The organism is Myxococcus hansupus, assembly GCF_000280925.3.
Lineage (GTDB): Bacteria > Myxococcota > Myxococcia > Myxococcales > Myxococcaceae > Myxococcus > Myxococcus hansupus.
Map to the genome: position 1 here is coordinate 3,499,291 of NZ_CP012109.1, position 57,157 is coordinate 3,556,447.

Genomic DNA, 57,157 nt, shown 5'->3' on the forward strand with positions numbered 1-57,157 from the left:
TCTATCCGGAGTCCTGGGGCCTGGGCGGCACGGACACGGCGGAGGCGGGCGCCCGGTGGATTCGCGAACACGCCGCCGTCGCGCGGAGCCTGGGCAAGCCCTTGTTCGTGGGTGAGCTGGGCCTGCGCAACGCGGGGGACTTCGACATCTCACAGCGGCGCGCGTTGTACCGGGGCTGGCTGGAGTGTCTGCGCAACGCGGGCGTGGCCGCCGGGGCCTTGTGGCTCTTCGCCAACGACTCCCGGCCCGATGCGTGGGACGGGTACACGTTCTACTTCAAGGATGGCACCCATCCGGGTGACCCGGTCAACCGCTACGCCGACCTGGTCGTCGAGGCCGCCGCCGCGGAGCGGCCCGGTGCGGCCGTGTCCCGGAGCTACTGAGCCTGAGCCACCGGGAGCGGCGCGACGGCGTCAGACGGAGATGAGGCCCTTGCGGATGCCCTCGGTGACGGCCTCCACGCGGTTGGTGACCTCGAGCTTCCGGTAGATGTGTTCCAGGTGCGTGCGGATGGTCGCCTTGCTGAGGTCGAGCAGCCGCGCGGCCTCGCTGTTGGACACGCCCTTGGCGATGAGCTGGAGGATCTCCCGCTCGCGGTCCGACAGCGGCTTGAGCAGCGGCTCGAGCAGGGCGTCATTGGCCGCGGGCACGGGCTCGGGCGCGGTGGGCGCGGGGTTGGCGTCCGGCTCCACGCGGAAGTGGCGGAGCAGCCGGCGGGCGAGGTTGGGCTGGATGACAGTGCCCCCCGCGCGGACCTCCTTGATGGCCTCGATGATTTTGTCCACCGGGGCGCCCTTGAGCAGGTAGCCGGAGGCCCCCGCCTTCACGGCCTCCAGGACTTTGTCCTCCTCGTCGAAGATGGTGAAGATGAGGATTTCAATCTTGGGGAAGCGCGCCTTCACCTCGCGCGTGACGTCGATGCCGCTCATGCGCGGCAGCCCCAAATCCAACAGGAGCACGTCCGGCATCAGCTTGGGCACTTCCTCCAGCGCGGCCTCGCCGGAGAGCGCGGTGCCGATGATGTCCATCTCCGGGTGGTTCTCGAACAGGCGGAGCTGGTTCTTGAGGATCTTCGTCTGATCCTCCACCACGAAGACGCGAATGGGCGGTGAGGAGGGCGGCTGCGGGGCGTCCACGGGGGCTCCGGTCATGACGGGCGACAGGGAAGGGAGAATGCCACCTGCGCGCCCGCGCCGGGTGACGAGTCGACAATGAGCTGGCCACCGAGCTTCATGGCGCGCTCTCGCATGTTGAGAAGACCGTAGTGGCCCCGCGGCGTCCGGGAGGGGTCGAAGCCCTTGCCGTCGTCGCGCACGACGAGGTTGACGCGCTCCTCGCTGAAGTCGAGCCGCACCTGGACGCCCTTGGCCTCCGCGTGTTTCACCGCGTTGGACAGGGACTCCTGGAGGATGCGGAACAGCGCCAACTGCGCGTCCGGGCTGAGCTTGCGCTGAAGGCCGGTGCGCTCGAAGCGGATGTCCAGGCCGGTGCGCTCGCGGAACGTCTTCGCGTAGTCCTCCAGGTCCTGCGCCAGCTCGAAGTCCTCGCGCATCATCCGCAGGTTGCGCCGCAGCTCCTCGATGGACTCCTCCGCCGTGAGCTTCAGCTCGCGAATCTCCTCGCGCAGCCCGTCCTCGCGCGCGAGGTTCAGGATGTATTCGGACTGGATGATCATCGACGACAGGGACGCGCCCAGTCCGTCATGAATCTCGCGCGCCAGCCGGTTGCGCTCCTCCACCACCGCCAGCTCCTTGAGGTCGCCCTGCAGGGACACCACCTCGCGGTGCGCGGCGGCCTCGCGCTCGTTCAGGTACACGAGCACGTAGACGATGATGAAGTTGAGCGCGAGGTACCAGAGCAGCGTCAGCAGCTCCACCGCCGTCACGGAGCGGTTGAGGAGCAGGTCCAGCCGCGTGGTGATGGGCAGCGCTAGCAGCGGCGGAAGAATGGCCAGCGGCTTGGGGTAGAGGATGGCGAAGAGCGTGGTGAAGAGGAGCTGCGTGGCCAGCAGTGGGCTCTGGAGGCCGCCGCCCACGTGCGGCTTGACGATGAGCACCACGCTGATGGCCACGTCGAGGCACAGGGTGATGTACGTCACCCAGCGGCCCGCCTTCGGATGGTCGATGACCAGCAGGTTGGCGACGCTGTAGAGCAGCATCGCGAAGTAGCCGACGAAGGAGAACGGGCCGGTGAGGCCGAAGTAGCCACTCCACGCCGGCACCGCGAGGATGAGCAGACCCAGCGTGAGGAACATCATCCGCGCGTAGAAGAGCGCGCGGGCGCGGGCGACGAAGCGGTCCTGCTCCCACGAGGCAGTCGCCTGCTCCGCCGACACGCTGTCCGTCAGCTTGCGGCGCTCCAGGACCTTCCGCACGCGAGCGCGCAGGTCGTTGGCAGGGGTCTCCTCGCTGAGGGCGAGTTGGGAATCCATTCGCCCGGCAGTCTACGGGAGCCGCAGGGGGGCCGGGAATCCCGGAGGTGGCCTGCCTTGCTTCCGGGAGGGCGAGGAGGCAGGCCCCACGCCCCGTGGAAGCACCGCGTCAGTCGGCGGAGGCATCCCCCGAGCACGCCTGACGCACCTCGGGCTTGTTCTTGAAGATGAACTCCAGGCGGTCCGTGCTCTCGCCGGTCCGCTCGTCGAAGAGCGGCGTGCCCCCCGTGTACATGCTGCCTTCGGGGTTGCCATATGTGTCCAGGCCGTTCTTCTGGAGCCACGCGTCCACGCAGGCTTCCTGGGCCGCGCGCGCCGTGCCCCCCGCGCCCGAGTCGACTTCAGTGCCCAGCTCGCCCTTGCTGGCCCCCGTCTTGGTGGACTCGCTGGGGGCGGAGGATGCATCGGTGGGCCCCGGGGCCTCGCCCGTCTTGCGGGAGCAGCCGGGAGCGAGGAGGAGGAGGGCAGCGGAAAAGACGAGCACGCCGGTCAGGTTTTTCATATGTCCTGGCAGGTGAGGTCCGCGCGAAGGCGGGACGGTGGAAGGGTACCTGCGCCTTTCTGCAAGGTGGTACGCAGGCGGCCCCACCATATTCGTTTCCGACCTCGTGGAGCAGCAAACCGATGCATGGCCACGGCACAGATCACCATCCCCGAATTCCCCATGCATCCCGGTTGGAGCGCGCGCGCATCCTGCTGGTGGGAGCAGGCGGGCTGGGTTGCCCGGCGTCCCTGGCGCTGGCGCAGGCCGGTGTGGGCCACCTGACGCTCGCGGATCCCGACCGGGTGGACGTGACGAATCTGCCGCGCCAGCTCTGGCACCGGCCGTCGGACGTGGGCCGGAACAAGGCCGAGTCCGCCGTGGCGGGCCTCGCGCGTGCCTTCCCCGAGCTGTCCACGGAGGCACTCGGGGAACGGGTGGATGCGAGCAACGCGGAGGGACTCTTCCGCGCGCACGACGCCGTCATCGACGCCACGGATGGCGTGGCCACCAAGTTCTTCCTGTCCGACGTCGCGGTGTTGACGGGCGTACCGCTGGTCTATGGCGGCGTGCTGCGCATGCAGGGGCAGGCGATGCGCGTCGACCCGGGCGGGCCCTGTCTGCGCTGCCTCTATGAAGCGCCGCCGCCTCCGGATTCGGTCCCCACGTGCGCGCAGGCGGGCGTGCTCGGCTCGCTTGCGGGGTTGGTGGGCGCGGTGCAGGCCCTGTTGACGCTGGAGTTGCTGTCCGGCGCGGCGCAAGGGCCCCGGGGGGAGTCCACGTTACATGTCCTGGACGCGGTGTCGCTGCTGGGGCGGCGGACGCGCGTGACGCAGGCCCCGGAGTGCGAGGGCTGCCGCGTCACGGCCGTGCCGGTGTACCCGGAGTCCGCGGAGGCGTGCACGCCATGACGGCGACCTTGGACATCACCCGCGAGGTCTGCCCGATGACCTACGTGCGGACGAAGCTGAAGCTGGAGGCGCTGGAGCCGGGCACGCTCCTGGAGGTGCTGCTCCGGGGCGCCGAGCCGCTGAAGAACGTGCCTCGCAACGCGCGTGACGAGGGCCACGAGGTGGTGTCTTTGGACGCGCTCCCGGACGGGACGCACCGGCTGGTGCTCCGCAAGCAGGGCAGGTGAGGCATGGCGACCCTTCGAATTCCCACCCCGATGCGCGCCTTCACGGGCAACCAGGCCGAGGTCTCCGCCGCTGGCGCCACCGTGCGCGAGGTGCTGCAGGACCTGGACGCGCGCCACCCGGGCATTGGCGGCCGGGTCCTGGACGAGCGCGGCGCGGTCCGCCGCTACGTCAATGTGTTCCTCAATGACGAGGACATCCGCGCGTTGAGCGGGTTGGACACGCCGGTGAAGGACTCCGACCGAATCACCCTCATCCCCGCCATGGCGGGAGGCTGATGGGCATGGCGCTGCGGGAAGATCAGATCCTCCGGTACTCGCGGCAGATCCTCCTGCGCGAGGTGGGCGGGCGCGGCCAGGAGGCGCTGCTCGCGGGGCGGGTGCGGGTGGATGGCATCGGCGCCGCGGGGCTGACGGCGGCGGCGTATCTGGCGGGCGGTGGCACTCCGGTGGCGGGCGCGGGCTCGCTGACGTTGGGACCCTGGGCCCCGGGCTTCCTGATGAGCGCCTCCGACGTGGGGCTGCCCGTGACGGAGGCGCTGGCGCGCGAGGTGCCGGCGCTGAACCCGGATGCGGAGCCCGTGGGGCAGGGCGGGGGGCTGGTGGCGGAGCTGCCCGCCGCGTGGAGCGGTGACGCACCTTGGGTGGCGTTAGGTGGAGACGGCGTGCGCGCCGCGGTGGTGTTCCGGAGCGCCGAGGGCTGCCTCTGGTGCTTTGGCGAGACGGTGCGACAGCTCGGCTCGCCGCCGGATGGCGCGCTGGGCGTGGCGGTGGGGACGCTGGGGGCGCTCGTCTTTCAGCGGCTTCGTCTGGGCCTGGGGCCGTCGTTCGGTGGCCGTTGGCTGGCGGCGCCGGGGCTGGTGGAGGACATGGCGCCACCGCGCTGTTCCCGCTGCGCCAGCCGCGAGGACCCCGCCGCGCCGTGAGCCCGTGGCCCGAGCACGTCCGCGCCGCCGTGGCGCGACACCTGGAGGCCGCGTATCCCCTCGAAGGCTGTGGGGTGATTCTCCGCGATGCGGCCGGTGACGGCTTCCGCGTCCGTCCCCTGCGCAATGCCGCCCCCAATCCGCGGGAGGCGTACGCCTTCGCACCCGAGGAGTGGTTGGCGGTGTGCATCGAGGCGGATGTGCGCGCGGAGCGGGTTGTCTGCGTCTTCCACTCGCATGTCGATGCACCTGCGACCTTCTCGCGAGAAGACCTGCTACGGGCGGCGCCGGAGGGGCATCCGCTGCTGCCCGACGTTTCCTATCTCATCGGATCCGTACGGCGCGGCTGTGTTCACTGCGTGTCGGAGTATGAGTGGGGTGCGGGGGGCTTTGTGATCAGAACGCTCTGAAACATGCGTTGCAAAAACGAAAAAACCGTGTGTCAGCAGGCACTTGAACGCCCGTCACCCCCACCTGCGGAAAGGTGGGCGCGAATTGTCAAGTGCCCGGGTTTTCGTCTATAACCGCGTCCATCTTTTGGATCTGCGGCGTTCTGAAGCAGCTTGCAAGAAGCGCTCCGGACGCAGGGAGTAGACGACCCTTATGGCCTCCAACACTGGTTTCACCCTCTGGCTGACCGGCATGTCCGGTACCGGGAAGAGCACCATCGCTGCCTACATCGCGGCGCGCCTGCGGCAGGTGGGCCGCAACGTCGAGATTCTCGACGAGGGTGAAGTGGGCGAGGCGCTCTGGTCGGGTTTGGGGGATGCCAAGGAGGACCGCATCACGTCCGTCCGCCGGCTGGGCTACGTGGCGAACCTGCTGACGCGCAACGGCGTCGCGGCGCTGGTGCCCTGCGTCAGCCCCTACAAGCCGGGCCGCGAGGAGAACCGTCGCGCCATCGGTCGGTACGTGGAGGTCTACGTGGACTGCCCGACCGAGAAGCTCATCGAGCGCGACAGCACGGGCCGCTACAAGAAGGCGCTCAACGGGGAGATCCCCAACTTCATCGGCATCACCGAGCCGTACGAGCCGCCCAACTCGCCGGAGGTCACCATCCACTCCGACGTCGAGGAGGTGGAGGACGGCGCGGCGAAGATCTTCCAGTCGCTCCTGGACCTTGGCTACATGTCCACGGAGGAGCTGAAGATCATCACCGGCAAGAAGATGAAGGCCAACCCGCTGCCGGCCAAGGGTGAGAAGGCGGAGAAGCCCGAGAAGGCGGAGAAGGGTGGCGCCAAGGCGCGCCGGGCCGAAGAGGCCAAGCCGGCCGCCAAGGCCGCGAAGTCGGACAAGGGCACCAAGGCCCGTCCGGCCACGCGCGCGGCCCGGGTGGCCAAGCCGGCTCCCGCGGCGAAGAAGGCCGTGAAGCGGAAGGCTCGCTAGGTCGCTGGGCTTTCGGGCCCGGGTTTCAATTTGAAGGGCTCCAGGTTGCAGCGCGACGCGCATGCAATCCGGGGCCCTTTCGTTTTAGGAAAGCCTCATGCTGAGCACCGAGCGGATCCAGTCACTGTGTGAATCCTCGCGTCCCAAGCTGGATGCCATGCGTGCGGCGTTGCGTGCCCACGGCAGCGCGCTGGTGGCGTTCTCGGGCGGGGTGGACTCGACGTTCGTGTTGAAGGTGGCGGTGGAGGAGCTGGGCGAGCGGGCGCTCGCGCTCACCGCGCTGTCCGCGTCCGTGGCGCCGGAGGAGGCGGACGAGGCGCGGGAGTTGGCGCGGAAGCTGGGGGCTCGGCACGTGGTGATGGGGAGCAACGAGCTCGCCAATCCCCAGTACGCGGCCAACCCGACGAACCGCTGCTACTTTTGCAAGACGGAGCTGTACGACATCTGCGAGGCGCAGCGGAAGACGCTGGACCTGGCGGTGGTGCTGGACGGCTTCAACGCGGATGACTTCAAGGACCACCGGCCCGGACACAAGGCGGCGCAGGAGCACAAGGTGCTCTCGCCGCTGGCGCAGGCGGGGCTGACGAAAGAGGAGATCCGTGCGTGGAGTCAGTCGCTCGGTCTGCCGACCTGGGACAAGCCGCAGATGGCGTGCCTGGCGTCGCGCATCCCGTACGGCACGGCGGTGACGCGGGACCGGTTGCTGCAGATCGCCGCGGCGGAGTCGGAGCTGCGCAAGCTGGGCTTCCGTCAGTTCCGGGTGCGGTACCACCAGGACGTGGCGCGGCTGGAGATCGCGGCGGAGGAGTACGATCGATTCCTGGCCGCGGACGTGCGGCAGAAGATCAACGCCGCGTTCCTGGCGCTGGGGTTCAAGTTCGTCGCGCTGGACCTGGAGCCGTTCCGCTCGGGCCGGATGAATGACGCGGCGGGAATCGCGAAGCCGGGGGCCTCGGGCAAGCCGGAGGGGTTCTCGCTGCCCGTGGTGAGCTGAGGCGTCCGTCAGCGTGCATCCCGGCGAATCACGGCGGGCGTCAGGCCGGTGATTCGTCGGAACACGGTGGTGAAGTGGCTCTGTGAGCCGAAGCCGACCGCGAGTGCGATGTCGCCCAGGGGCAACGAGGATTGGCTCAGCAGGTCGCGCGCTCGCTCCACGCGCTGCTGCTGCACCCAGGCGTGCGGCGTCATCCCGGTGGACTGCCGGAAGGCGCGGGTGAAGTGAAAGACGCTCAGTCCGGCGCGCCGGGCCAGCTCCCCCACGGGGATTCGCCGCGCGAGGTGCGCTTCGACGTAGAGCTTCACGCGGTGGAGCGCCGCGGGTGAGAGTCCGCCTCGCTGCCGTGCCGCTCGGGAACGCCCTGGCTCCTGGAGCAGCTTCGCCACCCGTGCCGCGTGACGGTCCTGAATGGCCCGCGCCGAGGTGAGGAACCCCGCGACGATTCGCAGGTGCTCCTCCGGCAGTGACGCCATGAGCGCGTGTCCGTCCGACTGCAAGGGCCCCCAGAGGGTCTCGATCCACGCGCGTGCATGCGCGGTGAGCACCAGTCTGCGCCCCCTCGGGGCCCTTCCTTCTCGACGTAGCCCGCCAACTCCAGCCGTGCCACGTCCGTCCCTGGAGGGATGGCGCTCATGGGGGCAGGGCCACCGAAGTGAAGTTGTGCGAGGCACGAGAGCTCCGCGCGTCCGAGCGCGAGGACTTCTCCCACGGTGGCGTCGAACGCCGCGGACGCATCCTGGAACTGGACGACGTCGGTGCCAATCCGTTCGAGCAGGGAGGGTGGGGGACCCATCGAGAACTCCGCAGGAAGGAGAAAAACGACCCAAGGGTGGGAAAGACGGCCGCGTGCTCCCGGAGCACCTTGGGCGTCATGATCAACCTGAAGCACTCCCTCGCGGCAATCGTCCTGTGGCTCTTCGTCATCAACCTGGGCATCGCGTTCGGCGCGGGCCTCTACGAGCACCGCATCTCGCTGCCCCGGTGGCTGGACATCGCCGGCGGCCATTGGTCCGCGGAGGCCGCGCGGCAGGACGACGTGGGCCTGCGATTCTGGGCGTTCGTCAGCACCGGCCCCATGACGCTGCTCACCCTGGCGAGTCTGTACTTCGCGACGCAGGCCTCCGGGCCGGTGCGCACCTGGTGGCTGGCGGCCGTGGCGGCGGCGCTCGTCGATCGGCTCCTCACGTTCTCGTACTTCATCCCGACGATGTTCGGGCTGATGCAGGCGCCTGACACCGCTGCGTCCGTGGACACCGCGATCACCTGGGGTCGGATGAACCACGTGCGTCACGTGCTCGTGGCCGGGGCTTGGTTCGCGGCGCTCCAGGCGCTGAGTTGGCTCCGTGTCAGAGGGGGTGGGTGATCCGCCACCATCCCTGGATCATCCCGCCGCGATTCTTTCGATGCACGTGCCCTGGAAGGGTGGGGCCGCCAACACGGGACTCGCCGGGCGTGGGACCCTGTTAGAAGCGTCATCCGCCGCCATGGTCCATGACCGCTCCGCCACGGCCCGAAAGGGCCCACACATGATGCGACGCGTCCGCGCGCTGATCAGCGCGGCGGTCCTCTCAGGGCCCACCGCGGCCAGCGCCGCCGAGTACGTGGACACGCCGTACGCGGATCGCCGGGCCTTCTCGCTGATCCTCGGCCCCGGCGCGTCCTACGCCGAGTCCATCAACGCATCCGAGTCCAGCGCCGTGGCGGGTGGGGACGTGCACCTGGATCTGGGGGCCAGCCGGACGGTGGGCTACGACGGGGACGAACTCTTCGTGCTGATCCGCGGGAGCCTGCGTGGGCCGGATCTCTCGGTGGCGGGGGGCTACCGGAGCTTCTTCGGGGATGGGGCGTGGCAGACCTTCTATGATCTGGGCCTGCTGATCAGGCCATTTTCTGGGCCGTGGGTGGGGCCTCGCATAGCGTTGGGCGCGCGACACACCTTCTCCGACCGGCTCGCGGTGTTCGGGGGGCTCGGGCTTTCGCTCGGGTTCGGCGCGGGCCTGCGGGGAGATGCCGAAGCCTTCACCGGGGTTCAGTGGATCTTCCCGGTCGGATCGAAGTGAATTTCTTGCGATCAGACCGACCTGTGAGAATGTGTGCGCATCTGTAGGAGGTCGCGCACATGGACATCAGCCCCCGCCTTACTTCTGTGGTCTTCCGGCTCAACCGCGAGAAGCTCGACGCCCTCAAGGATCTGTCGCGCTCCACCCGCATCCGCCAGAGCGAGTACCTCCGCGAGGCCATCTCCGATCTGCTCGCGAAGTACGAGGAGCGGCTGGTCGACTGACGACCGCCGTCCGGGCCCCACCGCGTGTCACCCGAAATGGAAGGGTGGCTCCAGCGGAAGCCCCGGGGGATGGAGACGCTCCCCGGCGGTGAAGGGGTCCACGCCAGGAGGGTAGCAAACCTCCCAGAGCACCAGGCCGTGCGCGGGCGCCTTGAAGCCCTCCATGGCCAACCCCGTCTCCAACGCCGCGCGCCAAGCCTCTTCGGGCAACAGCCCCGCGGCCACCTTCAACGCGCTCCCGATCAGATACCGGACCTGGTAGCGCGCGAAGCCCTCGCCACACAGCCGCGCCTCATAGAGGCCACCGCCCAGCGCATGCAGGGTGGCGGACTCCAACGTGCGGGGCTTGCGAGGACTGGACTTCTCGTGGAACGCGATGAAGTCCCGCGTCCCCTCGGCCGACCGCAGCAGCTCCGTCAGCCGCTCCGGCGTCACCGTGGCTCCTGCCTGGAGCAGCGGCTCCGCCGGAACATCCAGCACATAGGGCGCCCACGCGGGATTCGCGATGCCGCCCAAGCGGAGCCGGTAGCGGTACTCCTTCCCAATCGCGCTCCACTGCGCATGGAAGGAACCCGGCCGGCGCACCCCGCACAGCCCCAGCCCCGGGGGCAGTCGGGCAGGCAGTCGCTGCTCGAGCGACTCGGCGGAATCCCCCGGCTCCAGCCGGACGCTCACCACCTGCATGCGGGCGTGGACACCCCGGTCCGTCCGTCCCGACGGCATCAAGGTCGCGGGGACCCCCACGGAGCGGAGCGCCTCTTCCAGCGCGGACTGCACGGTGGGTCCTTCCGGTTGCCGCTGGAAGCCCCGAAAGATTCCGCCGCGGTACCAGATCCACAGTGCGACAGGAATCCGCTTGGAAGTCGAGGGGAGCACGCCGTTGCCTGAGTGTGGGGAAGCACGGGATACTCGCGCGCGGAATGGTGGCCGGACAAGACCCTGCGGCGGACGTGGAAGGACAGTGGCTCTACAAGCACGGAGACCTGGTGCTGGGGCCCGTCAGTGGCACCCTCATCGTGGAGAAGCTCACCACGGGTGAGCTGGCGCCCGAGACGTGGGTGGCGCTCGCGGGCGAACGCGACTTCCACCGGATGACGGAGGTGGATGCGTTCCGCGTCCACATCGCCCGGGCGGAGGCTGCCTCCCGCGTGGCCGCCGCCGTCGTCGTCGAGCGCGCCAAGTCGGCCAAGCGCCTGAAGGTCCTGGGCGGCGCCGCCGTGGCGGGCGTGCTGGTGCTGGGCGTCGTCGGCGTCCAGGTGGCGCGCAACGCCGCGGTCCACGGCTGGTTCGGCGGAGACGACCTCCCTCAAGACGACTTCGAGATGGGCGAAATCACCATCCGCGTGGCGCAGGCGCGCGCGGATGACGAGGAGCTCTTCGAGTACCCGGGGACGGGCGTGCGCCGTCCGGGCACGGGTGAGCCGGGCGCGAAGCCGGCCACGGGCAGCGGCGCTCCCGGCAGGGTGGCCATGGCCTCCACCACGCGAGCGCCGGACCGGAAGCCGCCGCGTCCGGGCGGCAGCGTGAGCACGGAGCCGGACGGCATGGAGATGACGCAGCAGTTCGACCAGGACGCCATCAACAAGGTGGTGGCCAGCAACAAGTCGACGCTGTTCCGCTGCTTCAAGGAAGAGGCGGAGCGCAGCCCTGGCATCTACGCCAAGGTTCCCATGGAGTTCGTCATCGGGAACGACGGCCGGGTCAGCAAGCTGTGGGTGGACAACCACCAGTTCAAGAAGGGTCCACTCTACGAGTGCCTTCTGTCCGAAATGCAGAAGTGGCCGTTCCGCGCCTACGAGGGTGAGCGGGCCACCGTCGGCCTGTCGTTCACCATCGGCAAGCGGGGGTAGGGTCACTTTCTTGCCGGCACCCCGGCCATGCCCGATACCGTGGGCATGTCCGCCGCATCTGTTGCCGAGACCGATATCGCCAAGAAGGCGCTGAGCGTTCCCCCGGGGACCTTCCGTCACACCGTGCTGACGGCCGCCATGCGCTTCAAGTCCACCTGGGCCGAGCTGGGGAAGTTGCTCGTCCAGGTCCGTGACGGAGCCAAGTTCGAGGAGTGGGGCTACCCCTCCTTCGAGACCTATTGCCTCAAGGAACTGCACATCAAGAAGCAGACCGCCTTGAAGCTCACGCGTTCCTTCAGCTTCCTCACCAAGCACGAGCCCGAAGAGGAGCTCTCCGCCCAGGAGTTCCCCAGCGCGCGCCCGCCTTCGAAGTCATTGAAGTGCTGGCGGACGCCGAGGAGCGGGGGCAGCTTTCGCCCACGGAGTACAAGTCCCTGCGCGACAGCATCTGGAGCCCGGAGAAGAGCCCGACCGAACTGAAGAAGGAGTTCGCCGAGCGCTTCCCCCGTCCCCCGCCGGAGCCGCCGCCGGAGAGCGCCCAGGTGCGCAAGCTGGCGCAGATGGCCCGCAAGCTCGCCAGTGAGCTGTCGGGGAGTCGTCGGATTCCGAACGCAGTCGCCGAGCGGGCAGCCGCCCTGGCCGAAGACCTCGAGGACATCGCCTCGGGCGTGACGGACGCCTGAGTCGCTGTTACTGAACGCTGACCCGGGGTCGGGGCTGTACGCTCGGCAACGGGCCTGTACCGCCGGGCTTCCTGCCCGAAGGGGAGGGCCCTATAGTGGTTCAGGGTCCCAGGTAGGTGGGCCTGACGGCTGTTCGAGACGTGGGCAGGCCGTGCGGGTAGGGGAGCGGTGGACGGCGTAGGAGGCTCCGGGTTTCCGGAGCCGGCGAACTCGGAGGCGGCAGTGAAGAAGGAGCACCACGTCAACCTGTCTTGTTCGTTCTGCGGCAAGTCGCAGCGCGAGGTCCGCAAGCTCATCGCGGGCCCGACGGTCTACATCTGCGACGAATGCATCAAGCTGTGTAACGACATCATCGCGGACGAGAACGAGCGCGAGGAGGGCAAGCCCCAGGTCAGCTTGCCGACGCCCTTGGAAATCAAGGCGTTCCTCGACGACTACGTGATCGGACAGGACCAGGCGAAGAAGGTCCTCGCGGTGGCGGTGTACAACCACTACAAGCGCATCTATCAAAAGAAGCCGACCTCTCGGCCGCGTCCGGGCGTGAAGAGCCCCACCGGCGAGGAAGTGGAGCTGAGCAAGAGCAACATCCTGCTCATCGGTCCCACGGGAAGTGGCAAGACGCTGCTGGCGCAGTCGCTGGCGCGTTTCCTCAACGTGCCCTTCACCATCGCCGACGCCACCAGCCTCACCGAGGCCGGCTACGTGGGCGAGGACGTGGAGAACATCATCCAGAACCTCCTCCACAACGCCGACTACGACGTGGAGAAGGCCTCGCGCGGCATCGTCTACATCGACGAGATCGACAAGATCGCCCGCAAGGGTGACATGCCCAGCGCCACCCGCGACGTGGGCGGCGAGGGCGTGCAGCAGGCCCTGCTGAAGATCATCGAAGGCACCCGGGCCAACGTCACGCCGCGCGGCGGGAAGAAGTACAACCAGCAGGAGTACGTCCAGGTCGACACGACGAACATCCTGTTCATCTGCGGCGGTGCCTTCCACGGCATCGACGGCGTCATCAAGCGCCGCGTGGGTGAGAAGGGCCTCGGCTTCGGCGCGAAGATCACCCACCGCGAGGAGCGCAGCGTGGGCGAGCTGCTGGCGCTGACCGAGCCGGAAGACCTCATGCGCTTCGGCATGATTCCGGAGTTCATCGGCCGCCTGCCGATGATCGCCACGCTCAATGACCTGAAGGAAGAGGACCTGGTCATCATCCTCTCGCAGCCGAAGAACGCGCTGGTGAAGCAGTACCAGAAGCTCTTCGAGATGGAGAAGGTGAAGCTCACCTTCACCAAGGAAGCGCTGCGCGCCATCGCCCGCGAGGCGATGCGCCGTCACTCCGGAGCGCGCGGCCTGCGCGCCATCCTGGAGGACGCGATGCTGGAGATCATGTACGACGTGCCGTTCCGCGAGGGCGTCAAGGAGTGCAAGATCACCGAGCAGGTCATCACCAAGCACGAGGCGCCCCAGCTCGTCATGGAGAAGGAGAAGAAGACGGCCTAGCGGCGTCTCGCTTCTCCAGGTGACTCGAGGCCCTGCTTCCCCCACGGGAGGCGGGGCCTTCGCTTTTCAGGGGGCGGGCAGGGTGATGATGAACTCGGCCCCGGCGTCGGCGGGGCTCTCCACGCGGATGTCGCCCTGATGCTCCTGGACGATGTCGTGGCACAGCGACAGGCCCAGGCCGGTGCCCACGCCGGCGGGCTTGGTGGTGAAGAACGGGTGGAACAGCTTCTCGCGGATGGCCTCGGGGATGCCCGGGCCGTTGTCGCGGACGCGCAGCTCCACCTTGTTCCCCACGCGCCGGGTGCTCAGGTGGACGCGGGGCGTGAAGCCCGCGCTGGCCTGCTGCTGGTGCTGCGCCGTGGCGTAGAAGGCGTTGTCGAGGATGTTGGTGAGCATCCGGCTGATGTCGCTGGCCACCAGCTCCACGAAGCCCACGTTGGGGTCCAGCGACGTCTCCGTCTTCACGGTGGCGCCGCCGGGGCGGCTGCGCAGGCCCTGGACCGCCAGATTCATGCTGTCGCGCACCAGCAGGTTGAGGTCCGCCTTGGAGCGGGTGCCCTCCGACTTGCGCGAGTGCCGGAGCATCGTCTTGATGATGTCCGACGCCCGCTTGCCGTGGCTGTGGATGCGCTGCGCGTTCTGCTTCAAGTCCTGGAGCGTCTCCAGCACGTCCTCTCGCGTCTCGCTGTCGAGCTGCTCCACCTTGCCGTGCAGCGTCTGCTCCAGCTCCCCCGCGAGCCGGGAGGACAGGTCCGAGAAGTTGTTCACGAAGTTGAGCGGGTTCTGCAGCTCGTGGGCGATGCCGGCGGTGAGCGCACCCAGTGATGCGAGCTTCTCCTGGGCGACGAGCTGGCGCTGTGTGTCCCGGAGCTGGGTGAGCGTCGTCGCCAGCTCGGCGTTCTTGTGCTGAATTTCAGCCGTGCGCTCCTCCACGCGGCGCTCCAGCGTCCGGCTGTACTCCTCCAGGCTGGCGTAGAGGCCGGCGTTCTCCAGGGAGATGGCGGCCTGGAACGAGAGCATGCGCAGCACCTCGAGCCGCTCGCGGGTGAAGGCGCCGCGCGTGGCGTCGTTCTCCAGGTACAGCACGCCGGTGAGCGCGCCCTGCTTCAAGAGCGGACTGCACAGCAGCGACTTGGGCTGCGCGCTGCGCACGTAGGGGTCCTCGGAGAACGGCTCCTCCGCCGCCGCGTCGTGGAGGAGCACCGTCTCTCCGGTGCGCACCACGTAATGGAGGATGGAGACGGGCAGGGCCGAGGAAGACTCCATGGGCACCGGCGCTTCCAACACCACGCCGTCGCTGTCCACCGAGCCCTCCGCGGCGATGACCAGCCCCTCGGGCCGTTTCAACAGCAGCACGCCGCGCCGCGCGCCCGCGTTCTCGATGACCAGGGTCATCAGCTTGCGCAGCAGCTTCTCGAGGACGATTTCTCCCGACAGCGCCCGCGCCGTCTTGATGACGGACTCCAGGTCCAGCGCGGCCAGGGGCGTGCCCGCGGGCTCGTCCGTGCGGACGGGCTCGGGCGTGGTGGGCAACAGGCGCGGATGCTCCCGCTCCAGCCGGGCCGCGACGGCGCGAGCGCCCCAGCGCAGGTACGCGGCGCGCGCCTCCTCCAGATAGGTGCGCGCCACCCGTTCGTGGGCCTGGGCCAGATGGAAGCGCGCCGCGGCTTCACAGGCCACGCCTTCGTCGAGCGACAGGCCGTGCTGGCGAGCCAACCGGATGGCGCGGTCATAGGCGTCCGCCGCCGCGTCCTCGTTCCCGTCCAGGCGGGCCCGTTCGGCGTCCAGCAGCTCCGCCCGAGCGCCGTAGTTCATGGGGGCGATGCGAGCCCAACCCCGCATCGACTTGCGGATGGCGTCGATGGCGCGCGACGAGCGGAGGCGGTCCAGGGGCCCCAGCGTGGGATGGATGGCGATGAGCGCCAGACCTTGGAAGAACTTGTACCAGGGCAGGTAGATCTGCCCGGCGATGAGCTCCACCTGCGCGTCCACGGCCTCGGCGCTCGCCAGGGTTCCGCGCGCGTCACCCCACAGCCAGCGCCGCAGGGTGCGAATCACGTCACAGGTGGCGATGCCGTTGCGGTAGTCGAGCTGGCGATAGGGCGCGATCAGCTCCTCTTCACGGGCCTCCACGTCCCCCGTGAAGGTCCCCGTGAGCGCGTCGAGCGAGTGGCGCATGTACTCGACGAAGCGCACGTTCTTGTGCCGGTGGTTGGCCAGCGTGTCCCGGTACCGGTCCATGCGTGGCCCGCCCTCCGCCAGGCCGTCCCTCGCGATAAGGGCGGTGGCGCAGCCGGCGCTCGACGCGTAGCCGAGGTACTCGATGTCGCCCGTCTCCTGTCCCTTCTGCGCGGCGAAGTAGAAGTCGTCGATGCAGCCCGACAGCGGCTCCTTCCAGTGGCGGATGAAGAGGTTGAAGACGAAGGTCACCATCGCCCGCAGGCTCTCCGCCTGGAAGCGGTCCAGCGTCTTCAGCGCCAGCCGGCCGTAACGGAAACCCTCTTCGGGATTGCCCAGGTGGACGCTGAGCATCAGCCCATAACCCACGTACCCGAACGCCGCGACGCCAGTGGCGCCATGGCGGATGGTGAGCTGGAGGACGCGGAGCACCACCAGCGGGAACAGCAGCGGGCGGGCCATGAAGGCCAGCGAGGACAGCTTTACCATCAACCGCAGTGTGGCGAGCAGCAGCGGGTCGGTGCACTCGGGGAGGGCCGCGAGGTCCTCGGGCTTGCGCAGGCCCAGGCGGAGCTTCGTCTTCGCCACCGCGGCCAGCACGTGCGGCTGCTTGGGGTTCGAGGGCAGGGGTTGCCCCAGCTTGCGCAACACCTCCAGGCCCAGGTCCACGCCGCGCGAGTGCTCGCCCCGGTGCGCGAGGCATTGGAGCCGGACTTCCTGGACGCGCAGCTCCTCCACGCCGTCCACGGCGCGGGCCAGCGCGGACGCGGCGAGCCGCTCCATCAGGTCGAAGTCCGCGGCGAGGTAGGCCGCCTCCGCCGCGTCGACGTGGAGGTCGAACGTGAGGCGCCGGTCCTTCTTCCACCCGTCCTCACCTAGCAGCGACAGGCCCGTGCTCAAGAGCCGCAGGGCGCCGGACCAGGCGCCTCGCGACTTGGCGCTGCGGCCGGCACGCAGGTCCAGCTCCGCCACGCGGTGGCGCTCCTCCGCGTCGTGGAGCACGGGCAACGCGAGATGGAAGTGGCCGACCAGCTCCGCGAGTCCCTCGTCCAGGCGCGCGGGGGGCGTGTGCCGCAGCAGCAGCCGGCCGATGCGCGCGTGGATTTCGGGATGGACGTCCGCGGGCGTCAGCTCCATGGCGGCCTGCTGCACGCGGTCATGGGTGAACTGATAGGTGCCGCCCGCCTCCGGGTCGGGTTCGTCGATGGGCGCCACGAGGCCGGCCTCGAGCACCTCATTGAGTCCGTACGCGGCCTCGTCGAGCGGGCGCTCCAGCACGATGGCCAGGCTGCGCAGGTCGAAGGTGTGGCCCAGTGCGGCTGCCATGGGGAGCAGGGACTGCGCGGACGAGCTCAGCTCCCGGATGCGCGAGGTGAGCAGCGCCACCACGCCGTCGCTGAAGTCCTGGCCGCGCAGCGCGCTGGCGTCCCAGCGGAAGCCGCCGCCGTCCGCGTCGAAGCGGACCAGCCCGCGCTCGTAGAACGTGCGCAGCAGTTGCACGGCGTGGAAGGGATTGCCCTCCGTGAGCGAGAGCACCAACGTGTCGAGCTGCGCGTCGTGCTGGCCCTCGGCGGGCGGGAACACATCCGCGACCAGCCGGGTCATGTGCTCGGGCGACAAGGGCTCCAGGTCGATGCGGTCGACCGGGGTGTCATGCTCTTGCAGCGCCCGGGCGAGCGCCTCCACCGGATGGTCCGGGCTCAGCTCCTCGGAGCGGCAGCCCGCGACCACGAGCAGGTGTTCGATGTCGCGGTCGGTCAGCAGCAGCCGCAGGAGCTGGAGGCTGGCGCTGTCCGCCCAGTGGAGGTCGTCCAGCACCACGACGAGCGGGTGCTCCTTCGTGGCGAGCGCGGCCACCAGCTTGCGCAGCACGAGCTGGAAGCGGAGCTCCGATTCCGCGGGCCCCAGCTCCGGCACGGGCGGTTGGTCTCCGAGGACCAGGGCCATGCGCGGCACCGCGTCCACCACCAGCCGGCCCATGCCGCCCACCGCTTCGAGGAGACGGTGGCGCCACGCCTCCAGGTCCTGCTCCTGCTCCCCGAGGAGTCCGCGGGCCACTTCGCGGAAGGCCTCGAAGATGCCGCTGTAAGGGGAGTCCCGGAGGAGCTGATCGTACTTGCCCCTCGCGAAGTGGCCGTGGCGTTCGGCGACGGGGCGCTTGAGGGTCCCCGTGAGGGCGGACTTGCCCATCCCCGCGGAGCCGGAGACGAGGACGAAGCCGGAGCGGCCCAACGCGGCGCGTTCGAAGGCGCCGCGCAACGTGGCCTGCTGGGACTCGCGGCCGTAGAGCTTCTCGGGACGGCGAAGCGCTCGGGGACGTCCTTGGTGCCCAGCTCGAAGGCGGGAACGGGGCCGGGGCCCTCCAGGGCGTTCAGGCACCGCTGGAGGTCCGCCACGAGCCCGTAGGCACTCTGGTAGCGGTCCTCGGGGGACTTGGCGAGCAGCTTGAGCGCGATGTCGGACAGCGGCTGGGGGAGGCCGGGTTCGACGGACGTGGGAGGAGGCGGCGGCAGCGCGACGTGGGCGTGGATGAGGCCCAGCGCATCCGTGTCCGCGAAGGGGCGGCGCCCGGTGAGCAGCTCATAGAGCACCACGCCCATCGAATAGAAGTCGCCGCGCGAGTCGACGCTGCGATGGGTGCGGCCCGTGCCTTCGGGGGAGAGGTATTCGAGGGTGCCCTCCAGCCGTTCGGGGGCGAGCGGTGCGACCTCGGTACGGTGTCTCCGGGTGGCGAGGGTGAAGCTGGTCAGCTTCACGGATTCGCCATCCGCGCCCACGAGCACGCTGCTGGGGTTCAGGTCCCGGTGGAGGATGCCCTGCTCGTGGATGGCGCCGAGGGCGCGCGCGAGCGACAGCGCGATGCGGCATGCGGCGCGGGGCTCCATCCGTCCCTGCGACAGGCGGTGGGCCAGCGTCGTGTCACTGAAGCCCTCGAGGACGAGCACGGGGGCGCCGTCGGAGGCTTGAACCCAGGCGAGCGTCTGCAACACGCCGTCGAGCCGCAGGGCATTCGTCAGCTCCCACTCGTGGCGGAGGCGGGTGGTGACGGAGAGGGGCCGGGAGGCGTCGGGGACCTTGAGGATGACCGGCGCGCCGTCCTCCTCTCGGGAGGCGCGCAGCAACTGGAAGGCGCCCGCGTGGGTGAGCTCTCTGCCGATACGGTAGCCGGGTACTTCCATCATCGCTTCCACCCGTGTGCGAGGCGCGCACTCCCCGTTGAGGCGCAGGAGGGTAGCCGTGGCACACGGGCCTCGCAACACAGGGCCCGCCGCGAAAGCCCGGTTGGCGGGAGTGGAGCGCGCCTCCCGGGTGTGCGATGGATCGTGGCACCGTGCTGAGACCCTCGGACGTGACTGGCTTGGATGCACGAAGTGGCGCCAGTCGCGCGCTCGTCATTGGCAGTGGTTTCGGCGGACTGGCGGCGGCCATCCGGCTGGCGGCGCGAGGCTGGCGCGTTACGGTGTTGGAGCGCCGGGACGGACCGGGCGGGCGGGCGAACGCCTTCCAGCAGGACGGCTTCACCTTCGACGCCGGGCCCACGGTGATTACGTGCCCACATCTGCTGGAGGAGCTGTGGGCCCTGGCGGGGCAGCGGCTCGCGGACCATGTGGACCTCCGGCCCGTGGTCCCGCTGTACCGGATGCGGTTCTCGGATGGCTCGACGTTCGACTACCACTCGGACCGGGAGTCGATGCGCGAGTCCGTGCGCCGGCTGTCGCCTCGGGATGAGGCCGGCTTCCTGTCACTGTGTGCCCGCGTGGAGCGGATGTACGAGGCGGGGATTGGCCCGCTGATGAGCAGGCCGGTGCCGGATGCGCTGAGCCTCGCGTCCTTCACGCCCGCGCTGGTGCGGGACGAAGCGTTCCGGTCCATGTTCGGGCTGGTGTCGAAGCACATCCGGGACGAACGCCTTCAGCAGGCGCTGAGCTTCCATCCGCTGTTGATTGGCGGCAGCCCCTTCGCGGCGGCGAGCGCGGTGTACACGTCCATCCAATTCGTGGAGCGCCGCTGGGGCGCGTTCTTCCCGGTAGGCGGCACCGGTGCGCTGGTGCGCGCGATGGTGACGCTGCTGGAGGTGCTGGGCGGCGAGGTCCGCTACGGCAGCGAGGTGACGGAGATCACCTTGGAGGGACGGAAGGCGACGGGGGTGCGACTGGGGGACGGCTCGGGGCTGACAGCGGACGCCGTGGTGTCGAACGCGGACGCGGCGTGGACGTACCGGTATCTGTTGCCGGGGCACGTGCGGAGGCACTGGACGGACGAGCGCATCAACCGGGCGCGGTACTCCATGAGCGCGTTCCTCTGGTACTTCGGCACGCGGCGTCAGTACCCGGAGGTCGCGCACCACACGCTGCTGTTCGGCAAGGACTTCCGAGGCATGTTCTCGGGGCTCGAGGGGGCAGGGCAGCCGCTCGCGGATCCACTGCTGTACCTGCACCGGCCGACGGCGACGGACGCGGCGCTGGCTCCGCTGGGACACGATGCGTTCTATGTGCTTGCACCGGTGCCGCATCTGGGGACGGGCTCGGAATGGAAGCAGCGCGCCGAGTCTTTCCGGCGCGCACTGGAGGAGCGGTTGTCCCGGACCGTGCTGCCCGGTTTGAGCGCGGAGTTGGTGACGTCACGGATGGTGACGCCGGAGTACTTCCGCGACGAGCTGCGGTCCTTCCGAGGCTCCGCGTTCAGCTTCGCGCCGACGTTGATGCAGACGACGTTCCTTCGGGCACAGGCACGGAGCGAGGACGTGGACCGCCTCTACATGGTGGGGGCGGGGACGCACCCTGGCGCCGGTCTGCCCGCGGTGCTGTGCTCCGCGAAGATCGTGGACACGGTGATTCCTCGCGCGTAGCGCTGTTCAAAAATACGCGCGGAATGAATGGCACAAGGCGTTGTGCTTTTATTCGTAGGTTCATGCTAATCCTTGCTGCGCCGTGCCCAGCGAAAGGATTGTCATGCGCAAGGGAATCCAGAAGTGGGTATTCGTCGTGGGAATTGCCGTCGGAGGCGTGTTGGGAACCATCCGCCCGAGCGAGGCCCAGGCCAGTAGCGATCGGTGTCCAGACATGTGTGCCGATGACAGTTGTACCTGCGTCTATCGGTGTTTCGGATTGGGCGCGCGTTGCATCTGTGAGGATGTTCCAACGTGCTTCTGAGTCGACGTGCACGCAGTGCGCAGTGAAGCACCCTGATTTCATTCGGGCGGGCCTCCCTGGTTGGGCGGCCCGTTCTTCATGGCGCGGTCACTCCCGGAGCCGGGGTGTGCCTCGACATCACTGTGAGCGCGGCATTCGTTCCCATGAAGGGGCGGGACGCCAGGCGTCCGAAGGTCGGCCGGCGGGCAGCTCGGTGCGGTGATGAGACCGCGCGCGGCTCCGGCCGGGTATTCTCCCGGCATGAGCACGAAGCGCCTCTCTGGACTCTGCCTCCTGCTGACGGCCTGCGCGACCACGCCGCGCGAGCCCACCTCTGTCGCGGAGGCGTACGCCCGTGCGCTCGAGGAGGGCCGCGTCGGGGATGCGTTCGCGCTGACCGTCGGTGGCCCCGAGGAGGAATCGGCGTTCCTGGAGCGCTACTCGGATGCTGAGGCCCGGACCGCGCGTGCGGCGGATGTTCGCGCGGGAGCCTCCGCGCTCGAGGCGCGAGCGCCGTCGCTCACGGTGGCGCAGAGTCCCCAGGGGTGGCGCGTGGTCGAGGCCCGGCCCGCGGACGTGCCGCGTGCCGCGCTCCGGCTCTTTATCGACCGGGTGGAGGCGCGCGACTGGAAGTCGGCTTGGAGCCAGCTCGCGGGCACTCTACGGGCACGCTACACGCCGGAGCGGCTGAAGGAGGACTTCGAGCGCGAGCCGCTGGCGAAGGAGCGCCTCCGCCGCGCACGGCTCGCGCTCAACACCCACGTGCGTGTCGGCGCTGGCGAAGCCGTGTTTCCCCTGGGCGACGACCGCGCTGTCCGCCTGGTGCTCGAGGATGGTGAGTATCGAATCGCGGCGATCGAGTGACACGAGACGGGGCAGGACACATGTTGAACTTCGACGATCCAAAGTGGAAAGAACTCAGCGGCGGTTACCGGATTCCGTACGACGCCTCCGTGGCCTTGCGCGAGTTGGAGGCGGGAGAAGACGCCTGGGATGAGCTCTGGCAGGAGTTGCACCATCAAGGCGACGTGGGCGAGGCCTCCTATGCGGCCGTTCCTCACCTCGTGCGAATCGCCAGTGCAGCGCCCCAGATAGACAAGAACCTCTTCAGCCTGGTCGCCACCATTGAAATCGAGCGTCACCGGGGCTTGAACCCGCCGCTCCCCGACTGGTGTCAGGCGGCGTACGCGAAGGCCTGGGCCGAGCTGATCGAATTGGCGTTGAGGGACATCCGGCACGCGACCGAGCCATTCGACGTTCAGTCCTTGCTCGGCGTCATCGCTCTCGCCAGAGGGCAGCGGAACCTGGGGGAGTTGCTTGCGTTGACGGAACCCTCTGAACTGGAGGACCTCTTCGCTCGGTTCCGCGAGTAGCGTGGCTCGGGCAGCGGCGCGCCCTCATTCCAACGCCAGGATACTTGGGAGCGCCTCGGGCGCCGCGAGGCGGAGCAGCGTGTAGCCCACGCCGCTGATTCCAGGAAAGAATCGCGGGTCGAGGGCCCCCTGGAACTTCGATGCGAAGACGAAGCCCCGGCGGCCCTCGGCGCGGTCGAGGGCTTCGCTGGCGAGCTGATGTGCCGCTGCTTGCGTTCCTGGGTCGCTCAGGCGGGCCCCCGCGAAGAGCAGCGCGTCGACGCGGCCGAAGTTCCCACAGCAGACGTCGTCAACGAGGCTCAGCTCGGCGCTGGCCGTTCGCGCAATCGCGAGTGGAAGTTCCGCCCGGACCTCGGCGGTATCGAACACCGTCAATCCACCACAGCGTGCGATGAGCAGGCCGGGAGCCCCCTTGCACCAACTGTTGAGGAAGCGCGGCTCCTCTGCGTGAAGGTAGCTCCAGTCCCGCCGCGCGGCATCGAACAGGCGGCGTTCATTCTCCATGGCTTCGACCGCGGCCGTGAGGAACGCTGGTGTGCCGGTACTCGCATGGAGGCGCAGCAGGGCGTACTCGATGCCCGCCGTACCGTGGCAGAAGCCTCCCATGGGAGAAGCACCCGCGTGCGCCCACGCCCGAAAGCCCTCGGCCACGTCAACGCGGCGGTCAAGAAGCCGCTGGCCACACAGAATGGCGAGCTCCAAGGGCGTGCGTCCCTGCGCGTTGGCACTGGGGCGCCGCTCATGGAGGGCCAGGAGGGCGAGCAGTGTCCCCGCGCAGCCGAGCATGACGTCCAGCGCTTCGTCGTTGGCGATCCGCTCCGCCGTGACGAGGCCTGAAATCTGGTGCGCGGTCTCGTGGAACGAGGGTTCGTCGAGCAAATCCCCGGCGCGGACCAACCCGTAAATCATCGAGCCCAGCCCGGACAGTCCTCCGAGGTCGAGCTGAACACGCGCAGCCCTCTCGGTATCGGTCACGAGCTGCTCCACCTCGCGTTGCAGGGGGCGCAGGGTTTCTCGACTGAGTTCGCCATACGCGGCGTCCCCGGTCACCCGCGCGAGGCCCGCGAGGAACAGGGCCACCCCGAGCGAGCCCGCGAACATCGTCGTCGGAAGGGGCGTCCATACGAGCTGGCCGGCCCGCTCGGCGGGCCCTCGCCAATAGACGGACCCGTCCTTGGCCCGGGCCGCCATCTTGAGGAGCGCCTGACCCAGGGTTTCGGCCGTCTCGCGGAAGTCCTCGGGCGGCCGGCAACCGCGCTGCTGCCGATGTGCGGCTTCGTCGGGCGACATGTCAGGGCACCACGGATGCCGTTGAACCCGAGCCCGCGGACGCTGTTGCCACGGGAGGATCCAGCGTCAGGACGGAGGGCACCTGGTCGGGCGCGGCAAGCCGCAACAGGCCCAGTCCAATCCCTGCCAATCCGTCCATCAACCCCGGGGTCTCGACCTTCAGCGGAACGCCTCCCTGGAACCCCTGTTCCTGGATGCTGGCGATGACCATGTTCGTCGTGCGCTGAAGCGTGGGACGCCACCGCTCCGGGTCGAGCTCGCGGCTGGCTGCCGCGAGCAGCTCGAGCACGGACAAGTCGCCATGGCACAGGCAGTGGTTGAGCCGCAGCCCATCATGGACGGCGGTGTGGAGCGCGGCCTGGGTGTCCTCGCGCAGCACCGGCGACTCGATGTGCCGCATCATGCGAAGGCGGGCCAGCCCGATGCCCACGGCGCCGTGGCACCAGGTCGACATGAACTGAGGGGGCTCCGGCAAGTGCTCGGGCCGCAGATCAATCCAGTTCCGCCGCGCCGGCACGTAGTGGTCGTTCTCGAAGGCGACCGCTTGCAGCGCCATGTCGCGATATCGCGCGTCTCGCGTGGCGCCATGGAGCTCGGCGAGGGCCCAGGCCATCCCCGCCGCGCCATGGGAGAAGCCGGTGAGTGCCCTGGTGGGGGACGCCGCGATCAACCATGCCTTTCCCTTGCCGATATCCCGCGCGGTCTCGAGCAGGCGGTCTCCGGCCTTTCGTGCCAGCTCCAACGCCTGGGGCTCGCCGCTCGCTCGATGGAGCCCCAGGAGCGGGGCAATGGCGCCCGTCGAGCCGCGAAGCAGATCCAGCTCCTTGTCCTGCGTCACCATGGCGCCGATGGCCGGCAGCAGGCCCACGGCGGCACGCATCAGCTCCGAGTCGTTCCACAGCGTCGCCAGATGCGTCCACGCGTAAAGGATGCCCGTCCAGCCGTCGTAGCCACCGAGATACTGCACCATGCGTGGGCGGCGCTCGAGCTGCCTGCGCAGCGTGTGCATGGCCCCGCGCGCCAGCTCCGTGAACTCCGGGCGGTCTGTCACCGCTCCAAGGTACCCCAGGAAAAGCGCGACGCCGGGCAGCCCGCTGTACAGGTCGTATTCGAGGGGGCGCAGCCACCATCCCTTGGTACTGGTCCAGGCCAGGCCAATCCAGGAGACCCCATGGGGACCGTGACGAGCGCTTCGCACGAGCCGCTCGCCCACGCGAAGCGCGGCGTCGAGAACCTGCTCACGCGTCACGTCCATCACGTTCCGGGGCATCGGATACTGTTGCGTCTGTTGTTCGAGCCCCGAAGCCAGGGCCGTCAACGACGCGCGCACGAACCAGAGCTGGTGTTGGAGGTCCTCGTCACCCAGCGCACCCAGCCGGGCCTGGACCGTCTCGAAACCCGAGCGCGAGAAGAAGTCCGGCACCGCGCGTCCCAGGCTCGAGACGAGCTCCCGAGATTCAAATTGGTTCCGGAAGACAGGGATGTCGCCGTGCCAGAGCTCCTCGACCTCGTGGGGAATGAGCCGGAGCGACTGCTCCGCGAACTTGCTCCGCTGGATGCCGAACCACATCCGGTCTTGATGGGCATCCCGATCCAGCGCGTCCCGGAGCAGGTCCGGGTGGGCGCTGTCGCGGAGGATGAACGCGTAGAACTGACTCGCCCTGAGGATGGTGCGGACCTCGGTGCCTCGCATCCTCAGCAGGGGGGAGCCTTCCGTCAGGAGGTCCTGCCGGGAGTCGAGGAGGAGCTTGTACATCCCGACGAAGCCCTCCTCGAGGTCCTGCGCGAACTGAAGCGGGTTGATGTCGTCGCCGTTGATGGACGGCCGGTTGGTGGCGGCGGGCATCTCGTGCCGCTGGTACACGAGGTGCATTTCATCCGTGCCCCAGTTCTTCCAGGTCGCGGTCGGATGAACAGACGTCTGGCTCGCATCCCCGCCGATGCCACTCATGTCCGTGAACTGGCGTTCGAGCCCCTCGTGAAAGAACGGGAGCAACATCACCCGCATCACCGAATTGTCGATCTCATACTCCGCCGTCGAGTCGTACGTGTCCGGTGTGGAGTGTCCGTAGTCCGCGCCACACAGCGACTCCAGGTCGACGAGAACGGGATGCTCACCCGCGGCGATCAGGTTCTCGCGATGGATGTCGTTCCCGTTGAGCGCATAGAGCAACGCCAGGAAGCTGCCCTGACGCTGATAGAACCGGGCCACTTCGTCGCGCGTCGTGCAAGGCCTGGCGGCGACGAACTCCGCCCAACCATGATGCTGCCGCTGGATGACCCGGACCGCTCGGAGCTGAGGCGCCCCGCGGGCGTTCAACCACTCGAGGAGTTCTCCGAAGCGGGCATCAATGCCCATGGCCCTCGGCTTGTAGACGACGCGGAACCCCGACTCGAAGCGAAGGACCCTGACCGTGCGGCCGCGTTCATGGGAGTCACCCAGGCCGCTGGTGACCTCCACCAGCCGGCCAGGAGCCTGCTGGGGAGAGAACGCTTCACGAATCGCTGGGAAGTCCGCGGCCAATCGCCCCAGGAACTCCAAGGAGGTCTCTTCCCAGAAGTCGAGCTGCTGGATGACGAGGCGTGCGAGGACGGGGTAGTCGCACAGCAGCTCGAGCGCGCGCTTGGGCTGCGAGAGTCCGGCGACGAAGCGAGAGAAGCGCTCCTGGGGGGTGGCACCCTCGAGCGGCGCTTGCGACCGCGCGCGGTGCATCTCGAGAACCACCGTTCGGTCCAGGAGCCGGTCTACCTGGGCGCCCAGATGGGCGGTCACGAACCGGATGGCGCCGTCCGCGTCGAACGGGGCCTGGGGATGCGCTCGGGTGAGGGCTTCTGCTCCTTGCCGAACGCGGGCGACGGATGCGCGGATCAGGGGAGATACGATGGGGGCGAAGGTCCCCCCGAAGGCGTCTTTGAGCGGCTCCGCACCCGAGCGCGCATACGCCTCGGCGAGCCGGCTGAGCCAGTCGGGCGGGGTGGGGCACCGCGACTTCAGGGACTCCGCCGGCTCCGCGAGCAATGACAGGAGCGTCGCCTCGTCCATGCCCGCGTGCGTCAACCTGCGCGTCCACCAATCATTGTCCTGGAATGGAATCCGCCCGCGCCATCGGGTCAGACGCGCTCGGGCCGCCTCGATGCGTGTCTGGGATGGCGCCTCCGCTGATGTGTGAGCAGGCCGGGGCAGTGCGAGGCGTTCAGCCAGGTTCAGCGCCAGGTACCAGCGTGCGTCGTCAAGGATGGGCGAGAGGGAGGCCCAAGACTCAGCGGATACGTCCATGGAAGATGACAAGCAGAAGGCTCCCAGGTGGATGAAACGACTCTGGCGACGCGGGTGAAAGTCGACCCGCAATCGCCAGAGTTTGAATCACATCTTTCGCAATGCGTCAGCTCAGCAGGAGCAGGCGCAGCCGTTGTGGGCCGTATCCGAGGTGGCCGGACAGAGGCAGCTCGTCTGGGTCGAGGTCGTGGTGGCCAGCATCGTGCTGCCACCCTCGAGACCGCCCGTCACCGTCTCCAGCTCTTCATCGGCAAGGACAGACGAACCCACGAGGCTGGTCAGATCGAACTTGGTGCTCATTGGGGGTGACTCCTGAGTAACGACGAAGACGTGAGTGTCTTCTGTCGTAAATAGAAGCCTATCTTTACGAAAGGTTTACTTTCAACCGGTGCAAGCTGATTTTCTTGAAAGCGCTGGCGCTGTAAACGTTTAGCTTTGCGGGGATTGGGTGCTGCGTGTGTGCGTTGTGTATTGGGTCGAAGTCAACCCAGACGCGAAACGCCATGGTCTGGTTCGACCTGGGCTTGCACCAGCGCGAAATAGGTGCCGTTGCGTGAGAGCAGTTCCTGGTGGCTGCCCGTCTCCACGACGCGCCCGCCCTCCATGACGAGAATGACATCCGCCGTGCGAATCGTACTGAGCCGATGCGCGATGACGACGCGGGTGCAAGAGAGCGTTCCGAGCGCGCGCTGTACCTGGACCTCGGTGACGGCATCGAGCGCGCTCGTGGCCTCATCCAGAAGCAGCACGCTGGGGTTGCGTGCGAGTGCGCGTGCCAGTGCGAGTCGTTGCCGCTGGCCGCCCGACAAGGAGAGCCCGCGGTCCACCATGGGCGTGGCGTACTGCAGCGGCATGGCCATGATGTCATCGTGAATCTGCGCGAGCGTGGCCGCCTCTTTCACCTGGTCGAGGCTCATCTCGGGGTCATTGAGGGAGATGTTGTCCCGGATGGACGCGCCGAAGAAGGCGGGCTCCTGGAGCACGCAACCCATCTGTCCACGCACCGCGCGAAGGTCCAGATCGGAGAGGTCCATCTCGTCGTAACGCACCCTGCCCGAGGTGGGGAGGTAGAGGCCGAGGAGGAGATTGGCCAGCGTGGATTTGCCGGCGCCGGAACGCCCGACGATCGCCACCATCTGCCCGGGGTGGATGCGGACCGAGACGTCATGGACGACCGGCGCCGAGTTGGGGTGGTACCGGAACGAGACGCCCTCCAGCGTGATGCCTCCCTTGAGTTGGGCCTGGGTGCTCGCGGTGCTCGGCGTGCGTTCAGGGGGAGCGTCGAGCACGTCGTTGATGCGCTCGAGGTAGCTGCCGAGCAACTGGAATTGACCGACCGTTCCCACCAGGTTGGAGAGTGGAACCAGCAGTGCGCCCGCGAGCGCGTTGATGCTCAGCATCTCTCCCAGCGTGAGGGATTTGTTCAAGACGAGGTAGGTGCCCACGCTCAGCAGGAGGAGGGGCGCCGCGAGCTGGAGTGTCTTCGTCAGCGAGTCCACCCACAGATTCAGGCGTCCGCGCTTCAACCCGATGTTGAGGATGTCGACGAAGAGGTTCGAGTAGCCCTGGACGGCGCGGTCCTCGCCACCAAAGGCTTTCAGGGTCTGCATGCCCGAAAGCATGGCGATCTGATAGGTCTGCGCCTTGGCGTCCAGCTCCAGGTTTTGAGAGAGCAGCATGCTGCGCTGCTTCCCCGAATAGATGATGACGAAGACCTGCAGCCCGCCCAGAAGCAGGACCAGCAGGCCCATCAACGGGGCGGCGATGAAGAGCAGCAGGAGGTAGAGCAGCACGAGCGCGCCATCCAGCAGGCTGGAGATGGCGGTCGCGGAGATGGTCTCCCGCACGGTCGACTGCATGCCCATTCGCATCATCAGGTCGCCAGAGGGGCGGAGCTGAAAGAATGGGTAGGCCAGGCTCACCAGGTGCTCGAGAAAGCCCAGCGTCATTCCCGCGTCGACGCGGGTGCGAAGCTCCAGCAGCAGGTGCCCTCGCAGGAGGGAGGCGAGCAGTTGGAAGACCACCAGGGTCATCAAGGCGGAGCTCAGCACGAGCAGCAGGTGCACGTCCCCGCGGGGGACGACCCGGTCCACGACCATGCCGGTGAGCATGGGAACCGCCAGCGCGAACAGTTGCAGCGCGAGCGACACCACCACGATGCGAGTCAGCGTGCCGTGCTGCCGCAGGAGCGGCATCAGGTAGCGATAGGCGCCGCGACGGGTCGAGCCCGGCTGGAAGTCTTCCCGGGGTTCGAAGACCAACGCCACGCCCGTGAAGTACTGCCGGAACTGCTCCATCGAGACCTGGCGCCGCCCGACGGCGGGGTCCACGACGTGAACGCTGTTCTTGTCCAGCCGTTCGAAGACGACGTAGTGGGAGAAGTTCCAGTGGAGGACTGACGCGGGCGGCAGGTAGGCCAGTTTGTCCACGTCAATGGAGACGCCGCGGCCCCTCAGGCCCAGCTTGGAGGCGGAGGCAATGAGGGACTTCGCGGTGGTGCCATCACGCGAGGCGCCCGTGAATTCGCGCACCTGGTCCAGGCTCATGTCGCGGCCGTGGTAGGCCAGCACCATGGCGAGGCACGCAGGACCGCAGTCCGTGAGCGTCATCTGGCGCACGTCCGGGATGCGGGCACGGCCCCCCGGTTTGAGGCGCTTGAGCGCGGGGAATCGCTGGAGGAGTCCGGGCTTGGGGTCAGCGCTCATCCAGCACGAGTCCTCTCAGGCCGGGAATCAAGGTCATCAAGATGGATTCGGATCGGACACGCGCTTCGACACGCGCGGGCATGCCGTCGAAATAGGCGAACTGCCTTCCCCCGTGGACGAACGAGGATGACGGCAGCCGCGCGCGGACCAGGACAATGGGCCCCGTGAGCTCCAGGGTGTCTGACAGGTCGGGGCCCAGGAAGCGTTTGAATTCGCCCGGGCCGATGATCTGGTCGCCCACCGAGTCGATGAGCAGCTCGTGGTAGTCGTACTGGAAGCCGTCGAGCTCCGCCCGCAGGGACATCCCAGGGTGCAGGAAGGGGCGGTAACGGCCCGGGAGGAAGGCCAGCAGGTAGGCCGGTGCCTCATCCGCCATCATGGACATGACGAGCGCGCCGGGCGTCAGGTATTGGCTGGGCTGGATGCGCACGTCGCCCACCACGCCGGTGAATGGCGCGCGAATGGAGCGCAACTCCAGCCGGGCGCTGGCGGACTCACGCTCCGCGCGAAGTGACGTCAGGGCCTGACGCGCGGCGGTGTCGGAGGGATTTCGCAGATACCGCACGAGCTGGAGGTCGAACTCCTGTTGGATCCGGGACAGCGCGGTGCGCTCCTCGTTCGCATCGAAGGTGACCAGCGCTTGTCCTTCTTCGACCCGCTGACCTGGATGAACGAGCACGGCGGAGACCACGCCCGCGCTCGGCGCCGTCAGGTCGGTGCGGCCCTCGACGCGAACCAGCGCTGGACCCGAGGCGTACTCAAACAGGGTCCCGACGATGCTGTAGAAAAGCGCCAGCACCACCAGGGCGACCAGCATCACGTAGCCCCAACGCGTCCATTCAGGAGAGAGTTCGAGCAGCTCTCCTTCGACGCGGACCGCGCGCTGGTAGTGGTCAATGGCTTCCTTTCGGAAGATGGACGGCTTGCCTTCCACGTCTTCAGACTCCTGTCTCCCGGCGGCGTTTGGGGCGCTACCGCCCGGAGGTCTTGGCGAAGGGCTTCGTCCCGGAGTCGTGGAGCGGTCCAGGCGCGACACGGACGACGCTGCCCGCAGGCGCGCTTCCGTCCTTCGGCGCGTCCTTCAGTTGGGCAATCACGAGGATCATGCGTGACGCGGCATCCACCTCGGGGGCGATCTGCGTGACGCGTCCTTCCAGCGGGTCTTGTCTCCCAGCGAGGTGGACCCAGGCGCTCGCTCCGACGGAGATCTGGCGGGCGTCTTCTTCGGGGAGGGCGAAGCGGACCTGGGGAGCGCCGGAGCTCAGGAGGAGCACGAGGGGCTCTCCCGCCTGGATTCGCCTTCCCGGGTCCACATATCGGCTGGCGACGACGCCTTCGAAGGGGGCCCGAATCGTCGCATCCGAGAGCCGCTGGCGAACCAGGGACGCGCGTGCTTCCTGCTCACGGACCCGTGCCTGCGCGGCGTCCTTCTTCGCGACGGCCAGGTCGTTTTCATAGCGGACCGTCATGAGCTCTTCTTCAGAGATGGCGCCCAGTGACAGTTGGCGAGGATCCTCCCGGCGGTGCAGGCGAGCCGCGGCGTCTTGGACTCCCAGTTCCGCGATGCGCAGGTCGGCGCGCGCGGAGAGCAGCTCGGCCTCACTGATGGCAAGCTCGCGCTCGAGCGGGCGCAAGTCCAATCGCGCGATGACGTCGCCTTGCTTCAAGGCGTCGCCCACGTGGACAGGCACCTGCATGAGCAGCCCCTCGGAGGGGGAGGAGATGTCCACGGTCTCTTGCGGCACGATGACGCCGAGATGACCTGTGGGCGACTCGGATTGCGGGCGCATGGGCACGTGTGCCCGCGTGGGTACGGATTCGACCGCCGGTTCCAACGGATTGCGAGCCTTCAGCCTCGTGACACTCACGACCACCACGGCCGATGCGAGTACGATGCCGATTGCAGCGCTCCAGGCTCTGGAAACCATGAGCGCAGAACTATAGTTTTTCCGTGTCTACCCTGGAAGCGCCCTGGCCCGGGGGTAGGGCTTGAAGCAGTCGCAGTTGCCTGGACGCTCCCCGAGGGAAGAACTTGATTTGACGCGGGCCGTCTTGGTTATCGACGGTGATTTCCAAGGGAAGGTCGGCGCGCCAGCCGTTGGCGAAGCGGTTGGAGTTCCGAAGGGACTTCAATTTCATGCCATTTCGAAGCCCAGCCCGAAATGCAGGGCCGGTGCGAAGCACGCCCTTGATGGCGCTCTCCTTGAGCGACAGCTCGAGGTCGAATCCGGGGTCGAACGCGGGAACGGCGACGTTCCGGAAAGTGAATCCCGGGCCCAGCACGCCAGGTGAGAGGGAGATGGGTTCTCCTCGCACGATGTGGCGTTCGAAGTCCGCGCGCGCATCGATTCCTTGGGCGGCCATGTGCGCGAAGAACGCGGATTCACTCAAGGTGCCGCCAGCCCCCGCCACTCGCGCTGCGAGTTCCTTGATGAGCGCCGCCAGGCCTTGGGGGTTCCCTTTCGCCTTGAGCTGGAAGTCCCACTCGAGCGCGATCAACGCGCCCCGGTAGTAGGCGAGTTTCTTGGCCGCGGCATTGAAAGCGCCTTGCTTCGCGACGGAGACGATGGCGGCGTGGGTCGCGTCGCGGTGCGGATTGTCCGCCAGGTTGATGAGGTCGCTGTTCACGAGCGCCGCGAAGTCGTTCATCGACATCAGCCCGTCCACGACCAGGAGCTGACGCGCGAGGTACTCCGTGAACCCCTCACTGAACCACTGATGGCGGAACTGGGCTTCGCTCGGGTCGAGGGCGATGTCGAGCTGGCCCGGCACCCAGGTGTGGAACATCTCATGCGCCAGGATGAGATGAAGTTCACGCGGGGAGATGTCCTTCTTGGCGAAGCAGATGAAGGCGTTGTCCACGGCCGTTCCCGCGATGACGCCGCTGCGAGGCCGCAGCACGACGTGGAAGAAGGGCGGTGGGGCTCCGCCGAACGTCTGGCGCTGCGCGGTGACGATGCGTCGAATGGCGGCGAAGATGTCGTCGACGGGGCGGTCGAACGCGCCATCGATGAACACGGAGACTGGACGCCCCTGGACCTGGAAGGGCTCGAAGCCGCCGGCGCCTCCGCCCATCGCGAAGCTGGAGAGGGCCTCGTAACTGGCCGTTGCCTCGGTCCGAGTCGCGTCCGACCCCAGCGTCGAGTAGAACCGCCAGGCCTTGGGCGCGTCTTTCAATTCAATGACGTGCGGTCTGGCTTGTCGCGGGTCGCCCATTCGCAGCAGCCATTGGCACCCGGCGACGTGGAAGTGACGCGGGCCGACATTGGGGCCGTACGCGACTCCATCCATGACTTGCGGATCGAATGACAGGACGTATGTCAGGTTCACGCGGCCATCTGGCCCCGGAGTGACGTGACGCTCGCTGGCATCCGTGCCAGCCGTGACGACGGTCCCGTGCTCTCCGGAGAGCGTCTTGACGAAGCGTTCGATGTCTGGCGTGCCGTAGCAGTCCTGGGGAAGCCCGAGGGACACCGGCCCCTCTTTGTCTGGCTTGAACCGCAGGGAGACCTTCAGGTCGGTGCGATCCTGCCCGGGGAGCGGCCTCACCTGGTAATGGAGCGGTGTCGGCACCGAGGGCTGTGTCGCTCCGAGAAGTGTGAGGGTGAGGAGGAGATTGACGCGCATGCGTGCCCGGAGGGGTGTCCAATCGCGGCAATGCTACTCACGGATGAGAGGACTTGCCACGCGGGACGGGTCGGCGACTGTGGTTTTCTGTGAGGCCAAGGCGCTGTCCTGGGTGACCTACCTCTCCAGGAGGATGTTCAAAGGAGAGGGCTCGCGAGAACCTCCGCGCCGCCCTGCACCCGCCGGGGCCCATTCGATTGAGAGGAGAGTCCATGCCACTGCCATTCATTCCCGTGGTGATTGGTGTCGCCGCCCTGCTTGGGTATGGCGGAAAGAAGAGCTACGACGGCGTCCAGGCCATGAGGGAAGCCAAGGCCATTGGTGAAGAGGCCGAAGAGCTTCATCGTGAGTGGATTGCCCGCCTGGAAGACGCGCGCTCGCTGCTCCAGCTCAAGTTGGACGCCCTGGAATCACAGCGGAAGACCGTGACGGACACCACGTTCCGGCGCCTCTTCGACTTTCTGGAGCGGCTGGAACACAAGGCCCGGCTGTCCGCGCTGGAGAGCCTCGGGGCCCTCGGCGTGACGCGCGAGGAGGTGGGCCGTTTCACCGCCCAGTATCTGGAAGCGGGCGGAGCGCTGTCGGGCGCGGTCGCGGCGAGCCTCACCGGCGCGGGGGCGAGCGCGGTGACCACCAGTCTGGTCACCACCTTCGCGACCGCGGGGACGGGGACCGCCCTGTCCGGTCTGTCGGGCGCGGCGGCGAACAGCGCGCTGCTCGCGTGGCTCGGCGGAGGCTCGCTCGCGACGGGCGGCTTCGGCGTGGCGGGGGGCGCCGTCGTCCTGGGTGGAATCGCCCTGGCCCCGGCGGCGGTCGTCGCGGGCTTCGTCATCGCCAGGGAAGGTGAGAAGGCGAAGACGAAGGCCGAGGAGTTCGCGGCCGAGGTGGAGCGGGTGGTGGCGCAGCTTCAAGCGGCCGTCGAGCTCCTGGGCCGGGCGGGCCTCCGTGTCGACGAGTTGCGGGAGGTCACCGCGGCGCTCGACCTGCGCGCCAACCGCGCCATCGATGCCCTCTGGGCACTGGACGGCACATTCGACCCGGCCAACGACGAGCACCTGCGCCAGTTCGCCACGGCGATGCAGCTCGCCAAGGCGGAGAGTGAGCTGCTCCGCGTGGCCATCTTCACGTCCGAGGGCAACATCAACGAGCAGGCGGAGGCCCTGCTGTCGCAGCAGCGCCAGTTCCTCCAGGAGTCCTTCGTATGACGGTCGCGACGCTGGCGAAGGGGCAGACGCCCGGGATTGCCGAGGTGCTGGACGGCCTGAAGACGGTGGCCGACTGCATCCGGGACATCCACAAGGAGAAGACCGAGCAGGTCCGCATCCAGATGGCGGCGCACGTCGACGTGGAGCGCATCCACGCCAACCGTGACGTCCTGCTCCACTATCTGGACCGTTCCTTCGACGAGCGGAAGGAGAACTTCCGTCAGCTCTTCGAGCGGCTCGACACCGCCATCGCCACGAACAACCCCCAGCTCACGGGGGCCCTCCTGGAGTCGGTGCTGAAGCTCGCGGACTCCTCCCCGTTCAAGGCGCTCGCCGACGTGGCCTCGACGCGTGAGGTGTTGAGCGAAAAGGGCAAGGAGTGGCAGTTCTAGCGAGCGCGACGTGTCCTGGGGCGGGGCCCATGAGGCCCCGCAATCCCAGACACGGCTACCTGCGCGGAAAGTGTGGATACACGTCCTCGGAGAGGACCTGGCGCAGCTTGGGGAAGTTCAGCGCCCACTTCACGCCCAGCCGCCACGGGGCGAACAGCACGGGCGGCACCCGGGGGAGCAGCGTCTGGGGCCACTCGAGGTAGGCCTGTTCGATGGCGTCCATGTCCAGGTCCTTCTCCACGTCCACGCAGTACGGCGCCTCGTTGCCGGGCGGCAGGCCGTCGAGGATGTCGGGAAGGACGGCGGGCAGGAACGTGGTGTGGAGCGTCATGCCCACGTCGAACTGGGGGCTGCCCAACCGGCAGATGGGGCCCTTCTCCAGGTTCTCCGAGTCGAAGATCCACACTTCGGAGCCCGTGGAGGCGGCGGGCAGGTCGGGCGTCGGGTCCGCCACCACGAGCGCCACCAGGTAGCCCTTCCAGTGTGGGACGGCGGGCATCCGCGCGCTGGGCACGAACTGCGGCGCGAAGCCGAACCAGCCGGTGGGCAGCACGTAGCCCTCGAAGCGGCCCGAATGGACGAAGAACTTGAAGAAGCTCGCCGCGCGGCCGTCGCGGATGGGCAGGCCGTCCTTGGAGCCCACCACCGGCTTGTAGAGCTGGTAGATGCGCTCCGGAATCATGTCCGCGGTGAAGCCGTCCGAGTTGAAGTACACCGCGAGCTCCGACAGTGGCACGGAGCCGTTCATCGCGTTGCCGGCCAGCCGGAGGTGGGTCTCCAGCTCGCCATTCACCAGGCCCGCGTTGGAGAACACCGTCAGGCCCCACGTGAAGTCGTCGTGCGAGTGCAGCCGGGATTCGATGCGCAGCCGCTTCATGTCGATGCGGTGCACGCCCAACGCGCTGCGGGTGACGGGCACGGCGGTGGGCATGCCCTCCTGCCAGTCCTGCACGTGGTTGCCATTGATGAGCTTCTCGCCGGCCTCCAGCGTGTGTGACAGGTCCTCGGTGGGGGAGTGCCCCGCGACGAGCGTGATGACGTCGTCCGGGTTCTCGTAGAGCGCGGCGAAGTGCAGCCCGCCGCCACCGGACGTGAAGCGGTACGCGGGGATGAAGGGCGGCTTGTCCGCGTCCAGGGTGCCCGGCGAGGGCGTGAGGTCCGCGCGCCGAATCACCCAGAACACCGCCTGCGGCGCGGAGGGCTTCGCCGTCAGCCACTCCACCGCGCGCTGCACGCGGGGCGCCCAGGGCACCGCCGCCTGCGCGGCGATCTGCCAGAAGTTGATGGGGAAATTCGAATCCAGCAGCACCACGAAGTCGCGCGTGGAGGCAATCTGATGCAGCGACGACGCCACCACCGGTTCGCCCGTGGATGCGTCCCGCAGCGCCCAGTGGTGCAGCCGGTTCTCCCGCGTGTCCCAGCTCACCAGTTGCGTGAAGCCGGAGCCCAGGGGCCACTTGGGCGCGTGGTTGGTGAAGAAGAGGCGGGGCCGCTGGCGCTGGGGCTCCTCGGTGGAGAGCGCCTGGGCGGGCTCGGGGTCGAACGCGGGGTGGGCGGTGCTCTGCAACAGCGGAAAGGCCCACGGCGTGGGGAGAGCGCGCTTCCACTCCCGCAGGTAGCCCAGCGGGGTGTACGCCTTCAGCGTCTTCGGGTGGATGGCCCAGGGACGTCCCGCGTCCGTGGTGACCAGCAGCATGCGCTCGCCCTCGACGAGGAAGGGCGCGGTGTTGGGCGTCTCCTGGGGCCCCAGCGTGATGGAGACATCCGCCAGTGTCGTCTCGCGGAAGCGGTTGAGCAGCCGCGTCACCGGGCCTCGAGCGGTGGCGCCCGCGTCCACCTCCTGGCGCGCGTAGTACGACGGCGTCCGCATGGTGGCGGAGGTGAACGTCGCGCCTTCCTCCCTGAAGGTCAGCCGCAGCACCAGCCCATCCGAGGCCAGGGCCGGCGAGCCCGAGTGCACGCTGGGACCCGCGACATAGATGTGACCTTGCAGGTCTTGCGGCAGCGTGCCGGCGAGCACCTGGAGGGGCGCGTTCGCGTACTCCACCGGGCTGGTGGTCATCGCCTTGCGCGGCATGCCGGGCCTGAGGCCCGGAGGGACCGCGAGCCCCGGGAGCGCATGGCCATCCGGTTCGGGGCGCGCGGACTGCTGCACTTCGGGGAGCACGCGTTCGGGATGAAGCGGTGTGGCGACCGTGTCAGGCATGACGCCTCCATGGGTTGGGTGAGTGCACGCCGTGTCGAACTCGAGGGCGGGGGACCGTACCACGCGTGCGGTGCCGCTCGGGCGTGTGCGGAGGGGTTGGCTGCTGTGCGAGGAAGCAGCATGCAGTACACCGGAACAAGACGGCGTGAGACACTCGCGACTTCTCGCGGACGGTGCTCCCGAGGCCCTCACCATGGATGAAAACTCGCACTCCGAGCAGCAGGTGGTTGGCGACCGGTACGTGCTGGAGCGGCGGCTCGCGGGGGGCGGCATGGGCACCATCTGGGTGGCCCTGGATCCCAAGCTGCAACGGCGCGTGGCCCTCAAGCTGATGGCGTCCCATTGCGCGCCGGCGCCGCGCGCGCGGCAGCAGTTCGAATGGGAAGCCCAGGCCATCGCCCGGCTCCAGAACCCGCACGTCATCCAGGTCCACGACTGCGACCTCTCCGGCGAGACGCCCTACATCGTCATGGAGTGGCTGGTGGGCGAGGACCTGGAGGCCCTGCTGCACCGCCGGGGCCGCCTGTCCCTGGCCATGGTGGAGCGGCTGGTGACGGAGGCGTCCCGCGCGCTCACGGCCGCGCACGCGGCGGGCGTCCTCCACCGCGACCTCAAGCCCGCGAACCTCTTCCTCGCCCGCACGGAGCATGGCGAGCAGGTGAAGGTGCTCGACTTCGGCCTCGCGCTGCTCATGTCCGGTGGCACGGCCCGGCCGCATCCGGAAGAGGAGATGGCGGGCACGCCGCGCTACATGAGCCCCGAGCAGCTCCGGGGCCTGGAGCCCCGGTTGGACCACCGGTGCGATTTGTGGGCGCTCGCGGTGGTGGCCTACCGCGCCGTGACGGGGCAGCACCCCTTTCCACTGGAGTCCCTGCGGCAGATGCGCCTGGGCAACGTGCCGCCTCCGCCCGCGGCGCCGTCCAGCCTGTCACCGGAGCTGGGCGCGGAGGTGGATGCCTTCTTCGCGCGCGCGCTGGACGTGGACCCCGCGCGCCGCTTCCAGTCCGCGCACGAGTTCGCGTCCGGCCTGACGAACGCGGTGGAGGCGGGCCGGCCCTCGCGTCCAGCCAAGATTCTGGTGGTCGACGACGAGCCGGACATCGTCGTGTTGATGGAGCAGAGCTTCCGCAAGCAGATCCGCCGCAATGTCTATCAATTCCTCTTCGCCGCGGATGGTGAGGAGGCCTTGGAGGAGCTGCGCCAGCATCCCGACACCGAGGTCGTGCTCTGCGACATCAACATGCCGCGCATGGACGGGCTGACCTTCCTCTCCCGCGTGGGAGAGATCAGCTCGCTGACCCGGGTGGTCATCGTCTCGGCGTACGGCGACATGAGCAACATCCGCACGGCGATGAACCGGGGCGCGTTCGACTTCATCACCAAGCCCATCGACTTCCCGGACCTCGAGGCCACGCTCGTCAAGACGCTGAAGCACGTGCGCGAGCTGCGCCGCACGGTGCGCTACACCGAGGAGAACGGCTTGCTGCGCATGTTCGTCCCCGGCGGCGTGCTGGAGCGGCTGCCGCCGTTGCTCCAGGGCTCGGACGCCATGGCGGGGGAGTGGGTGGACGGCACGGTGGTGTTCATCGACGTGGACGCCTTCACGGCGGTGCTCCACCAGCAGCCCCCGCCGGAGTCGCTGCGCCGCCTCAACGCCAACTTCGAGGCCATTGTCCCGGAGCTGCTCGCGCGCGGGGGCACGGTGGACAAGTTCATGGGAGACGCGGTGATGGCCGTCTTCCGAGGGCCGGGGCACGTGGACCTGGCCCTGGAGGCCTGCCTCGCCATCCGACGGCAATTGGAGGCGCTGACGGCGCGCGGTGGCGACGGCGCGCCCTACGCCCACGGCGTCTGCATGGGCTTGGACTCGGGGGAGCTGGTGTCCGGCAGCGTGGGGGCCAAGGCCTCGGGCCGGCTGGACTACACCGTGCTGGGCGACGTGGTGAACACGGCCGCGCGGCTGGCGGTGCGAGCGGGGCGGGGGCAGGTGCTGCTCAGCCCCCGGGCCCGGGAGCGCGTCCGTGACGCCTTCGAGCTCCGGACGCTGGAGGACGGCCTCTTCGAGTTGGTGGGCCGGGAGGGTGACGCGTCGTCCTTGCGCCCGGAGGACTCCACGCGCTTCGTGCCCCTGGAGGCCCCGGCGGTGAGCCGGAGCACCCCGCGGGGCTGAAGCGGGGAGGGCGCTCAGGCCTGGGTGACGCGCACGGTGGTCTTCATCTCGCGGCCCGAGGCCGGGTCGCGGGCGCGCATGGTGAGGATGCCTTCCACGTTCACGTCGAAGGTGATCTCCACCTGTGCGCTGCCGGCGCGGCCGGGCTGGATGCCGGAGAAGGTGAACTCTCCCAGCATGTCGTTGCGCGCCACCATGTCGTTGTCGCCCTGGAAGATGCGCACGGCGAGCTCGGTCTGGTTGTCCATGCTGGTGGTGGCCAGCAGGGCCTTCGCGTTGGGAATGGCCGCGTTGCGCGGGAAGACGACGTGGAAGGCGCCGCCGGCCTTCTCCAGGCCAATGGCCATGGGAATCACATCCAGCAACTGGATGCGCAGGTTGGTGTCGTCCTGCAGCGAGTGCGCGTAGAGCGCCGCGCCAATGGCCACGGCCTCGTCCGGGTGCACGCCCTTGCTGGGTGGCTTGCCGAAGAACTTCGTCAGGCGGTCCTGGACGATGGGCATGCGCGTCTGCCCGCCCACCAGCATGACCTCGTCGACGTCCTTGGTGGACAACCCGGAGTCCACCAGCACGCGCGCCACCATTTGCAGGGTGCGGTCCACGAGCTGGTTGGTGAGCTGCTCCAGCATCTTTCGGGTGAACTTCATCTCGATGTTCAGGGGCTGGCCCTGGGAGGTCATCGTGATGAAGGGGATGTTGAAGGGGACTTCCTCGCGCGCGGACAGGTCGATCTTCGTGCGCTCGGCCAGGTCCTTGATGCGCTGCATGGCCACCGGGTCCGTGGCGAGGTCGATGCCCGTCTTCGCCGCGAAGTCCTTGAGGACGTGGTGGATGATGGCGTTGTCGAAGTCGATGCCGCCCAGGAACACGTCACCGCCGGTGGACTTCACCTCGAAGACGCGGTCGCGAATCTCGATGATGGAGACGTCGAAGGTGCCGCCGCCCAGGTCGTAGATGACGACCTTCTCCTTGAGGCCCTTGCCCACGCCGTAGGCCAGCGCGGCCGCGGTGGGCTCGTTGATGATGCGGACGACCTCCAGGTCGATGAGCTTGCCCGCGTCCTTCACCGACTGGCGCTGCCGGTCGTTGAAGTAGGCCGGCACCGTCACCACCGCCCGCTTGATGGGCATCTTCAGGTAGTTGGAGGCGACCTCGCGAATCTTGCCGAGAATCTTGGCGCTGATCTCCTGGAGGGTGAACTCCTTCTTCCCCACATCCAGGGTGACGTCGCTCTTCTTTCCGGGGCGCATGTTGTACGCCACGACCTTCTTCATCGTGTCGACGACTTCGCTGCCGAACCCCCGGCCCACCAGCCGCTTCGAACCGTAGACGGTGTTGCGCGGGTTGAGCTGCCACTGGCGCTTGGCCTCGTAGCCGATGAGCTCGTTCCCCTTGTCGTCGATCGCGAAGATCGAGGGGATGGTGTACTCGCCGCCCTTGTAGGGGATGAGCTTGACGTTCCCGCTGTCCTCGACGATCGCCGCGCACGAGTTGGTCGTGCCGAGGTCGATGCCGATGATGGGCTCCTTGTGCATCGTGCTTGGACTCCGGGTGGGTAGGCCGCAGAGGAAGAAAAGACCGTAGCGCACCCTCGCGTCGCGCGCGAGTTCACACACCGCGACGTTTGCCGCTCCCCGGGAATGCCGGCCAGGGTTACCTGCTTCCCCTGGTGGCCAGCATATCGTTCCGTGTGCCCGGCAGGGGGCCGGCGGCGCGTGCCCCAGCCGACAATGGCATCCGGGGCGCTGGACATTGGTGGCGTGGACGGAAAACTTGCTGGTGGGGAAGCCTGACCACAGGAGAGTCAACTTGGACGCGAAGGGTTATCTGCAGGAGGTGGGCGCGCAGGTGAACGCCGACTTCGTCAAGAACCGGTCGATTCTGTCCTTCGAGGAATACCTCTCCCTCTTCTTCAACGACCCGATGGGCCAGGCGCGCAACGCCGCCCAGTACCTCCGGGACGTGATGGACCACTTCGGCTCCATCACCGTGCCACACCCCACGGGCACCATCCGGCGCTTCAAGGTCTTCGACGCGCCGGGCGGGGACCGGGACGACCGGGTGGCGGGCCAGGAAGAGGTCCAGAACGCCATCTACCGGTTGCTCGGCAACTTCGTCCGGGCCGGGCGCATCAACAAGCTCATCTTGCTGCACGGCCCCAATGGCAGCGCCAAGTCCACGCTCGTCAATGCCTTGAAGGAGGGCATGGAGGCGTACTCGCGGCAGCCGCAGGGCGCGCTGTACCGCATCGCCTGGGTCTTCCCGTCGGAGAAGCTCATCAAGGGCTCCATCGGCTTCGGGGAGCGGGAGATCCCCGGCGGCGAGCTGGCCACCTTCGCGCACCTGGACGCGGAATCCATTGACCTGCGCATGCCCTGCGAGCTGAGGGACCATCCGCTCTTCGCCGTGCCGCCGGGCGAGCGGCGCAAGCTGCTGGAGGGCGCCCTCAAGAAGAAGGGCCTGGGCGACGGCGAGACAGGGGACTTCATCCTGTCCGACTACGTGCGGGACGGCGAGCTGTGCTCCAAGTGCCGCCGCATCTACACCGCGCTGCTCAACGCCTACGGCGGGGACTGGCTGAAGGTGATGCGCCACGTCCAGGTGGAGCGCTTCTACGTGTCGCGCCGCTACCAGGTGGGCACGGTGACGGTGGAGCCGCAGATGAGCGTGGACGCGGTGGTCCAGCAGCTCACCGCGGACCGCACCCAGCTCAACGTGCCCGCGCCGCTGCACAGCACCGTCCTGTTCGAGCCGCACGGTCCCCTGGTTCATGCCAACCGGGGCCTCATCGAGTACGCGGACCTGCTCAAGCGCCCGTTGGAGGCCTTCAAGTACCTGCTGGGCTTCAGCGAGACGGGGCAGGTGCCGCTGGAGCCGTTCGTGCTCCAACTGGACGAGGTGCTCATCGCCTCCGCGAACGAGAAGCACCTCAACGCGTTCAAGGAGCTGCCGGACTTCGCGTCCTTCAAGGGCCGCATCGAGCTGGTGCGCGTGCCCTACCTGCGCCGCTACGGGACCGAGCAGGAGATCTACGACGCGCAAATCACGTCCACCACCGTGGGCAAACACGTGGCCCCGCACGCCACGGAGCTGGCGGCGATGTGGGCGGTGCTCACCCGGCTGAAGAAGCCCATTCCGGACCGCTACCCCCTCGACGTGAAGGACCTCATCGACCAGGTGACGCCGGTGGAGAAGCTGCACCTCTACGAGGAGGGCGCGCCCCCGGACCGGCTGAGCCTGGCCAACACGAAGGAGCTGCGGAAGCTGCGCGAGGACCTCTTCACCGAGTCCGACGCGTATCCCAACTTCGAGGGCCGCTCGGGCGCCAGCGCGCGGGAAATCAAGACAGCGCTCTTCAACGCCGCGCAGAACCCCGACTACAAGTGCCTCAACGGCCTGGCGGTGCTGGAGGAGCTGTCCGCCATCTGCAAGGACAAGAGCGTCTACGAGTTCCTCCTGCAGGAGGTGCTGGACGGCTACCACGACCACGAGAACTTCGTCCGGCTGGTGGAGGCCGAGTACCTGGACCGCGTGGACTCCGAGGTCCGTGAGTCCATGGGGCTGGTGTCGGAAGGGCAGTACCGCGAGCTGGTGGAGCGCTACATCCAGACCATCAGCCACTGGGTGCGCGGCGAGAAGATGCGCAACCGCGTCACCGGGGTGAACGAGGTTCCGGACGAGCAGCGCATGGCGGAGGTGGAAGCCATCATCATGCCGCGCGGCGAGGACGCCTCGGACTTCCGCCGCGGGCTCATTGCCTCCATCGGCGCGCACCGGCTGGACAACCCGGACGCGGACATGGATTACGGCCGCATCTTCCCGGACATGTTCAAGCGCCTGCGCGACCACTACTTCGAGGAGCGCAAGCGGGTGCTGCGCAAGAACAAGGAGAACGTCCTCAAGTACCTGTCCGAGGACCGCAACCAGCTCTCCTCGCGCGAGCAGACGCAGGTGCAGAGCACGCTGAAGGCGATGGCGGAGCGCTACGGCTACTGCGAGGCGTGCGCGAAGGACGCCATCCTCTTCTTGATGAAGAAGCGCTACGCGTGACCGGGCAGGCGTCCGGGCCCCGCTTGGACGCCTGCTTTCAAAGCCGGAAAGGGCTCGGGATGATGGGAGCTGCCAGGGAGTTGTACTGGCTGCAGCCGTCTTCCCCCCGAACCGGAGAGTCGATGACCCGCTTCCTCCTGGGCGCCCCCGCCCTGTTCGCCCTCGTGGCGTGCGCCGGCGCGCCTTCCCAGCCGGCCGCCACCACCTCAGCGCCCCAGGTGGCTCCTTTCGTCGAACGTGTCATCGCGGTGAACGACGCGCCTCGCATGACGCGCAAGGAGCAGGTGCGGCGCATCCTTCCGCACAACGTGCGGCTGCAGCTTGCCTCGCAGGGCAGGGTGCGGAGCACGGCCTCGGGCGTCGTGGTGGGCGCCGAGCGCGGCGCCGACGGGACGGCGGTGGCCTGGGTGGTGACCAACGCGCACGCGGTGGCGATGGACGGCATGGAAGCCCCCCAACTGCGCGTGCTGGTGGACCGGCGCGCGGAGTCGCTCGAGCACACGGGCGAGGTGGTGGCCATGGGCCAGGTGCCCGAGCTGGACCTCGCGCTGGTGCGCGTGCGGGGGTTGGAGCTGCCCGCCGTGGAGCTGGCGGACGACGCGGAGCTGGAGCTGGGCGAGGACGTGGTGGTGGCCGCCTCGCCCTTCGGCCGCGCGCTGTCGCTGTCGGGCGGCATGCTGTCGCAGGTGGAATGGGACAAGGCGTCCCAGCAGCCGAAGATGGTGAAGACGGACGCGCCCATTGGCTACGGCGCGTCGGGCGGCGGCATCTTCAGCCTGACGACGGGACGGCTCCTGGCCATCGTCGAGGGCTACCGCACCGCGAAGGTGGACTTCGAGGTGCAGCAGGAGAACTACAGCTTCGACGTGCCCATGCCCGGAGAGACGTTCGCCGCACCCAGCGCGAAGGTGCGCCAGTTCCTCCAGGACAAGGGCTTTGGCCGGCTGCTGGTCCGCAGGCCCTCGACGGAGGGTGGCGTCGCCCAGGCGGCGGGCCGGTAGGCCACGGGCCGGTTTCTCGACAGGGCGCGAGCGCGCGGTACATCCGGCGGCAATCAGGAGGCGTGGGATGGCCGGACGTGTTTCGTGGGATCAGTACTTCATGGACATCGCGGAGCAGGTGGCCACGCGCGCCACGTGTGATCGCAAACACGTGGGCGCCGTCATCGTGCGGGGACGGACCATCCTGTCCACCGGCTACAACGGCGCCATCCGAGGGCTGCCGCACTGCGATGACGTGGGCCACATGATGGAGAACGGCCACTGCGTGGCCACCGTCCACGCGGAGGCCAACGCCATCATCCAGGCGGCCACCAACGGCGTCAGCATCGACGGGGCCACCATCTACACCACCGCCAGCCCCTGCTGGCCGTGCTTCAAGCTCATCGCCAACGCGGGGCTGGTCCGCATCGTGTTCGGCGAGTTCTACCGGGACCCGCGCATCTTCGAATACGCCGCGCGGCTCAAGCTGGACCTGGTGGGGCTGGGCGAGGGCGCACGCCCTCCCGCCTCGGGTGCCTGAACACCCTGCACCTCGGGGCAGGGCGCCTGCGTCCTGTCTGATCGCACCCGCTTCCCAATCGTTGCCTTAAAAACACTCGCGCGCGGGCGTAAGTCCGCGCCGTGCATGGGGAATTTGCCGCTTCCGGCAAGAATTACCGACCCAGGGTTGACGATGTTGGAACGGCTCCCTAACTCTTGGCTCCGGTAGGGCGGCGGCGGGGGTGGATCAGGGAAAATCCCGAGGAGTTCCAGTTGGTTACCTCGACAGCAATGTCAAATAGTGCATCCTCCATGGAGGATGCGCCGAAGCCCGTCGTGGGCGCGGCGCGGTACCTGGCCGTCCCCACGCTGATGGACAGCCTGCTGCATGACGTCCGCAATCCGCTCAACGCCTTGGCCATCCATCTGGAGGTCTTGTCGGAGAAGCTGAAGGCGGAGACGGGGCAGGTGCCTCCGTCGCAGGAGAAGAACCTCAAGGCCATGCGCGATCAGATCCAGCGCGTGGACGGCATCCTGAAGCTGTTCAGCGACTTCGTCGTCTTCCGCGGCGGCAGCGCGGGCGCGGCGGACCTGTCGGAGACCACCACGCGCGCCCTGGGCGTGCTGGGGCACGAGGGCCGCAAGCGCCGCGTGCAGGTCCAGTCCGCGGTGGAGGCGGGCGTCCAGGTCCAGATGGAGGACACGACGGAGCTGGGCTTCTTCCTGGTCCAGGCGCTGCTGCGTGCCTTCCGCCGCGCGGAGAATGGCGGCTCGGTGCGCGTCACGGTGCGCGGCGAGGCCACGAGCGCGGTGCTGGAGGTCGAGGATTCGGCCGGCCCCGGCAACGAGCCCCTGCCCGAGGCCGTGGAGGCCCTGCGGCTGCGCTGTTCGCAGCTCGGCGTGGACCTGTTCCTCCGAGCGGGCACGTGCCGTCTGAGTTTCAACCGCGCCTGAGCGCAGCATCCCGCCAGGCCGTTTCCTGATTTCGAGTTCCGACAACTTCGCGTCACGACGCAGTACGGGAGGTCTTCACTTGGGCAGCGCACGAATCCTGGCCGTGGATGACGAACGCGACACCTGTGAGGCGCTGGCAGAGATGCTCAGCGCCTGGGGACACAAGGTCGAGATCGCATTCGACGGGCATGACGCCCTCCGCAAGGCAAACGAGTTCCGGCCGGACGTGGTCCTGTCGGACCTGGCCATGCCGGAGACGGATGGGCTCTGGCTGTTGCGCAACCTGAAGGAAGAGCTGCCGGACTGCCCGGTGGTGTTCCTGACGGGGCGAGGGACGATCGACGCCGCCGTGGAGTCCATCCGCGAGGGCGCCTACGACTTCATCGTCAAGCCGCTGGACACCGCGCGGCTCAAGGTCTGCATCGACCGGGCGCTGGAGAAGAAGGAGACGCTGCGCGAGGTGCAGACGCTGCGGCGGCGGCTGAAGCAGCTCGGCTCGTCGGACCTGATTGCCCAGTCCGCGGGCATGCGCAAGGTCATCGAGCTGGTGGAGAAGGTGGCCCCCTCCAAGGCCAGCGTGTCCATCAGCGGCGAGTCCGGCACGGGCAAGGAGGTCGTGTCCCGCGCGGTGCACAACCTGTCCTTGCGCCGCGACAAGCCCTTCATCGCCATCAACTGCGCGTCCATCCCCGCGACGCTCATCGAGTCCGAGCTCTTCGGCCACGAGCGCGGCGCCTTCACCGGCGCGGATCAGCGCCGGCCCGGCGTGTTCGAGATGGCGCACGGCGGCACGCTCTTCCTGGACGAGCTGGGTGAAATCCCCATCGAGCTGCAGGCCAAGCTGCTGCGCGTGCTGGAAGAGGGGCGGCTGCGGCGGCTGGGCGGCAAGGTGGAGATCGAGGTGGATGTGCGCGTGCTGTGCGCCACCAACCGCGACCTCAAGCAGGAGATCAAGAACGGCCGCTTCCGCGAGGACCTCTACTTCCGCCTCAACGTCTTCCAGATCCACCTGCCGCCGCTGCGCGAGCGCCGCGACGACGTGCCCATCCTGGTGCAGCACTTCGTGGACAAGTTCCGCGGGGACTCCGGCAAGCGCGTCAGCGGGGTGCACCCGGAGGCGATGGAGGTCCTGAAGAACTACGACTGGCCGGGCAACATCCGCGAGCTGCGCAACGCCGTGGAGCGCGCCGTCATCCTGTGCGACGGCGAGCTGATCACCCGCGAGCACCTGCCGCCCGACATGGCCGGCAAGAGCCCGGAGCGGCACACGTTCCGGCTGCCTTTCGGGCTGAGCCTGGACGCGGTGGAGCGCGAGTACATCCTGGGCAGCCTCCAGCGGAACGGGAACAACAAGGCCCGCACCGCCGAGGTGCTGGGGGTGAGCGAGAAGACGCTCTACAACAAGCTCAACCGCTACGCGGCCGAGGCGCGCGCCCAGCAGCAGGGCCCCACGGGCGGCGGCGGAGGCCCCCTCGGGGGCCAGGGAAGCGATGGCGCGATGGGTGCCATGGGCGCCAACTCGTTCGTCATCCGCTGACCTCACAGGTAGGAATCCCCTCCGGATTCCGAGGCCTTGGCCAGGCTCGGAGGGGACGCCCGTCCAGGCGGCGACCCCGCCGCGAAACCCCCGTCAATTCTTGACTTTTGACCTCTGGACGGGGGATTCTTGGGGTGTCTCCCACCCACAGGGAGTGCCCGGGCGTACATGTCCACGCCTCGGGCAACTCCGGCGCCGTTGCATCAACTCGGCCGTGCAGGAGTGTGCATCGGGTGCCGCGGGGGGGCACAAGGAAGGCCACAACGCAATGAGCGACGCGCGAGTACTTCACTTCTTCGGCGGCAAGGGCGGGGTAGGTAAGACGACGCTCGCGGCAGCATATGCCTTGAGGCTGTCGGAAGACGCGCCCAAGGAGCGCGTGCTGCTCGTGTCGTTGGATCCGGTCCGCTCCCTGTCGGACCTGGTGAAGAAGAAGCTCGCGGCCAAGCCCACCAAGCTCGTCCCCGGCAAGGGTGATGGCGGTGTCTACGGCCTGGAAGTGGAGTCGGCGGCGCTGATGAAGCCCTTCCTGGCGTCCTACCTGCCAGCGCTGGCGAAGGCGGCGGCCAAGGGCACGCACGTCACGGAAGAAGACCTGGGCAAGCTGTATCAGCAGGCGGTGCCGGGGCTGGAGGAACTGGTGGCGCTCTTCCACGTGGTGGATCTGCTGGAGGATGACTCTTTCGATCGCATCGTCGTCGACGCGGCGCCCACCAGCCACACGCTGCGCCTGTTCGACCTGCCGGTGAGCCTGCGCAAGTTCCTGGGCCTGGTGAAGGCGGGCGGTGACAAGACGGAAGCGCCGGTGAAGAAGGGCAAGAAGGCCGCGGAGCCCGCGGCGCCCGGCGTGCTGGAGCAGGTGGGGCAGAAGGCGGAGAAGCTGCTGGCGCTGCTGAAGGACGCCACGCGCACGGCCTTCCACCTGGTGGCGCTGGCGGAGCCGGTGCCGGAGGCGCAGACGCGCATGCTCTTCACCCAGCTTCGCGAGCGCGGGCTGCCGGTGACGGAGATCGTCGTCAACCAGATCGAGGACAAGCTCGGCTGTCCCGCCTGTCAGGGCCGGCGCGGCCTGCAGGCGCCCCACGTCCGCAAGTTCCAGGCGCTGGACAAGACGGTGCCGGTGAACCTGCTGGGCCGGCGCGAGGTGGCCCCGCGCGGGCTGGACGGCCTGGCGCTGTTCGCCAAGGCGTGGGCCGGTGGCAAGGAGACGAAGGCGCTGGAGTTCGCCGCGGCCGAGGGGCCTCCGGCGCTGGTGCGCGCGCCGTCCATGCCGCCCATCGCCGCGCCGCCGCTGCCGCCCACGCGGCTGATCTTCTTCGTGGGGCAGGGGGGCGTGGGCAAGAGCTCGTGCGCCGCCGCCGCCGCGGTGACGCTGACGGAGAAGGAGGGGCCGGTGCTCCTCATCTCCACGGATCCGTCGCACTCGCTGTCGGACGTGCTGCAGAGCCGCCTGACGGACACCGAGACGCAGGTGAAGGGCACCAAGGGCCTGTACGCTCGCGAGCTGGACATCGCCGGCTGGTTCAACGCCCTGCGCAAGCGGCTGAAGGAGAAGGCGGAGAAGGCCTTCGAGGGCGCGCCGCGCTCGGGCAACGACGTGCCGTCGGACCTGCTCTACCTGCGCAACCTGCTGGAGTGCGCGCCGCCGGGCATCGACGAGCTGGCCGCGCTGTCCTGCCTCACGGACGCGCTGGTGCAGGAGCGCTTCAAGCGCATCGTGGTGGATTCGTCGCCGGTGGTGATGTCCGTCCGCGTGGTGGAGCTGGCGGAGACGGCCAAGGCGTGGCTGGGCGCGCTGCACACGGTGATCAACAAGCACCGCGCCAAGGGCCTGGGCGAGCTGGCGGATGACCTCGCCGCGATGATCAAGCACGTGAAGCGCTTCGAGGACGCGCTGGCCACCCCGAGCGAGGCGCGCTTCGTCGTCGTCACGCGCGGCGAGGACCTGGCGGCGGCCCGCACGGAGCGGCTGGTGGAGTACCTCAAGGAGAAGAAGCTCCCGGTGGAGCGGGTGCTCGTCAACCGCGTGGGCCCCAAGTCCACCTGCGAGAAGTGCGAGAACCGCCGCAAGCTGGAGCTGAACGCGGCCAAGGCCATTGAGAAGAAGCTGGGCCTGCCCGTCACCATGGCGCCGGCGCTCGGCCGTCACCCGGCCGGTCTGCGCGAGCTGAAGGCCTTCCGCACCGCGTGGTACGCGCTGTCGCCGCCCGCCGCGAAAATCAAGGCAGCCTGAGGTTCCTGGAAGTCCCTGGAGATAGAGTGGTGAGCGCCCTTGCTCACCCGCTGTCTCCCGGGAGTTCCATGTCCTCGATGCGCATCCGTTCCCTGGTTCTGGCTTCGCTGCCCGCGCTGTTCCTGATGGCCTGTGGTGGCGAGCCCGTCGCCGAGTCGCCCGCCCCGGAGGCCGAGGGCGCCGTGACGGCGTCCATCGAGCCGCCCGTGTCCTGTTACGACCAGTGCTACCAGTTCCTGGCGGTGTGCCCGCAGCAGTGCCAGGCGTCGTACTCCGTCTGCTACGACCTCACGCTCGAATGCTACGACTCGTGCGGCCGGGGCGTGGGGCCGTGGCTGCCGTGCTGAGCTGACACGGCACCTCCTGCCGGGCCCAAGCCGCCCGGCGGGAGCCGTCCTGTCCGTTGTCACGAAGAAGTGGGGGCCGCCGCCGCACCGCCTCCCGCCCAGTTACCGCACCCGAAAATCGTCCCTGCCCACCCGCCCCCGCGAGCACCATGACGACGCGCATCATGGGTGCCAAGCGTACCTGTGGGGCCCTATCTGAAAACGAGCGTGGGCCGGGCCGGGACTGATGGCTGGCGGGCATGGCGGCCTTGGCGCGCTCAGGCTTCGCATTCCGAAGGTGCGTCGGTGAACGTCTCCCAGCCTGGAAACGTGAGCGCGCCCGTCTCCGTCAGGGTGCCCTTCGTGGGTGGGCGGCCTTCCAGGCGCAGGTCCACCTGACGGCCGCTCACCGTGTAGCGGCCTCGCACTTGCCTCTCACGCGGCGTTCCCTCCGCGTCCACCTCCTTGACCCGGAGGGTGGCCCTGCCGCCGGGCTCGAAGCGAAGCCGTTGCAGGGTGCCGTAGACGCCCACGCCGGGGCCGAACCAGGACACGGCGCGCAAGAGCAAGGGCACGTCCTGTTCACGCGCCGGGTCACGGCCCAGCAGCTTCTGCCAACCCAGGGTGTCGCGGATGGGCTCGAAGTCGGCGTCCTCCCGGGCCCGCGTCAGGCGCCGGGCGTCCAGCGCCACCGCTCGCGTGAGGTGTTCAACAATCACGTCCCGGTGGGCGCTGTATTCGCAGACCTTTCCCTGCTTGCGGAGCACGCCCAGGGTGGCCGCCAGGTTGTAGTGGGCCAGCGCGTAGTCCGGGGACGCCTTGGAGGCCTCCTGGAAGCGCTCCAGGGCCTCTGGGTAGCGTCCCGCCTGGTAGAGCCGGAATCCCTGGGTGTTCAATTGGCGGGCGCCAGGCGTGCTGGCGGCGCCCGAGAGGGCCAGGAGGAGCAGGGGCAGGGCCGGGTGCATGTGCCTCCAGACGGGCGGGACGCCTGGGAATTCGGTGGGGTGCGTAACCGCTTGCGCGTTGAAAGCCGCCTTACCCTGGTGCTAGTTCCGCGCCATGGCAACCGGTACCAGCTATGTGCTCGAGTTCGAGCGCCCCCTCATCGAGCTGGAAAAGAAGATCGACGAGCTCAAGGTTCTCTCCACCAGCGGCACGGTGGACTTCTCGTCGGAGATCTCCAAGCTCGAGAAGAAGGCGAAGAAGCTCCAGTCGGAGATCTTCAGCGACCTGTCGCGGTGGCAGGTGGTGCAGATGTCCCGGCACCCGAACCGCCCCTACTTCCTGGACTACGTCCACCACCTCTTCACCGACTTCGTCGAGCTGTGCGGCGACCGGCACTTCGGCGAGGACCCGTCCATCGTCGGCGGCTTCGCGCGCTTCGACGGCAAGCCGGTGATGGTGATGGGCCACCAGAAGGGCCGCAACACCAAGGAGAACATGGCGCGCAACTTCGGCATGCCCCGCCCGGAGGGCTACCGCAAGGCCCGCCGTCTCATGGAGCTGGCCGAGCGCTTCGAGAAGCCCATCCTCACCTTCGTCGACACGCCGGGCGCGTACCCGGGCATCGGCGCGGAGGAGCGCGGGCAGGCCGAGGCCATCGCCGTCAACCTGGAGGTCATGAGCCGGCTGCGCGTGCCCATCATCTCCACGGTGGTGGGCGAGGGTGGCTCCGGCGGCGCGCTGGCCATTGGCGTGGGCAACCGCGTGCTGATGCTCCAGAACAGCGTCTACTCCGTCATCTCGCCGGAGGGCTGCGCCTCCATCCTCTTCCGTGACGCCTCCAAGGCGGACAAGGCCGCGGACGCGATGCGGCTCACGGCGAAGGACCTGCTGGAGATGAAGATCATCGACGAGGCCATCCCCGAGCCCGCCGGTGGCGCGCACCGCGACGCGGCGAAGATGGCCGAGGCGCTGGGCAAGACGCTGCGCAAGCACCTGGGGCAGCTCGCCGAGCTGTCACCCGATGAACTGGTGCAGGACCGGTACGCGAAGTTCCGCGCGCTCGGTGTGTTCTCCGGACGCTGAATTCACGTACAGGGCCCTTCACCATGCGACCGCTCGTTCCTTCCCACGTCGAGACCCTCAAGCCGTACGTGCCCGGCAAGCCCATTGAAGAGACGGAGCGCGAGTTCGGGCTGAAGGGCGTCATCAAGCTGGCCTCGAACGAGAATCCGCTGGGCCCCTCGCCGCGCGCGGTGGAGGCCATGCGGAACGCGTCTGGCGCGACGCACCTGTACCCGGACGCCACGTCCTTCCACCTGGTGCGCAAGGTGGCCGCGCACGTGGGCGTGAAGCCGGAGCAGGTGGTGCTGGGCAGCGGCTCCAACGAGCTCATCGAGCTGCTCATCCGCACCTTCACCTCGCCGGAGGACGAAATCCTCCTGTGCCAGGGCTCCTTCTCCGCGTACCGCATCTCCGCGCAGGCCCATGGGCGGCCCTTCGTGGAGGTGCCCATGCGCGAGGGCTACCAGTACGACCTGGACGCCATGGCGAAGGCCCTCACGCCGCGCACGCGGATGGTGTTCCTGGCCAACCCGGACAACCCCACGGGCACCGCGTTCGGCCGCGAGGCGTTGAAGGCCTTCCTGGCGAAGGTGCCGCCCGAAGTGCTGGTGGTGCACGACGAGGCCTATTTCGAGTTCGTCGACTGGCCGGAGTACGGCAGCGCGGTGGAGCTGCTCGGTCAGCACCCGAACCTGGTGGCGCTGCGCACCTTCAGCAAGATTCACGGGCTGGCGGGCGTGCGCCTGGGCTACGGCATCATGGATGCGCGGCTGGCGGCGTATCTGCACCGTACACGCATGCCCTTCAACCTGACGGTGCTCGCGCAGGCGGCGGGCATGGCGGCCCTGGACGACACCGAGCACGTGCGGCGCACGCGCGAGGTCAACCAGGCGGGCCTGCGTTACTTCGCCGCGGAGCTGCCGAAGCTGGGCGGCACGCTCACGCACAGCCACGCCAACTTCGTGTTCGTGGACTTCGGCCGCCCGTCGGTGGCGCTCTACGAGCAGCTCTTGCGCAAGGGCGTCATCGTCCGTCCCTTCGCGGGGCAGGGCTTCGCCCATCACGTGCGCATCTCCGTGGGGACGCCGGCGGAGAACGCGCGGTGCGTCCAGGTGCTGAAGGAGATCCTCTCGTGAGCGTCCGGCCCTTCATCGTCGCCATTGATGGCCCCGCGGGCGCGGGCAAGTCCTCGGTGTCCAAGCTGCTGGCGCGCCGGCTGGGGTTCTCGCTGGTGGACACCGGCGCCATCTACCGGTGCGTGGCGCTGATGGCCCGCCGCGAGGGCATCGCCTTCGACGACGACGCGGCGCTCGAGGACTTGCTGGCCCGCGTCCACATCCACTTCCAGGTGGTGGGCGAGGAGAACCACGTGTTCCTCGGCGACCAGGACGTGTCCGGCGAGATTCGCACGCCGGAGAACTCCATGGCGGCGTCGCAGGTGTCCAGCCGCCCGGTGGTGCGCGCGGGCCTGCTGCAGCTCCAGCGGCGCTTGGCGCTGGAGTCGGAGAAGGGCGCCATCCTGGAGGGCCGGGACATTGGCACCGTGGTGTTCCCGGACGCGGACGCCAAGTTCTTCCTCGGGGCCAGCCCCGAGGTGCGGGCCCGGCGCCGGTACGAGGAGCTGTTCCAGAAGGGCGTGGAGAGCTCGCTGGAAGAGGTGCTCGCGGACCAGATGAAGCGGGACCGCGACGACTCCGCGCGCGCCGTGGCGCCGTTGAAGGCGGCCGAAGACGCCCTCCACGTGGACTCCAGCAGCACCCCGCTGTCCGAGGTGGTGCATGGCCTGGAGTCCGAAATCCTGCGCCGCATGGCGCGCCGCGCCTAGAAGCTGACGCCTTCCTTCGTGGGCGCGGGCACCACCAACTGGAGCTGGGGCGCGCCCGCGCCGTCGCCGTAGAACGCGTGGTAGAGGAACAGGTCCGCCACCACCTGCTTCACGTAGCCGCGCGTCTCCCGGAAGGGGATGGTCTCCACGAAGAGGTCCAGCGGCAGCGAACCGCGCTCCTGGGCCCACTTCGCCGCCGAGCTGGGGCCCGCGTTGTAGGCCGCCGCCGCGAGCACCGGGTGCCCGAAGCGCTCCATCAGCCGTGACAGGTACCAGGCGCCGTAGCGGATGTTGCGCTCGGGCGAGAAGAGGTCCGCGGGCGCGGGGACGGGCTCGGCCAGCTTCTCCGCGATGGCGTTCGCCGTCTTGGGGATGATCTGCATCAGCCCGCGCGCGTCGGCGACGCTCATCACCTCCGGCCGGAAGGCGCTCTCCCGCCGCATGATGGCCCACACCAGATGGGGGTCCACCTGGTGCTGCGTCGCCGCGCCCTCCACGGCGGTGGCGAACGCACGCGGGTAGAAGGCCGCGAGCGCGTCCGGCTCACGCGCGCCGAAGGCCCGGCCCCACAGGTGGCGCGCCGCCACGGCGTACGCGTGACCGTATTCGCCCAGGCCCAGGAGCGCGTGCGCGAAGGGCAGGGCCTGGTCCGCGGAGCGAAGGCGTCCGGCATGTGCTTCGACCTCGTCCGCCGCGTCCCGGAACAGGCCCGCGCGCGTCAGCTCCACGGCCAGCTCCAGCTCCGGCGGGCGCGTCGGCTTCAGCAGCTTCGGGGGCTGTGGAAAGTGCGCGGGCGGCTTCAGGCCCAGCGACTTGAGTCGCTCGTTCGCCATCAGCGCGTAGAAGGACGCCGGCGCCGACGTGATGACCGCCGTGTACGCGGGGCCCAGCGTGTCCTGCCTGGCGCCCTCCAACTCGCGGCTGCGCGCCATCCAGTAGCGCGCCTGCGGGCCCATGTTGCTCTTGGGATAGGCCGCCAGGAAGGACTCCAGCGCGTCGCGCGCCTTCGCGTATTCCTCCAGCCGCAGGTGCGCCAGCGCGCGGAACCACATGCCTTCGTCCCGCCGCCGCGACTTGGGATACCGGGATTCGAAGGACGAAAAAGCCTTCACCGCGTCCGCGAAGCGGCCCGACTGCAGGTCCAGCCAGCCCGCGAAGAACGCGCCTTCGTCACCCGCGGCCTGGGAGGGGTACTTCTGGTCCAGCGCGGCCATCAGCGCGCGGGCCTTGTCGTTGTTGTCGGAGCGCAGCGCGCGCCGCGCCACCAGCAGGTCCGCCTGCGCGGCCGTGGCCGCGGGCCCCTTCCGTGCCAGCGCGAGCGCCTTGTCGGCCTCCGCCGACTGCCCCAACGCGAAGTAGGCCCGTGCGCGCAGCAACGCGACCCGGGCCGCCTGCGCCTTGTCGAGCTTCACGCCGTCCAGCGCCGCCAGCTCGTCGAGCGCTCGCTGCGTCGCGCCCGCGTCCAGGAGCCGGTCGGCCCGGGTGGTGCGCTCCGTGAAGCCCAGCTTCACGGGGGGCGTGCTCGTCTTCGTGAGCCACGCCATGGCCTCTTCGCCATACGGATGGGTGGGGAAGCGCAGCGCCACCGTCATCAGGTCCGCGCGCTGGCCCGTGGCGTTCCCCGAGGCGCCGCGCGCCTGGGCCCGCTGGTAGAGCAGCTCCACCGTGGGCGACGCGTTCGCGGCGGCCTCCAGCACCTTCGCCGCGTCCTTCGCCTTGCCTGCCTTCAGCAGCGACTCACCGAGCCGCGCGCGAGCGCGGGAGGCCAGCACCGCGGGCGGGTTCGACGCGAGCACGCGCTCGAAGTCCTTGGCGGCGCCCGCCGCGTCATCCGCATAGAAGCGGGCCTGCCCCAGGTAGAAGGCGTGGTAGGGGGCGAGCAGCGGCGGCGCGGGCCAGGCGGCCAGGAGCTCCCTGGCTTCGGCGGCCTGCCCATCCGACAAGGTGAGCGTCGCCGCCAGCAGCGCCAGGCGGCCCGTGTCCTCGCACTTCTTCGCGACGCACGCCGTCAACTCCGCGCGAGCGAGGGCCGCCGCGTCGGGCTTGTGGAGGCGCACGGCGTCCAGCGCCGTGGGGGATTGTCCCAGCGACACCCCCGCAACCACCCCCGCAACCCACCCACTCCAACTCATGTGGTCTTCCTTTCACGACGCGGCTTTGCGGCCTGCCAACGAGACGGACTCACCGATCATTCCCCTTGCACTTTGGGGAGGGTGGTTTGACAGCGGGCGCGACAAGTCCTAGATCCGCGCGGCGTCGGGCCTGTCCTGACTGTTCAGCACCAGATGTCATTCGCTGAAAGCGTCCAGGCGATTACGTGCACTTGGGTAGGAACAGCCGACCCATTGCGTCACCCGGAGTGAATCACTACCTTGCGCCGCCGTTCAGCGCCACTCCGGTCCACCGCCGCAGGGCGGGTTGAGTCGTTGTCGTCAGGTAGCACTGCTCGTTCATAGCGCTCGGGGGGAAACAGTTCAGAGGGAGGGCTCCATGAAGCCGTGTCCAGCCGATCTGCCACAAACCATCAACCCCGAAGCCGGGCCGAAGCGTGCCGGCGTCGAGACCCATCGCAATCTCAACTGTCATCAGTATGACAACTGCCTGGATGAAGCCGTCCGGCGGGGTTGGCAGTCGTTCACCTGCATGAAGTGCCCCATGTATCAGCAGGTGGCACCGCCGCAGATGGGACTCGAGGCCTACGCCACGCAACGCCGGCCCGTCTAGACGGGGCCGCTGTCCCAGCGAAGATGGCGAGGTCGCCCCTGTCGCATGTTTCAGGGGCTTCCCGCACGGGCCGCGCCGTGCGGGTCATCAAGGGACGGCCGCGTAGATGACGGCCACCCAGTATTGATTGGTCCCGAAGCGGCGGGAGTCTCCCTTCACCACGCCCACGCCCACGCGGTTGTTGGCGGCGTCGGCCAGGCTGCGGGACTCCGGAATCGCCGTGGGGTCCGACAGGACGAAGAAGTCCACGGAGGCCGTGCCCGCGTCGGGCAGGGCCTCGAAGACGCGCTCATGCACCGGGGCTTCACCCGGCTGCGCGGAGGGCTGGTCCAGCTCCAGGGCGCGCCGCGCATGGGCGCTGGCCAGCGAGTCCAGGGCGGTGCTGCGCGTCAGCGGCGGCAGCTTGCGTGACGCACGCAGGCGGCTCAGCGCGTCGTACGCCTCCTGCAGCGGGTCCGAGAACTCGGGGGTGGCCGGCGGCGCGACGGTGAAGACCTCCGTGAGGATGGCCTCCTGGCGCCCGTTCACCGTGTGGAAGGCCACGCCCACGCCCATGTGGCGGAAGCCCGGGTCCAGCACGTTGCGCCGGTGGCCGGGGCTGTGCTCGATGCCGAAGTGCGCCGCCAGCGGGCCCGCCGCCAGACCCAGGTTCTCCCCCGCGCGCACATAGCGCGCCTCGGCGGGCAGCCGCTTCTTCAGCGTGGAGCCGTCCGGGGCGATGTGCGCGAAGAAGCCGTCCCGCGCCATGCGCGCGCTGTAGTCCTGGGCCACGGTTTCGAGCAGCGCGTCGGG

The 57,157-nt window shown here is 68.6% G+C and carries 47 protein-coding genes and 4 pseudogenes (2 of these 51 running past the window's edge); 31 read left to right on the forward strand and 20 right to left on the reverse strand.

All coding sequences use genetic code 11. The features are described 5' to 3' along the window. Positions 1–383, forward strand: partial view of a glycoside hydrolase 5 family protein gene (locus tag A176_RS13605; RefSeq protein WP_002636530.1) — the 3' portion only. The gene continues 883 nt to the left of window position 1, outside the view; the window shows 383 of its 1,266 coding nt (coding positions 884–1,266); its start codon lies off the left edge, out of view; its stop codon occupies positions 381–383. Positions 384–413: 30 nt separating this feature from the next. Here the strand turns inward: A176_RS13605 and A176_RS13610 are convergent, their stop codons facing one another. The 3 genes from A176_RS13610 to A176_RS13620 all read right to left on the reverse strand — a co-directional run bounded on the left by A176_RS13610 (position 414) and on the right by A176_RS13620 (position 2,933). Beyond that, the gene (locus A176_RS13610) at positions 414–1,151 is read right to left on the reverse strand and encodes a response regulator (protein ID WP_044889135.1); all 738 of its coding nucleotides are present in this window, start codon (positions 1,149–1,151) and stop codon (positions 414–416) included. Then, positions 1,148–2,431, reverse strand: a complete 1,284-nt coding sequence (locus A176_RS13615; protein WP_002636528.1) for a sensor histidine kinase — start codon at positions 2,429–2,431, stop codon at positions 1,148–1,150. The genes A176_RS13610 and A176_RS13615 overlap by 4 nt, the downstream gene beginning before the upstream one ends. Positions 2,432–2,540: 109 nt before the next feature. After that, positions 2,541–2,933, reverse strand: coding sequence for a hypothetical protein (locus A176_RS13620; RefSeq protein ID WP_226994303.1), 393 nt, complete (start codon positions 2,931–2,933; stop codon positions 2,541–2,543). A gap of 122 nt (positions 2,934–3,055) precedes the next feature. Between A176_RS13620 and A176_RS13625 the strand changes: the two genes are divergently transcribed. The 7 genes from A176_RS13625 to larE all read left to right on the forward strand — a co-directional run bounded on the left by A176_RS13625 (position 3,056) and on the right by larE (position 7,353). Then, positions 3,056–3,823 carry a HesA/MoeB/ThiF family protein gene (locus tag A176_RS13625; protein ID WP_002636526.1) on the forward strand — a complete coding sequence of 256 codons (768 nt, stop codon included), beginning with the start codon at positions 3,056–3,058 and terminating at the stop codon, positions 3,821–3,823. Continuing rightward, positions 3,811–4,050 carry a sulfurtransferase TusA family protein gene (locus tag A176_RS13630; RefSeq protein ID WP_144429535.1) on the forward strand — a complete coding sequence of 80 codons (240 nt, stop codon included), beginning with the start codon at positions 3,811–3,813 and terminating at the stop codon, positions 4,048–4,050. The genes A176_RS13625 and A176_RS13630 overlap by 13 nt, the downstream gene beginning before the upstream one ends. A 3-nt stretch (positions 4,051–4,053) precedes the next feature. Continuing rightward, entirely contained in the window at positions 4,054–4,326 is a 273-nt protein-coding gene (locus A176_RS13635; protein WP_044889137.1) for a ubiquitin-like small modifier protein 1, read from the forward strand. A 5-nt stretch (positions 4,327–4,331) separates the two neighbouring features. Beyond that, positions 4,332–4,973, forward strand: a complete 642-nt coding sequence (locus A176_RS13640; RefSeq protein ID WP_044889240.1) for a HesA/MoeB/ThiF family protein — start codon at positions 4,332–4,334, stop codon at positions 4,971–4,973. Then, positions 4,970–5,383: a M67 family metallopeptidase gene (locus A176_RS13645; protein ID WP_002636522.1), complete on the forward strand. Its 414-nt coding sequence runs from the start codon at positions 4,970–4,972 to the stop codon at positions 5,381–5,383. Before A176_RS13640 ends, A176_RS13645 begins: the two co-directional genes overlap by 4 nt. 193 nt (positions 5,384–5,576) lie before the next feature. Next, positions 5,577–6,359, forward strand: a complete 783-nt coding sequence (cysC, locus tag A176_RS13650; protein WP_002636521.1) for an adenylyl-sulfate kinase — start codon at positions 5,577–5,579, stop codon at positions 6,357–6,359. Between the two features lie 97 nt (positions 6,360–6,456). Next, positions 6,457–7,353 (forward strand): ATP-dependent sacrificial sulfur transferase LarE, encoded by an 897-nt coding sequence (larE, locus tag A176_RS13655; protein WP_002636520.1) that lies wholly within the window; start codon positions 6,457–6,459, stop codon positions 7,351–7,353. Positions 7,354–7,361: 8 nt separating this feature from the next. Here larE and A176_RS39905 read toward each other — a convergent pair whose 3' ends face one another. Beyond that, positions 7,362–7,829 carry a helix-turn-helix domain-containing protein gene (locus tag A176_RS39905; RefSeq protein ID WP_226994304.1) on the reverse strand — a complete coding sequence of 156 codons (468 nt, stop codon included), beginning with the start codon at positions 7,827–7,829 and terminating at the stop codon, positions 7,362–7,364. 398 nt (positions 7,830–8,227) lie between these two features. Here A176_RS39905 and A176_RS13665 point away from each other — a divergent pair, with 398 nt between their 5' ends. The 3 genes from A176_RS13665 (at position 8,228) to A176_RS37965 (ending at position 9,640) form a co-directional block, all read left to right on the forward strand. Further along, positions 8,228–8,719, forward strand: a complete 492-nt coding sequence (locus tag A176_RS13665; RefSeq protein WP_002636518.1) for a DUF1772 domain-containing protein — start codon at positions 8,228–8,230, stop codon at positions 8,717–8,719. A 163-nt stretch (positions 8,720–8,882) separates the two neighbouring features. Then, positions 8,883–9,416: a hypothetical protein gene (locus tag A176_RS13670; protein WP_002636517.1), complete on the forward strand. Its 534-nt coding sequence runs from the start codon at positions 8,883–8,885 to the stop codon at positions 9,414–9,416. Between the two features lie 59 nt (positions 9,417–9,475). After that, complete coding sequence (locus A176_RS37965; RefSeq protein WP_021780942.1) at positions 9,476–9,640, forward strand: ribbon-helix-helix domain-containing protein; 165 nt, start codon at positions 9,476–9,478, stop codon at positions 9,638–9,640. Positions 9,641–9,667: 27 nt separating this feature from the next. Here the strand turns inward: A176_RS37965 and A176_RS13675 are convergent, their stop codons facing one another. After that, complete coding sequence (locus A176_RS13675) at positions 9,668–10,516, reverse strand: tRNA pseudouridine synthase A (protein WP_044889139.1); 849 nt, start codon at positions 10,514–10,516, stop codon at positions 9,668–9,670. 44 nt (positions 10,517–10,560) lie between these two features. Here A176_RS13675 and A176_RS13680 point away from each other — a divergent pair, with 44 nt between their 5' ends. From A176_RS13680 to clpX, 3 genes and pseudogenes are all read left to right on the forward strand, one after another. Beyond that, positions 10,561–11,490 carry an AgmX/PglI C-terminal domain-containing protein gene (locus tag A176_RS13680; protein WP_002636514.1) on the forward strand — a complete coding sequence of 310 codons (930 nt, stop codon included), beginning with the start codon at positions 10,561–10,563 and terminating at the stop codon, positions 11,488–11,490. 27 nt (positions 11,491–11,517) lie between these two features. After that, positions 11,518–12,173: pseudogene (locus A176_RS41025) on the forward strand (hypothetical protein). Positions 12,174–12,395: 222 nt separating this feature from the next. Further along, on the forward strand, positions 12,396–13,673 hold the full coding sequence (gene clpX, locus A176_RS13690) for an ATP-dependent Clp protease ATP-binding subunit ClpX (RefSeq protein WP_002636512.1): 1,278 nt from the start codon (positions 12,396–12,398) through the stop codon (positions 13,671–13,673). 66 nt (positions 13,674–13,739) lie between these two features. On the opposite strand, the gene A176_RS13695 is transcribed toward clpX, so the two are convergent. Then, positions 13,740–18,230, reverse strand: coding sequence for a trifunctional serine/threonine-protein kinase/ATP-binding protein/sensor histidine kinase (locus A176_RS13695; RefSeq protein ID WP_226994306.1), 4,491 nt, complete (start codon positions 18,228–18,230; stop codon positions 13,740–13,742). 95 nt (positions 18,231–18,325) lie between these two features. After that, a pseudogene (locus A176_RS39915) lies at positions 18,326–19,033 on the reverse strand (serine/threonine protein kinase); the annotation flags it as partial. Between the two features lie 149 nt (positions 19,034–19,182). Here A176_RS39915 and crtI point away from each other — a divergent pair. The 3 genes from crtI to A176_RS13710 all read left to right on the forward strand — a co-directional run bounded on the left by crtI (position 19,183) and on the right by A176_RS13710 (position 22,356). Beyond that, positions 19,183–20,700, forward strand: a complete 1,518-nt coding sequence (gene crtI, locus A176_RS13700) for a phytoene desaturase family protein (RefSeq protein ID WP_226994307.1) — start codon at positions 19,183–19,185, stop codon at positions 20,698–20,700. Positions 20,701–21,244: 544 nt separating this feature from the next. After that, positions 21,245–21,847 (forward strand): hypothetical protein, encoded by a 603-nt coding sequence (locus A176_RS13705; RefSeq protein ID WP_002636507.1) that lies wholly within the window; start codon positions 21,245–21,247, stop codon positions 21,845–21,847. Between the two features lie 20 nt (positions 21,848–21,867). Beyond that, entirely contained in the window at positions 21,868–22,356 is a 489-nt protein-coding gene (locus tag A176_RS13710) for a hypothetical protein (protein ID WP_044889142.1), read from the forward strand. A 24-nt stretch (positions 22,357–22,380) separates the two neighbouring features. On the opposite strand, the gene A176_RS13715 is transcribed toward A176_RS13710, so the two are convergent. From A176_RS13715 to A176_RS13745, 8 genes and pseudogenes are all read right to left on the reverse strand, one after another. Further along, complete coding sequence (locus A176_RS13715; protein ID WP_002636505.1) at positions 22,381–23,646, reverse strand: lanthionine synthetase LanC family protein; 1,266 nt, start codon at positions 23,644–23,646, stop codon at positions 22,381–22,383. Position 23,647: 1 nt separating this feature from the next. Next, complete coding sequence (locus A176_RS13720) at positions 23,648–26,689, reverse strand: type 2 lanthipeptide synthetase LanM family protein (protein WP_158513087.1); 3,042 nt, start codon at positions 26,687–26,689, stop codon at positions 23,648–23,650. 345 nt (positions 26,690–27,034) lie between these two features. Next, positions 27,035–27,223: a hypothetical protein gene (locus A176_RS13725; RefSeq protein WP_002636503.1), complete on the reverse strand. Its 189-nt coding sequence runs from the start codon at positions 27,221–27,223 to the stop codon at positions 27,035–27,037. 412 nt (positions 27,224–27,635) lie between these two features. Continuing rightward, positions 27,636–28,059, reverse strand: a pseudogene (locus A176_RS41200) (ATP-binding cassette domain-containing protein); the annotation flags it as partial. Between the two features lie 234 nt (positions 28,060–28,293). Then, positions 28,294–29,628: pseudogene (locus A176_RS41205) on the reverse strand (cysteine peptidase family C39 domain-containing protein); the annotation flags it as partial. Further along, positions 29,618–30,562 (reverse strand): efflux RND transporter periplasmic adaptor subunit, encoded by a 945-nt coding sequence (locus A176_RS13735; protein WP_002636501.1) that lies wholly within the window; start codon positions 30,560–30,562, stop codon positions 29,618–29,620. The gene A176_RS13735 and the pseudogene A176_RS41205, both read right to left, overlap by 11 nt. Before the next feature lie 37 nt (positions 30,563–30,599). After that, positions 30,600–31,556, reverse strand: a complete 957-nt coding sequence (locus tag A176_RS13740) for an efflux RND transporter periplasmic adaptor subunit (RefSeq protein WP_082282738.1) — start codon at positions 31,554–31,556, stop codon at positions 30,600–30,602. Between the two features lie 10 nt (positions 31,557–31,566). Beyond that, positions 31,567–33,102, reverse strand: a complete 1,536-nt coding sequence (locus A176_RS13745) for a M61 family metallopeptidase (protein ID WP_002636499.1) — start codon at positions 33,100–33,102, stop codon at positions 31,567–31,569. A 365-nt stretch (positions 33,103–33,467) separates the two neighbouring features. On the opposite strand from A176_RS13745, the gene A176_RS13750 reads away from it, so the two are divergent. Continuing rightward, positions 33,468–34,460: a hypothetical protein gene (locus A176_RS13750; protein ID WP_002636498.1), complete on the forward strand. Its 993-nt coding sequence runs from the start codon at positions 33,468–33,470 to the stop codon at positions 34,458–34,460. Next, complete coding sequence (locus tag A176_RS13755) at positions 34,457–34,852, forward strand: hypothetical protein (protein ID WP_002636497.1); 396 nt, start codon at positions 34,457–34,459, stop codon at positions 34,850–34,852. Before A176_RS13750 ends, A176_RS13755 begins: the two co-directional genes overlap by 4 nt. Before the next feature lie 55 nt (positions 34,853–34,907). Here the strand turns inward: A176_RS13755 and A176_RS13760 are convergent, their stop codons facing one another. After that, the gene (locus tag A176_RS13760) at positions 34,908–37,058 is read right to left on the reverse strand and encodes a carotenoid oxygenase family protein (protein ID WP_002636496.1); all 2,151 of its coding nucleotides are present in this window, start codon (positions 37,056–37,058) and stop codon (positions 34,908–34,910) included. Between the two features lie 193 nt (positions 37,059–37,251). Here A176_RS13760 and A176_RS13765 point away from each other — a divergent pair, with 193 nt between their 5' ends. Next, the gene (locus tag A176_RS13765) at positions 37,252–39,228 is read left to right on the forward strand and encodes a protein kinase domain-containing protein (protein WP_226994395.1); all 1,977 of its coding nucleotides are present in this window, start codon (positions 37,252–37,254) and stop codon (positions 39,226–39,228) included. 14 nt (positions 39,229–39,242) lie between these two features. Here A176_RS13765 and A176_RS13770 read toward each other — a convergent pair whose 3' ends face one another. Further along, complete coding sequence (locus tag A176_RS13770) at positions 39,243–40,763, reverse strand: Hsp70 family protein (protein ID WP_002636494.1); 1,521 nt, start codon at positions 40,761–40,763, stop codon at positions 39,243–39,245. Between the two features lie 274 nt (positions 40,764–41,037). Here A176_RS13770 and A176_RS13775 point away from each other — a divergent pair, with 274 nt between their 5' ends. The 7 genes from A176_RS13775 (at position 41,038) to A176_RS13805 (ending at position 49,830) form a co-directional block, all read left to right on the forward strand. Further along, a complete protein-coding gene (locus tag A176_RS13775; RefSeq protein ID WP_002636492.1) occupies positions 41,038–43,278 on the forward strand; it encodes a PrkA family serine protein kinase in 2,241 nt (746 codons plus the stop codon). Positions 43,279–43,400: 122 nt separating this feature from the next. Beyond that, positions 43,401–44,279 carry a S1 family peptidase gene (locus A176_RS13780; RefSeq protein ID WP_002636491.1) on the forward strand — a complete coding sequence of 293 codons (879 nt, stop codon included), beginning with the start codon at positions 43,401–43,403 and terminating at the stop codon, positions 44,277–44,279. Positions 44,280–44,346: 67 nt separating this feature from the next. Next, positions 44,347–44,799 (forward strand): deoxycytidylate deaminase, encoded by a 453-nt coding sequence (locus A176_RS13785; protein ID WP_002636490.1) that lies wholly within the window; start codon positions 44,347–44,349, stop codon positions 44,797–44,799. Positions 44,800–44,975: 176 nt separating this feature from the next. Beyond that, entirely contained in the window at positions 44,976–45,713 is a 738-nt protein-coding gene (locus A176_RS13790) for a sensor histidine kinase (RefSeq protein ID WP_044889145.1), read from the forward strand. A 79-nt stretch (positions 45,714–45,792) separates the two neighbouring features. Next, on the forward strand, positions 45,793–47,250 hold the full coding sequence (nla6, locus tag A176_RS13795) for an enhancer binding protein Nla6 (protein ID WP_044889146.1): 1,458 nt from the start codon (positions 45,793–45,795) through the stop codon (positions 47,248–47,250). A 268-nt stretch (positions 47,251–47,518) separates the two neighbouring features. Then, the gene (locus tag A176_RS13800; protein ID WP_002636486.1) at positions 47,519–49,483 is read left to right on the forward strand and encodes an ArsA family ATPase; all 1,965 of its coding nucleotides are present in this window, start codon (positions 47,519–47,521) and stop codon (positions 49,481–49,483) included. Positions 49,484–49,560: 77 nt separating this feature from the next. Next, complete coding sequence (locus tag A176_RS13805) at positions 49,561–49,830, forward strand: hypothetical protein (RefSeq protein WP_049872295.1); 270 nt, start codon at positions 49,561–49,563, stop codon at positions 49,828–49,830. A 257-nt stretch (positions 49,831–50,087) separates the two neighbouring features. Here the strand turns inward: A176_RS13805 and A176_RS13810 are convergent, their stop codons facing one another. Beyond that, positions 50,088–50,774, reverse strand: coding sequence for a tetratricopeptide repeat protein (locus tag A176_RS13810; RefSeq protein ID WP_002636484.1), 687 nt, complete (start codon positions 50,772–50,774; stop codon positions 50,088–50,090). Between the two features lie 94 nt (positions 50,775–50,868). Between A176_RS13810 and A176_RS13815 the strand changes: the two genes are divergently transcribed. Genes A176_RS13815 through cmk form a run of 3 tightly spaced genes read left to right on the forward strand, consistent with a single transcriptional unit; the run spans position 50,869 to position 53,641 of the window. Beyond that, positions 50,869–51,837 (forward strand): acetyl-CoA carboxylase carboxyltransferase subunit alpha, encoded by a 969-nt coding sequence (locus tag A176_RS13815; RefSeq protein ID WP_002636483.1) that lies wholly within the window; start codon positions 50,869–50,871, stop codon positions 51,835–51,837. Positions 51,838–51,860: 23 nt separating this feature from the next. After that, on the forward strand, positions 51,861–52,952 hold the full coding sequence (hisC, locus tag A176_RS13820; protein WP_002636482.1) for a histidinol-phosphate transaminase: 1,092 nt from the start codon (positions 51,861–51,863) through the stop codon (positions 52,950–52,952). Beyond that, positions 52,949–53,641 carry a (d)CMP kinase gene (gene cmk / locus A176_RS13825; protein ID WP_002636481.1) on the forward strand — a complete coding sequence of 231 codons (693 nt, stop codon included), beginning with the start codon at positions 52,949–52,951 and terminating at the stop codon, positions 53,639–53,641. The genes hisC and cmk overlap by 4 nt, the downstream gene beginning before the upstream one ends. Here the strand turns inward: cmk and A176_RS13830 are convergent. Further along, the gene (locus A176_RS13830) at positions 53,638–55,773 is read right to left on the reverse strand and encodes a lytic transglycosylase domain-containing protein (protein WP_044889147.1); all 2,136 of its coding nucleotides are present in this window, start codon (positions 55,771–55,773) and stop codon (positions 53,638–53,640) included. The genes cmk and A176_RS13830 overlap by 4 nt on opposite strands. A gap of 358 nt (positions 55,774–56,131) precedes the next feature. On the opposite strand from A176_RS13830, the gene A176_RS13835 reads away from it, so the two are divergent. Further along, positions 56,132–56,365, forward strand: a complete 234-nt coding sequence (locus A176_RS13835; RefSeq protein ID WP_002636478.1) for a hypothetical protein — start codon at positions 56,132–56,134, stop codon at positions 56,363–56,365. An 87-nt stretch (positions 56,366–56,452) separates the two neighbouring features. Here the strand turns inward: A176_RS13835 and A176_RS13840 are convergent, their stop codons facing one another. Continuing rightward, positions 56,453–57,157, reverse strand: partial view of a CAP domain-containing protein gene (locus A176_RS13840; RefSeq protein ID WP_002636477.1) — the 3' end only. Its footprint extends 810 nt past the window's final position; only the last 705 of its 1,515 coding nucleotides appear in the window; the start codon falls outside the window, past its right edge; its stop codon occupies positions 56,453–56,455.

What these genes read in the sequence shown, in the direction of transcription:
- hisC (WP_002636482.1), top strand. Translation starts at nt 51,861, where the DNA reads ATGCGACCGCTCGTTCCTTCCCACGTCGAGACCCTCAAGCCGTACGTG.
- A176_RS39905 (WP_226994304.1), bottom strand. Translation starts at nt 7,829, where the DNA reads ATGGCGTCACTGCCGGAGGAGCACCTGCGAATCGTCGCGGGGTTCCTC.
- A176_RS13680 (WP_002636514.1), top strand. Translation starts at nt 10,561, where the DNA reads ATGGTGGCCGGACAAGACCCTGCGGCGGACGTGGAAGGACAGTGGCTC.
- A176_RS13800 (WP_002636486.1), top strand. Translation starts at nt 47,519, where the DNA reads ATGAGCGACGCGCGAGTACTTCACTTCTTCGGCGGCAAGGGCGGGGTA.
- A176_RS13835 (WP_002636478.1), top strand. Translation starts at nt 56,132, where the DNA reads ATGAAGCCGTGTCCAGCCGATCTGCCACAAACCATCAACCCCGAAGCC.
- A176_RS13760 (WP_002636496.1), bottom strand. Translation starts at nt 37,058, where the DNA reads ATGCCTGACACGGTCGCCACACCGCTTCATCCCGAACGCGTGCTCCCC.
- cysC (WP_002636521.1), top strand. Translation starts at nt 5,577, where the DNA reads ATGGCCTCCAACACTGGTTTCACCCTCTGGCTGACCGGCATGTCCGGT.
- A176_RS13755 (WP_002636497.1), top strand. Translation starts at nt 34,457, where the DNA reads ATGACGGTCGCGACGCTGGCGAAGGGGCAGACGCCCGGGATTGCCGAG.
- A176_RS13750 (WP_002636498.1), top strand. Translation starts at nt 33,468, where the DNA reads ATGCCACTGCCATTCATTCCCGTGGTGATTGGTGTCGCCGCCCTGCTT.
- A176_RS13780 (WP_002636491.1), top strand. Translation starts at nt 43,401, where the DNA reads ATGACCCGCTTCCTCCTGGGCGCCCCCGCCCTGTTCGCCCTCGTGGCG.
- A176_RS13615 (WP_002636528.1), bottom strand. Translation starts at nt 2,431, where the DNA reads ATGGATTCCCAACTCGCCCTCAGCGAGGAGACCCCTGCCAACGACCTG.
- A176_RS13805 (WP_049872295.1), top strand. Translation starts at nt 49,561, where the DNA reads ATGCGCATCCGTTCCCTGGTTCTGGCTTCGCTGCCCGCGCTGTTCCTG.
- A176_RS13725 (WP_002636503.1), bottom strand. Translation starts at nt 27,223, where the DNA reads ATGAGCACCAAGTTCGATCTGACCAGCCTCGTGGGTTCGTCTGTCCTT.
- A176_RS13610 (WP_044889135.1), bottom strand. Translation starts at nt 1,151, where the DNA reads ATGACCGGAGCCCCCGTGGACGCCCCGCAGCCGCCCTCCTCACCGCCC.
- A176_RS13635 (WP_044889137.1), top strand. Translation starts at nt 4,054, where the DNA reads ATGGCGACCCTTCGAATTCCCACCCCGATGCGCGCCTTCACGGGCAAC.
- A176_RS13765 (WP_226994395.1), top strand. Translation starts at nt 37,252, where the DNA reads ATGGATGAAAACTCGCACTCCGAGCAGCAGGTGGTTGGCGACCGGTAC.
- A176_RS13720 (WP_158513087.1), bottom strand. Translation starts at nt 26,689, where the DNA reads ATGGACGAGGCGACGCTCCTGTCATTGCTCGCGGAGCCGGCGGAGTCC.
- A176_RS13740 (WP_082282738.1), bottom strand. Translation starts at nt 31,556, where the DNA reads ATGGTTTCCAGAGCCTGGAGCGCTGCAATCGGCATCGTACTCGCATCG.
- A176_RS13830 (WP_044889147.1), bottom strand. Translation starts at nt 55,773, where the DNA reads ATGAGTTGGAGTGGGTGGGTTGCGGGGGTGGTTGCGGGGGTGTCGCTG.
- A176_RS13705 (WP_002636507.1), top strand. Translation starts at nt 21,245, where the DNA reads ATGAGCACGAAGCGCCTCTCTGGACTCTGCCTCCTGCTGACGGCCTGC.
- A176_RS13810 (WP_002636484.1), bottom strand. Translation starts at nt 50,774, where the DNA reads ATGCACCCGGCCCTGCCCCTGCTCCTCCTGGCCCTCTCGGGCGCCGCC.
- A176_RS13715 (WP_002636505.1), bottom strand. Translation starts at nt 23,646, where the DNA reads ATGTCGCCCGACGAAGCCGCACATCGGCAGCAGCGCGGTTGCCGGCCG.
- A176_RS13815 (WP_002636483.1), top strand. Translation starts at nt 50,869, where the DNA reads ATGGCAACCGGTACCAGCTATGTGCTCGAGTTCGAGCGCCCCCTCATC.
- larE (WP_002636520.1), top strand. Translation starts at nt 6,457, where the DNA reads ATGCTGAGCACCGAGCGGATCCAGTCACTGTGTGAATCCTCGCGTCCC.
- A176_RS13670 (WP_002636517.1), top strand. Translation starts at nt 8,883, where the DNA reads ATGATGCGACGCGTCCGCGCGCTGATCAGCGCGGCGGTCCTCTCAGGG.
- A176_RS13770 (WP_002636494.1), bottom strand. Translation starts at nt 40,763, where the DNA reads ATGCACAAGGAGCCCATCATCGGCATCGACCTCGGCACGACCAACTCG.
- A176_RS13625 (WP_002636526.1), top strand. Translation starts at nt 3,056, where the DNA reads ATGCATGGCCACGGCACAGATCACCATCCCCGAATTCCCCATGCATCC.
- A176_RS37965 (WP_021780942.1), top strand. Translation starts at nt 9,476, where the DNA reads ATGGACATCAGCCCCCGCCTTACTTCTGTGGTCTTCCGGCTCAACCGC.
- A176_RS13665 (WP_002636518.1), top strand. Translation starts at nt 8,228, where the DNA reads ATGATCAACCTGAAGCACTCCCTCGCGGCAATCGTCCTGTGGCTCTTC.
- A176_RS13620 (WP_226994303.1), bottom strand. Translation starts at nt 2,933, where the DNA reads ATGAAAAACCTGACCGGCGTGCTCGTCTTTTCCGCTGCCCTCCTCCTC.
- A176_RS13640 (WP_044889240.1), top strand. Translation starts at nt 4,332, where the DNA reads ATGGCGCTGCGGGAAGATCAGATCCTCCGGTACTCGCGGCAGATCCTC.
- A176_RS13785 (WP_002636490.1), top strand. Translation starts at nt 44,347, where the DNA reads ATGGCCGGACGTGTTTCGTGGGATCAGTACTTCATGGACATCGCGGAG.
- A176_RS13710 (WP_044889142.1), top strand. Translation starts at nt 21,868, where the DNA reads ATGTTGAACTTCGACGATCCAAAGTGGAAAGAACTCAGCGGCGGTTAC.